A 55,091-nucleotide genomic window follows, 5' to 3' on the forward strand; every position below is an offset into this window, starting at 1 on the left:
GGCGTCGAATTCGGTGACGATCGCCCGGAGCTGCTCCTGCTGGTCGGCGGTCAGCGGGCCGGCGCCCGGAAGGACGTTGTTGCTGGTCAGGTGGATGAGCCACTCCACCTCGACGGCGACGCGGTCGCGGTTGAGGGCGGCCTCGGAAAGGTAGTCAACGAGGGGCGCGACGGCGGACTGGTAGCGGCCATCCAGCGGGCCGAGCGCGATCTGTTCCGGTGACGCGGCGAGGGCCAGGCGTCCGGAGGGCGTACGGGTATCAGCTGTGGCGGCAGTTTCAGGCATGCCCTGATTCTTTCATGAACTCCTGCACGCCGCTGAAGCACTGGGTTGCTTGTGACTTCTCCCCCACAGGATCCGCCTTAGGCGGCTGTCCACATAGCCGACGGCCGACATTCCGGAGCGCTGCCATGCTCCGTAGCGTCGGGGGCAGGACACGACGTACGCGGCTGGGATGGCAGCGCCGGCGGGGTAGCGGGCGTGGCCGGACCGGACGCGGGAAACCGGCGGGCGGAAATCCGGACGGGGAAGAAGGGGAAGCGAATGAGCGACAACGTCACCGCAGCGGAGGCCGCGGCCTGTTCGTCACGCAGCTTTGACGTGCAGCTGCTGGCGGGCCGCGTCGAGGCCTGCGCGGACCAGCTGGACGCCGTTCTGGCCAGCCTGTCGCAGCTGCAGCTGATGGATTGGCAGTCGCCTGCCGGCATCGCCTACCGGACGAGCATCGGGCTGCAGGCCGCCGCCCTGGCGAGGGCGAGGGATCGCCTGAACTCGGCGGCGGTGGCCGTCCGCCGGCATGCCCAGAACGTGTCGGTGTCGTCCATGCGGACAGCGGCAGGTGGCTACTGATGGCTGAGGTGACGCCGTCTGGGAGCGGCGGCCCGGTACGGCCCCTAGGGCCGGCGTCGGACGGCCACCTCTCAGTTCGGGGCGGAGTGGGTGGAATTGCGTTCCAGCTGGAGGAGCTGGCCGGCGGCGCGAAGGATCTGGACGGATTCGCCGCGGATCTGGCCTCTGTGGAACTGTCGGTCCAGCGAATCTGGTCGGAGCTGTGCCCGTATGAAAACGATCCGCGGTCAAGCGGCGTCGAAGCACTCACCGCCGTCTGGGAGGGACGCCGCGCGGTGGCGGCGGTGAGGGAGGAGCTCCAGGGCATGGGAAGCTTGGTGCGTGCCTGCCAGCGGGACTATGAAGACGCCGACCAGCGAGGTGTGGCTCATCTTCGCCTCGGCAGCGATTCGCTGAGGCTCTTGCCGCCGCAGCTTCTGGATCTGCTTCTCGGCGGATTCCCTAACCCGTATAGCCCGGATCTCAGCCGGCTGTTCAACAGGGACAGCATGGAGGCGCTCGCCGGCAACTATCCGGTCATCCTCAGCCTGATGGGGGCGAAACCGAAGCTGGTGCTCGAGGCAGTCACCATGGCGGCGGCAACCGGAATGCAGGGGTCCGGTGTCCCCCACGTGGTCCGCATGCTGGCCAACGGCGTGATGCCCCATCTCAAGCCGCGCCGGGTCACCGCAGCCGCGGAGCTAAGCTCCGACATCACCCTTGACACTTCACCGGCGGGACTGCTGGCAAGGGCACGGGCGGTGGATGCCGACGGCCGGGGCAAGATCGAAATCATCAGGACAGCCGGCGCGGGGCGCGAGGCATTCATTGTCATTGTTCCGGGCACCCAGCCGGGAGATGCCGGCGGCCCCAACCCATTAGATGAGGCAGGAATCGCCGAAGGACTGGGGTATTGCTCCCAGTACACGAGCTCCGCCATCCGGGCAGCGCTGCAGCAGGCCGGAGCGGAGGCCGGCGCCCAAGTGGTGGCCGTTGGCTACAGCCAGGGCGGAATCCACGCCATGAACCTGAGCCAGGACAAGGCCTTCCTCGCGGAATACGACCTCAAATACGTGCTCACGGCAGGGTCCCCGGTGGGCGACATAATGCCGGAACCGGGCATCCGCAGCCTGCATCTGGAACACCGGCAGGACTGGGTGCCGGGCAGCGAAGGGGCGCCCAACCCGGATACCCGGGACCGTGTGACCGTCACGCTCGAGGACCGCGTACTCACGCCTCCGGGCGAGGAATCCGGGCTGGGTCCGGGGCACCGGCTTACCCATTATGAAGCCGGTGCCCGCGCGGTAGCCGCGAGCAGCGACCCCTCGCTGATGGCGTCAACAGGCGTGCTCGCCGGCGTGGTGGGCGCCGGGGGAGCCGCCACGGCAACCCGGTTCCAGCTGGTCCGTACGGCCAAGGTGCCGGAGCCCCAGCGCTATCACGTGGATCCGCGCCCGGCCAAGCAGTCGGACATTCGGCCCGCGGGTGGCCGGTAGGATGCTGCCGCTGGCGCCGCTGCATTCGGCAGGATGCTGCCGAGGACGCCGCTACCGGTGGCGGGCGCCCGGGATCCTGTCTGCCACCAGGGAAACGATGGTGATGATGATGGCGGCCAGCACAGCCGTCCAGAAGAAGGAGTCAATCGTGAGATGTACCGGCGTGTAGCTGCTGATCCAGGACGTCAGGTACAGCATGGCCGCATTGATGACGATCGTGAACAGTCCCAGTGTGAGGATGGTGATCGGCAGGGACAGGAAGCTGACGATCGGCCGCACGAAGGCGTTGACTACCCCGAAAATCAGTCCGACAAACAAGTACGCCAAGATAATGCCAGCAGCGTCTGTCCACTGGACACCCGTCTGTGCCACCGCTTCTCCTGCTGCCGGGGTGAAGATGTCCAGTCCGGGCAAAATCCAGCTGGCAATCCACAGGGCCAGTCCATTAATGAGCACCCGCATGATGAAAGAACGCATGCGCCCATGCTGTCATACCGGCCTGTCATGGAGTCCCGCCACAGGCGGGCCGGGCTGATCACCTGCCGCGCCACAGGCCCGGGCCGCGATGCTGGTGTTTCGCCGATCACGACACATCATCAAGCAACGGAAAGAGGGCGATGGCACAAGGCTTCGCCATCACCCTCGTTCCGTTGCTTATGGTGCGGGAAGGCCGGTTTATTGCACGGGGTTGCCCAGTTCGCGGAGGGGTGTCTTGCTGGTTTCACGCGCCCACAGGGCACCGGCGATGGCGAGGACCGAGGATCCCGCGACAATCCAGGCCGCGGGGCCCCAGTTGGCCTTGTCCGCGCCGACGAGGGCGGTGCCCAGCAGGGGGGTGAAGCCTGCGCACAGGATGCCGACCTGCAGGCCGATGGCCATGCCGGAGTAGCGGACCTTGACGTTGAAGAGTTCGGAGAACCAGGCGGGGTAGATGGCGTTGGACATGGCGTAGGTGCCGGCGGTGATCAGGGTGCTCGTGAGGAAGATCATGGGGATGTTGCCGGTGGAGATGACCGAGAAGTATACGAAGATCATGGCTCCGGATCCCAGGACGCCGGTGATGAAGACGGGGCGGCGTCCGAGTTTGTCGGACAGGCGGGCCATGAGGGGTTGGGTTCCGATGGCGAGGATGTTGCCGAGGATGCTGACCCAGAGCATGGTGGAGGCCGGGACGCCGACGGTGACGGCGTAGGCGAGTCCGAAGGACTGCATGAAGGTGTTGGTGACGGTTTCAAAGGACATCAGGGCAACCTGGAAGAACTGTGCCGGGTGGGTTTTGAACATCTTGGCGAAGGGGAGTTTGACGAGTTCGCCGTGGTCGTGTTTTTCCTCGAAGACTTCCGGTTCGTCCAGGGAGCGGCGGACGAGGTAGGCGACGATGAGCACGATGATGGAGAGCCAGAACGGGATGCGCCAGCCCCAGGCCAGACGGTCGGCTTCGCTCATTGCAGCCACGGGGAGGAAGGCCAGGGAGGCCAGGACGATGCCGGCGGAGATGCCGCTCATGGCGAAGCTGGCGAAGAAGCCGCGGCGGCCTTCGGGGGCTTCCTCGGTGGACAGGGCTGATGCGCCGGCTGTCTCTGCGCCGGCGGAGAGTCCCTGCATGAGGCGCAGCAGCACGAGCAGGGCCGGTGCCCAGTAGCCGGCGGTGTTGAAGTCGGGCAGGACGCCGATGAGGAAGGTCGCGGCCCCCATGAAGACCAGGGTCAGCACGAGGGTGTTCTTGCGGCCGATCTTGTCACCCAGGTGCCCGAAGACGACGGCGCCGAACGGCCGCGCGACGTACGCGACGCCGAAGGTGGCGAAGGAAGCCAGCAAGGCAATGGTGGGGTCACCGGACGGGAAGAAGATCTTCGAGAAGATCAGCGACGCTGCCGTGGCGTAGATGAAGAAGTCGTAGTACTCCAGGGCCCCGCCAAGGAACGCGGCCAGGGCTGCCTTCTTGGCGCGCTTGAGCCGCCGTTGCGCCTCGGCGGGCGATGGGGCCTCTGGCCTTGCTGCGATGTTCGTCATGGACTTCCTTCCACGCTGAAGGCGTTGGGTCTTGGAGATTGTGCGCATGCCGCACAACTGTGCGAAATGCGATTTCTTAAGAGCATACTAGGCAGTGAGTCGGATCACAACGCTCGTGCCTGCTAAGGAGTTCTCAACGAAACCAGGCGGCCACTCGTCAACGAAAGGCATCACATGAAAGACCGCGATGAAGCGCCGCGTCTGTTCCTGATCGGTTCTGCTGCCTCCCTAGGCGATGTCCCCCGGGCCGTGGAGTGAGCAGGCCGTGGCCATGATTCCCATTTTGGGACTGGATCAATGGGCTGGATCCCTGATGCGGGAGACCTTGGTGCTTCTGGAGGAGGGGAACTGAATCTGGGGCGGGACCACGGCCGCCGCTTCAGGCCACTGCCCCGATATGATCGAAAAGGCTCTGAGACCCGGCACGCCGTACGGGCCAGCCAGCGCATTCGGAGAGGAACGCGAAGTCCATGGAGGAGCAGCCAGCCTACTTTGTGAAGTCGGTTGAGAAGGCGTTTGACGTCCTGCTCGCCTTCACCACCGAACACCCGCAGCTCACCGTCTCGCAGATTGCAGCGCGGACGGACATGACCCGGGCGTCCGCCCGGCGCTTCCTGATGACCCTCGCGGATCTCGGTTATCTTCGGGCTGAGGGCTCCACCTACGAATTGACGGCACGTTCGCTGGACGTCGGCAGGTCCTTCCTGGCCGGCCTGACGCTGCCAAGGGTGGCGGAACCACACCTGAAGGCTCTGGCCGAAAGCCTGAACGAGACAACAGCCTTGTGCATCCTGGAGGGCCCTGACGTGGTCTACGTAGCCTGCGTACCGTCCCCAAGGCTGCTCAGCGTCTCCATTACCGTGGGTACCAGGTTCCCGGCCTGGGCAACCTCCATGGGCCGCGTGCTCCTTGCCGGGCTGCCGGAGCCGGAACTCCAAAAATACCTCCAGGAGGTTCAGTTGCAGCGGTTCACCGGGCGCAAAATCAGCAGCCCCGAACAACTCCGGTCCGAGGTGGAATCAGCACTGTCCAGGGGCTGGTCCATGGTTTCAGAGGAGCTGGAGGACGGCCTGCGCGGTGTGGCAGTCCCCGTCTGGCGGGGCAACGAGATGGTCGCGGCGGCGAACGTCTCCCTGCAGACGCATCGGGCGTCAGCGGAAGCAATCGAAGAGACCGTTGTGCCACGGCTTCAGGAAACTGCGCGCGCGATAGCCCTCGACTTTGGCGGACCCCATGCTGCTGCCCCCTCTCCCAAGCTGAACGCCTAGCGAAGAAGCGGCGGCGGCGCGCACCACGCGAAGACGGTCCAATCTTCGTAACTGGCCGCACAGCGGCAGCCGCATGCCCGCACATTGCGGTAAGGGGGCAGAACCGCGGACGCAGAGGGCGAAGTAGGCTAGTTGGCATGACTTCATCTGAGACCATGGCGGGCGGCGTCAGGCCGAGACCGGTAGTTGACCGGTTGCCCCGCTACGCTGCAGGCAAGCCGCCGGTCGCCGTCGACGGCCTGGCCAGCTACAAGCTGTCGTCCAACGAAAACCCGCTGCCGCCGATTCCGGCGGTGGTCGAAGCCATTGCGGCGCAGACGGACTTTAACCGCTACCCGGACCCGCTCAGCACCAAGCTCCGGACCGCGCTGGCCGACTTCCTTGAGGTGCCGGCCGAGGACATAGTCACCGGGGCGGGCAGCCTCGGGGCCCTCAATCAGTTGCTGGCCGCGTTCGCCGGCCAGAACGACGACGGCAAGGCCGACGAAGTCATCTATGCCTGGCGGTCCTTCGAGGCTTATCCCATCTGCGTCGGCCTGTCGGGTGCCCACAGCGTCCGGATTCCCCTTACTCCGGACGGACGGCACGATCTCGACGCCATGGCCGCAGCAGTGACTGTGCGTACCAAGGTGATCCTGCTGTGCACTCCGAACAACCCCACCGGCCCCGTTGTGACGGCCGAGGAGACCGAGCGGTTCATCAACGGCGTCCCCTCGGATGTCGTGGTGGTCATCGACGAGGCCTACCAGGAGTTCGTCCGGGCGGAAGACGCGGTAGATGGCATCCGGATGTACCGGAAATACCCCAATGTCGTGGTCCTCAGGACCTTCTCGAAGGCCCACGGCCTGGCTGGCCTCCGGGTGGGATACAGCGTGTCCCAGCCTGGGCTCACGCAGTATCTGCGGGTCGCCGCCACGCCGTTTGCAGTCTCCCAGATTGCTGAACAGGCCGCCGTAGTGTCGCTCCAGAATTTCGACCAGGTTGTAGAAAGGGTACAAAGCCTGGTGGATGAGCGGGACCGCGTTACCGCCGGTCTCCGTGACCTGGGTTGGTTTATTCCGGAGGCGGAAGGGAATTTCGTGTGGCTGGATCTCGGGGAGAACAGCGCTGAATTCGCCCAGCTGGCAGGGGAGCGGGCGCTTTCGGTCCGTGCGTTTGGCACTGAGGGCGTGCGGGTCAGCATCGGCGAACCCGAGGCCAATAGCCGCTTCCTTGAGCTCTGTGCGATCTATACAAAACCGCCACGACGTTCCTAGCGCTTAACAAACGCCCGGCCCAACCTACGCCGGATAAAGTAAGGAACAGTAAGCCAGAAATATATGCCGTATCGGGAATGTATTCCTTATGCGGCATATATCCCAGCGAATTTGCAAGCATCCGGATGCGGCAAGCAAGGAGACGGTATGGGCGCAACACATCTGCCCTCCACCGAGTTCGACGGAACAGAGCTGGACGACCAGCTAGAGGCCGAGGCCGAGGCTGCCTTGGGCGAGCCCTCCGCCGAGATGGTCCAACTGCTTGGGCCGGACGGCACGCTCGGAACGGATTCCGTGTTCTCCGAGTACGCCGCCAGGCTGGATGCGGAAAAGCTCCGCGGTTTCTACGCCGACATGGCGGCGATCCGGCGCTTCGACCAGGAAGCCACCGCCCTGCAGCGTCAGGGCCAGCTGGCGCTGTGGGTCCCGCTGACGGGCCAGGAGGCCGCCCAGATCGGCTCCGGACGGGCCAGCCAGCCGCAAGACTACATCTTCCCTACCTACCGCGAGCACGGGGTTGCCCTCACAAGAAACGTGGACCTGGCAGAGCTTCTGCGGCAGTTCCGCGGCATCTCCAACGGTGGCTGGAACCCCAAGGACACCAACTTCCACCTGTACACGCTGGTCCTGGCGGCCCAGACGCCGCACGCCGTGGGCTATGCCATGGGGATCCAGCGCGACCAGCGGCTGGCTGAGGCCAACCGCCTGTCCGACTCCCAGCCAGCCGAGCCCAAGGCCGCCGTCATGGTCTACTTTGGCGACGGCGCCAGCTCCGAGGGCGATGTCCACGAATCCATGGTCTTCGCGTCCTCCTACAAAGCCCCCGTGGTCTTCTTCTGCCAGAACAACCACTGGGCCATCTCCGTGCCTACGGCCGTTCAGACCCGAATCCCGCTGTCCAACCGCGCCAAGGGCTACGGCTTCCCGGGGATCCGCGTGGACGGCAACGACGTCATCGCCGTGCACGCCGTCACTGAATGGGCGCTCGAGCACGCGCGCCAGGGGAACGGTCCGGTGCTGATCGAGGCCTTCACCTACCGCGTGGGCGCCCATACCACCGCGGACGATCCCACGAAGTACCGGGAGTCCTCCGAGGAAGCGCTGTGGAGGGCGAAGGACCCCTTGGAGCGGCTGGAGAAGTACCTCCGCTCCGAGGACATGGCCGATGACGCCTTCTTTGAGAAGGTGGCCGCTGACGGCGATGAACTTGCGGCGTACATCCGCAAGTCAACCTATGATTCGGACACCCCGGACATCCGGGCGGCCTTCGCCAATACGTATGTGGAGGCACATCCCCTCGTGGCCGAGGAACTGGCCTGGTTCGAGGAGTACGCTGCGGGATTTGCCGGCGAGGACACCGCGGAAGGGGCTGGCCACTGATGACCACCATGACCATTGCCAAGGCCATCAACGAGGGCCTGCGCGCCACGCTCACAAACAACCCCAAGACACTGCTGATGGGCGAGGACATCGGACCGCTCGGAGGCGTCTACCGCGTGACCGACGGCCTGATCGGTGAGTTCGGTGCCGACCGCGTGGTGGATACTCCGCTCGCTGAATCCGGAATCATCGGCACGGCGATCGGCCTGGCGCTCCGCGGCTACCTGCCGGTGTGTGAAATCCAGTTCGACGGCTTTGTGTTCCCCGGCTTCAACCAGATCACCACCCAGCTCGCAAAGATGCACTCGCGCAGCAACGGGAACCTGACTGTCCCTGTCGTCATCCGCATCCCCTATGGCGGCGGCATCGGATCGATCGAACACCACTCGGAATCTCCTGAGGCGCTGTTCGCGCACACCGCGGGCATCCGCATCATCACCCCGTCCAACCCGCACGACGCCTACTGGATGATCCAGCAGGCCGTCGACTGCCAGGACCCCGTGATCGTCTTCGAGCCCAAGCGCCGTTACTGGCTCAAGGGTGAGGTGGACACCGAGACGGCAGGCCTCGCCCAGGATCCCTTCAAGGCCCACGTTGTCAGGGAAGGCACCGACGCCACGGTGGTGGTCTACGGTCCGCTGGTTCCCGTGGCTCTCGCAGCGGCCAACGCCGCCGCAGAGGACGGGCGCAGCATCGAGGTCATCGACCTCCGCTCCATCTCGCCGATCGATTTCGACACCATTGAAGCCTCGGTGAAGAAGACCGGCCGGCTGATCGTGTCCCATGAAGCCCCCACCTTTGGCGGGATCGGCGGCGAAATCGCGGCCAGGATCGGTGAACGTGCCTTCCACTCGCTCGAGGCGCCAGTCATCCGCGTGGGCGGCTTCCACATGCCCTACCCGGTGGCCAAGGTCGAAGAGGACTACCTCCCGGACATCGACCGCATCCTTGAGGCGCTGGACCGTGCCTTCGGCTACTGACCCCTCCGCTTACTGACGTTTCCGCCTGCAGTCGCCTCCGGGCACCGGCCGGCCAGCCTGAGCTTTTGAAACCCGAGGAACCCATGACTCTTAACAAGTTCAACCTCCCCGACGTGGGCGAGGGCCTGACCGAGGCCGAGATTGTCTCCTGGAAGGTCAAGCCGGGGGACACGGTGGCCATCAACGATGTCCTCTGCGAAATCGAGACGGCCAAGTCCCTCGTGGAACTGCCGTCCCCGTTCGCCGGCACCGTCACGGAACTGCTTGTTCCCGAAGGCGTGACGATCGACGTCGGGACGGCCATCATCAGCGTTTCCGACGACGTTTCCGGTGACCCCACTCCGGCCGACGTCCCGCTGCCCCCCTTGCAGGAGGCCGAGCCCGAGCCGCTCATGTATGGGAAGCTGCACCAGCACCCCCACGAAGCGGCTTCCCACAGCGGTGCTGCCGCAGGCGGTCCGGCGGGCGGCCCGCTGGTGGGCTCCGGCCCGAAGGCCGACGCCGTTAAGCCGCGCCCGCGGAAGGCGTCCGCCAGGCCCGTGGTCCAGGCTGTTGAGACCGGAGGTCCCGCTCCGCTGGCCGAGCCTGGGATTTCGACAGGCTCAATCAGCGGTACGGCTCCGCTGGCCGAGCCCGGGATTTCGACAGGCTCAATCAGCGGTCAGGAGAAGCCCACCCTTGGTGGCGCCATCACCGGGCTGATGAGCAAGGTCCTGGCGAAGCCGCCGGTACGGAAGATCGCCCGGGACCTGGGCATTGACCTGGCCGATGTGGTGCCCACCGGCGCCCGCGGCGAGGTGACCCGGGAAGACCTGGTCAGCTACCAGGCCCAGCGGGACGCGGAGCTGGACAAGGCGGACACCTTCTGGGGCAAGTCGGGCCGGCCGCAGGACCAGCGGATCGAGCGGATCCCGGTCAAGGGCGTCCGCAAGGCCACCGCGAAGGCTATGGTGGATTCGGCGTTTTCGGCGCCGCACGTCAGCATCTTTGTGGATGTTGATGCCAGCCGCACCATGGAATTCGTCAAGCGTCTCAAGGCTTCGCGCGATTTCGAGGGGATCAAGGTTTCCCCGCTCCTGATCCTCGCCAAGGCAGTCATCTGGGCTGCAGCCCGCAACCCCAGCGTGAACGCCACCTGGGTGGACGACCCGGCCGGCAGCGATGCCGCGGAAATCCACGTCAAGCACTTCATGAACCTCGGCATTGCCGCGGCCACCCCGCGCGGCCTGATGGTGCCGAACATCAAGAACGCCCAGGACCTTTCCCTCAAGGAGCTGGCCCTGGCGCTGAACGACCTTGCCACCACCGCGCGCGCCGGCAAGACGCAGCCGGCCCAGATGCAGGGCGGCACGTTGACCATCACGAACATCGGGGCCCTGGGCATCGATACGGGCACGCCCATCATCAACCCGGGTGAAGTCGCCATTGTGGCCTTCGGGACGATCAAGCAGAAGCCCTGGGTCCTGGACGGTGAGGTCATCCCGCGTTGGATCACGACGCTCGGCGGGTCCTTCGACCACCGGGTGGTGGACGGTGACCTGTCTGCACGCTTCATGGCCGACGTCGCCGCCATCCTTGAAGAGCCCGCCCTGCTCCTTGACTAGGCTCCCTTAGATGAACGGGCCCGTTGACGGCAAGATGCGGAATCGCCCAGCGCACCCGGATCCTCCCCTCATCGGGATCTGCGCAAAAAATCGGGCCGCCAGGCTGCTTTCCGAGGTGTTCCAGCCACCCGTGGTGGTGACGGTGCTCCTGCTGGTGAGTCCTGCCCTCGAGCCCGGCTTCCCCGGAAACGCCTGGTTCGGCGCTGTCGCGGCGTTTTTTGTGTGCGTGCTGCCGCTGGGGGCCGTCCTGGTGCTGGTGAAGCTCGGAAAGGTCACCGACCACCATGTCAGCAGGCGGGAGCAGCGGGCTCCGGTGCTTGCCATGGCTTTCGGATCGCTCCTCTTGGGGCTGGGAGTGCTGACGGCGATCAATGCCCCGAAGAGCGTCGTCGTGATGGTTCTGGCCATCGTGGGCGGGGTGGTGGTCACCGCCGTCGTCAGCCTTTTCTGGAAGATCAGCGGGCACGCGGGTGCGATTGCGGCGTCGACCGCCATCGCCGTCCTCATGCTGGGTACAGCGTGGAGCCCGCTGCTGCTCCTGATTCCTGCAGTCGCCTGGTGGCGGGTGGTTGTGCGTGCCCACACCCTGGCCCAGGTCGTCGCGGGCGCACTCCTTTGCGGCGGCCTCATCACGTGGCTCTGGTGGATGCTGACGGAGCTAACGGTCCACGCTGGCTGACGGGGACCGCCGCCAGGCGGGGTCAGCTCCCTCGGCGGAAGGGCCGGTCCAGCAAACGCCGGTCAGTAGGCCGGGTAGGTGGACATCAGCTCGGCGAGGGCGGGATCGGCGGCGAGGCCTGCAAGGTTGACCGCGGCCGTGATCATGACTGCGGTCAGCCCAGCAATGCAGCCGGACACGGTGGCCAGGAACTTCCAGTCATCGCGCATCACGCTCCCCACCGTGTCGGGCAGCCGGAGGTCCGGCGAAATGAGGTTCGGGGCGCTGTCCACCGAGCCGTCGTCCAGCAGGGCGACGACCCGGCCCACACTCCGATCCAGCCGCATGGAGCAGATGTGGTTGCCGTGGCGAGCAAGGAGGATGTCGTGGCCGACGAGCTGGCGTCGCTGAAGCGTAAGCATTTTCGGTTCCCTGGCGTAGTGGGTGCTGGACTGTCCGCACCATCGGGGGCACCTTCAATTTTACCGTTGCAACGCCGGCAATCCCCCGAAAACCGGGTGAGACTGCCCACCAGCAGCCGTGACGCGGGTCAACTCGGGCCGAAGCCCGGCCGACCTAGTCGGCGCCGTACGTGTTGGCGATATAGACGTCGCAGGGTGCATTGTGGGCGACGCTGTTGGCCACGCTTCCCAGCACCCGCCCGAGGCCCTGCATGCGCCGGTTTCCCACCACGATCATCCGTGCCTCTAAACGCTCCGCCTCCCTGATGAGGGCGTCGGCCGGCTTGCCCCGCGCCGCCGAATACGTGACCGGGAGGCCGCCGACGGCGAGGCTCGCGGCAACGTCCTTGGCGACCTTTTCAGCTTCTCCGGCATCGGAGACGATCCACTTGTCGCTCCCGCTGCCGAACACCTCGGTCCGGTCAGTCTCGAAGGCCGACACCACGTGCAGCGTCGCGCCCAGCGCTACGGACAGATCCCGGGCTGCCTCCGCAGCCTTGCGGGCGGTTCCGCTGCCATCCACACCCACAACAATGATTCCGCTCATGGTCCCGCTCCTCTTCGTTCGCCACAGCCGGGTGCGCGCTGCCTCTGTGCATCCTGCGTCAGCCCGGCCGGGCCCGTTCTCAGGCTACAGCGCAACCCGGGCCCACAGCAGGTCAGGCTTCCGCCTGTCCTCCGGTGGCTGCATCAATAGCTTCCTGCAGCACGGGCGCGAGCCGCCGCACGCCTTCGTCAATGGCCTCCGGGGGTACGGCGCTGAACGCCAGGCGCAGCTTGTTGGACGGTTCGTCCGAGTGGCTGAAGGCCGCACCGGGAATAAAGACGACGCCGGCATCGATCGCCTTCCGCAGCAGAGGGTAGGTGTCCACGCCTTGCGGAAGGGTCACCCACACGAAGAAGCCGCCCTCGGGCCGTGTCCACGTCAGCCCGTCAGGCATGTGCTTCTCCAGCGCTTCCAACATCGCGTGGCAGCGCTCGGCGTACAACCCGCGGTAGGTCTGAATCTGCCCCTTCCAGTCGTAGTCCCGCAGATACGCCGAAACCAGCATCTGGTTCAGCGTGGGCGGGCACAGCGTCACGGCTTCGGCGGCCAGGTAGTAGCGGCGCTGCAGGTGGGCCGGGACGAGCGCCCAGCCCATGCGCAGCCCAGGGGCGAAGATTTTGGAGAACGACCCCATATAGATGACGTCGTCCGGGTTGGCGGCCCGGAGCGGTTCGAGCGGCTTCCCGTCGAAGCGCAGCAGGCCGTAGGGGTTGTCCTCAAGCACCAGGATGTTGGCCCGACGGCAGATGTCCACCACCTGCTGCCGCCGCTCCTGCGCCAAGGTGATCCCGGAGGGGTTGTTGAAGCTGGGGATGGTGTAGAGGAACTTGATGTTTTTTCCTGCGGTCTGCAGCGCGGCGATCCTGGCCTCGAGAAGGTCAGGCACCAGACCGTCGTCGTCCATGACCACCGCCTCAACCTGCACCTGGTACGCCTCGAACGTATTGAGGGCGCCCACATAGGTGGGATCCTCCACGAGGACGACGTCACCCGGGTTGCAGAAAACCTTGGCGGCCACGTCCTGGGCCGACTGCGAGCCCGCGGTGATCACCACGTTCTCGGGTGCGGCGTCCAGGATGCCCTCCGCGGCCATGACGTCGCAGATCCGGGTGCGCAGCTCTTCCGTGCCCTGGCCCCCGCCGTACTGGAGTGCGGTCAGCCCGTCCTCAGCGATGATCCGCGCGGCGGTCTGGGCCAGTCTGTCCAGCGGGAGGGACTGCAGGTACGGGCTTCCGCCCGCAAGCGAGACGAGCCCCGGGCGCATGGAGATGTCGAAGACGTCCCGGACAGCTGACTGTTTGATGTTTGCTGCGCGCTCCGAGAAGAGTCCCTCGTGGCGGTGGGCTGAGGTTGCAGCCCTCTCGATCGCGTCAATGGCTTCGGCGGGCAGGACGGCTGCGGCGGCGTCAAGTGTCTCGTGGGTCACAGTCCCTAGGATACATCCAACTGTTGCCAGTGGAACAACACTTGTTGCCTTCACGCTCGCTTCGGGCGTCTGTGCTTGCCTGCAGTCCTTTACCTGTGGTGCTTTACCTGAGACCGCCCAGGGCATGGAATAGAGCATGACCACCTCCCAGTCACTTCCAGCCCCAGTTCCCGCCCAGCCCGTGAAGGCAGCTGCCTTCCGCGAACTCCACGCGGAGGGACCGGCCCCCCTGGTGCTGGTGAATGTGTGGGATGCGGCGTCGGCAAAGGTGGTGGAGGAGGCCGGAGCCCACGCCCTTGCCACGTCAAGCTCGGCCATCTCATGGAGCCTGGGCTTTCCGGACGGCAACCAGCTGCCTCAGGCCCTCGCCATGGGGGCACTCAGCCGGATCGTAGCGGCAACGGACCTGCCGGTGACGGCAGACATCGAAACCGGGTACGCGGGCTCGGACGGCGCCTTCGACGATGCGATGCTGCGGCAGACCATCGTGGCCGTGCTGGCGTCGGGGGCCATTGGCGTGAATATCGAGGACTCCGACGGGGAACCGCTGACGGACGTGGCCGAGCAGGCCAGAAGGATTGGCGTCATCAGGGCCGTCGCTGAGGAAGCAGGGGTGCGGCTCTTCATTAACGCCCGGACGGACACATTCCTTTCGGGGCGCTTTCCGGACTCGGCCTACGACGAAACGCTGCGGCGGGCGCCGGCCTATCTGGCGGCCGGAGCGGACGGGATCTTCGTTCCCGGCGTGACGGACCTGCACATCCTGCACGAGCTCTCGCGCAGGATTCCAGCACCCTTGAACGCCCTGGCAGGCGTCGGCGCGCCCTCCGTCGGGGAACTTCATGACGCCGGTGTGCGGCGGATCAGCATCGGCGGCAACACGGCGAAGGCTGCTTACGCAACGGTATCCCGGGTGGCTGCAGACGTCCTGGGCGACGGCAACTGGTCGGAACTCGCCGGAGCCCGCAGTCATGCCGAAATGGACGCGCTTTTCACCCGGGCCAGGCCGCGCGAGTGACGAGCACCGCCCGCGGCGGCCAGCGCCCCCTCTAGCGCAGGCAGAGCCCGTCGCTATCGCAGGCCCGTCCCCAGCGCGGGCTCAGGACCTAGCGCAGGCTCAGAACGTCGGCCAGCCTGACGCCGTCGACGTAAATCTCCGCCCGGATGGCCCCCACCGCCGTGACGGCGGTGTGGGTGAGCTGCGCTTCAATCCGCGGGATGTCGCAGGCGCCGCCCGGTTGCACCGAGCCCGTGAGGTTGACGACCACCGTGGCGCCATCAAAGTATCCGGAAACGTATTGCAGCGCGGACGCGTCCAGCGCGCTGTACAGTCCCACGGGCGTCGGAGTCCGGCCTTCGGACAGCAGCTGGCTCATGGCAGCCTGGAGCGGCTCGCGGATCGAAGGATCGGCCGTGTGGACGGCAACCAGGCTGTCGTTGCAGCCGAACCGCACACCGGAACTGCCGCCGTCATCCAAAGCCACGTAGTACACCGCTGTTCCGACGGCGCTGCCGACCGGGCCGGCGGCGAACCCACCGCTGGATTCAGCGCCGGATCCGGGCCCCGCACCCGGCGCTGCTTCCGGCGCGGGGGAGGCTGGCGTTCCGGCGGCAGGAAGCTCCCGGACGGCGGGTGCGTTGGCAGGCCGTTCCGAATCTTGTCCGGCCGGCACTTCGGCTTCAGGCGGGGAAGCAGGTGCGTAACCGCGTGGCGGGACGGCCGCAATGCCTGAGCCGGCTCCGGACCCCGATCCCGGTTCTGCGCCGGAGATCCGGCCGGGTTCCGGAACCGGCAGTACGGTCGGCGGGGGTGCTGCCGCCTCGGACGGACTTGGGGCGGGAGCAGGCTGGGGGGCGGGGGCCGCGGCTGGTGCCTGCCCGGCGCCGGGGGAGCCCGGAAGGGGCATGCAGGACCCGAGCCACAACGGAAGCATCAGGCAGAAGGCGGCAAACGCCGTCGTACGTGCCCTGCCACCCTGGCTGGTCTTCATGACTGCACCGCACTTCCTGCTCCGGTACGTCCCGTAACTCAACGTTACGGCGGCGGAAGTCGGGGTGGAACGGGATGCCGGTGACAGTTCGGCTGCAGCTCAGTCACGGAACGGTTGCGCCGGGCTGCACCAGCCAGTGAGGATCCATGCCTGCCGGAAAGGCTACAGCCCCGGCAAAACGTCTCCGGCAAAATGCCTGGGCAGAAAACGCCCCCGGCAGGTCGGCTGCCGGGGGCGTTTGGGGGATGAGGCGTCGAGTCGAGACTAGGCTGCAACCCTGGTCAGCTCGGCAGCTGCGAGGGCGCTGAAGATGCCGTTGATCTGCTCGACAACCTCGGCGTCGTCCTTCGGGTGGGTCTCGGCGAAGCGGACCATGGAGCCGGGGACGGCGAGCTTGACGTCCTCAAGGACGCGGGCACCGGCGATGCCGACGGCTTTGCGGGCCTCGTCCTGTGCCCAGACGCCGCCGAACTGGCCGAAGGCGGTGCCGACGACGGCGGTGGGCTTTCCCGTCAGGGCGCCGGCGCCGTACGGGCGGGACAGCCAATCGATGGCATTCTTCAGGGAAGCGGGCATGGTGCCGTTGTGCTCCGGAGTGACCAGGAGGAGGGCGTCGGCCTCGTTCGCTGCGCTGCGCAGGGCTGCGGCGGCTTCAGGGACCTGGCCCTCGATGTCGATGTCCTCGTTGTAGAACGGGAGGTTGCCCAGGCTCTCGTAGATCACGATGTCGAGATCCTCAGGAGCGTTCAGCTGGATGGCCTCGGCGAGCTTGCGGTTGGTGGAGTCGGCGCGGAGGCTGCCGACCAGGACGAGTACGGTGCTCTTGGACATGTGAACTCCTTGTGTCAGGCCGCGGAACGGTCCGCCGGCTGCTGGTTGTGGAGGCGTTTGGTGCCTTCACTGATACTAAACGGACTACGGTCCGGATGTTATTCCCCGGACTAGAATGTTTCTTGTGAGCCTCATCCCAATCCGCCCAGGATCGGCGTCCGGTGGCGGGCCGCCGGAACGCAGGGACGCCGCCCGGAACCGGGAACTGCTGCTCGCCGCCGCCCGGGAGCTGATCGACGAATGCGGGGCGGACGGGCTCACCATGGACAAACTCGCTGAACGCGCCGGGGTGGGCAAGGGGACCGTCTTCCGCCGCTTTGGCAGCCGTGCGGGGCTCATGATGACCCTGCTCAGTGATGCCGAGGCCGAGTTCCAGGGCAGGTTCATGTTCGGTCCGCCGCCGCTGGGTCCCGGGGCGCCGCCCCTTGACCGGCTGATCGCCTTCGGTGCCGGACGCATCGGCTACGTCCTGGAGTACGGTGACCTCGCCCGGGCCGCAGACCATTCGCTCTACAACCGTTTCGAGGTTCCCGCTGTGGTGCTCTGGCACCGGCACATCGAGTACCTCCTGCGCGCCGCCGGCTTTGACGCGGACCCGTGGCTGATGGCCATGTCACTCAGCGCCACCCTCGACCCGGAGCGGCTGCTCCATGCCGTCCGGGTGCACGGCGTTTCCCCGGAGCGGCTCGAGGAAACGTGGCGCGAACTCGTGACGCGCGTGGTCGGATCCGCGGAGTAGCGTTGCACCATGAGCACCGATTCCTCCTCCTCGCCCCTTTCCGCGGCCTCCCGGCCGGAGCCGAACGACGCACATACCATCCGCACCGCCGTGGTGGGCTACGGGCTCTCCGGCAGCGTCTTCCACGCGCCGCTGATCGCGGCGGACTTCCGATACTCGCTGGACGTCATTGCCACGTCGGACGCCGGGCGCCAGGCGGCCGCCGTCGAGCGTTATCCGGGGGTGAGGACAGTGCCCGACGGCGACGCCGTCCTCGCCCTTGCGGCGGACCTTGACCTTGTGGTGCTGGGAACCCCGCCCGCCACGCATTACCCGCTGGCGAAGGCCGCCCTGGAGGCCGGGCTGGACGTGGTGGTGGACAAGCCGTTCGCGGTGACCAGCGCGCAGGGGCGGGAGCTGATCGGCCTGGCCGAGCGGCTGGGCCGGGTCCTGACCGTGTTCCAGAACCGGCGCTGGGACGGCGACTACCTGACCGTCAAGGGACTGGTGGAGAGCCGCGCGCTCGGCCAGGTGACGCGGTTCGAATCACGCTTCGAGCGGTGGTCTCCCGAAGTGTCGAAGGCGTGGAAGGCGGAGGCCACGGCGGCAGACGGCGGCGGCGTCCTGTTCGATCTCGGCACCCACCTGCTGGATCAGGCCCTCGAACTCTTCGGACCCGGCGAAGTGGTTCACGCGGAGCTCGAGGCCCGGCGGCCCGACGAAAAAGTGGATGATGACTGCTTCCTGGTGGTGCGCCACGAGTCCGGTGTGCTCAGCCACCTTTGGATGAACATGCTCTGCGCCCAGCAGGGTCCGCGCTACCGGCTTCTCGGGTCCGAGGGCGGCTTCACCAAGCACGGTGTGGACCCGCAGGAGCCGTACATCGTGGCCGGCGGAGGTCCGCTGGACGAGGAATACGGTGTGGAGGACCCCGAATGGGCCGGGACGCTGGGCCGCAACGGCCACCTCGACCGCGTGTCCACCGAACGCGGCGCCTATCCGGAGTTCTACCGGATCCTCGCCGACAAGATTTCCGACGGCGGCACCGCCTCGGCGCTGCCCGTCCCGGTTGACCCGGCGGGCCCGGTCGAAGTCCTGAAACTCATCGAAAAGGCGCGGGAGCTCGCTTAAACACCAATCGACTGCTCCGTAACTGCCCTTATGAGGGGTCAAAAGGGCGCTTACGGAGCAATCGATGGTGGGGTGTTGCGCGGTGGGGTGTTACGCGGAGACCAGCTGGTGCCAATCCGCTACCAGGGGCAGGTTGTGGGCCTCGGAGACGGAGTGGTGTGCCACGTGGCCGGCGGCGATGTTCAGCCCGGCGGCAAGGGCGGGGTCCTTCTCGAAGGCGGCCTTGACGCCGAGGTTGGCCAGCGAAATGCCGTAGCGGAGTGTGACGTTGGTCAGCGCATACGTGGAGGTGTTCGGGACGGCGCCGGGCATGTTGGCCACGCAGTAGAAGATCGTGTTGTGGACCTTGTATGTGGGTTCCTGGTGCGTGGTGGGGTGGGTGTCCTCAAAGCAGCCGCCCTGGTCCACGGCGATGTCCACGAGTACGGAGCCGGGCTTCATGCGGGCCACGAGTTCGTTGGTGACGAGCTTGGGAGCCTTGGCGCCGGGGATCAGCACGGAGCCGATGACCAGGTCCGCGTCCACGACTGACTTTTCGATCTCGTACTTGTTGGACGCGACCGTCTTGAGCCGGCCCTGGTACTGGGCGTCGAGTTCGCGCAGGCGGTTGATGTTGATGTCCAGGATGGTGACGTCCGCGCCCAGGCCCAGGGCCATGGCGGCGGCGTTGGTGCCGGCCACGCCGGCGCCCAGGACCACGACCTTGGCGGGACGGACGCCGGGAACGCCGCCCAGGAGAACGCCTTTGCCGCCGGCGGGCGCCATCAGGGAGGTCGCGCCGACCTGGACGGACAGCCGGCCGGCAACCTCGGACATCGGGGCCAGCAGGGGAAGGGTGCGGCCTTCCTGGACGGTCTCGTAGGCGATGGCCGTGACGCCGGAGTTGATGAGCTCGCGGGTCAGTTCCGGCTCCGCAGCGAGGTGGAGGTAGGTGAAGAGGATCAGGCCCTTGCGGAAGCGGTGGTATTCGGCCTTGATGGGTTCCTTGACCTTCATGACCATGTCGGCGCGGGCCCAGACCTCGTCGGCGTCGGCGACGATTTCGGCACCGGCAATGGCGTATTCCTCGTCCGTGATGCCCGAGCCCAGGCCTGCGCCGCGCTCCACGAGGACCGTGTGGCCGTGCGTGCGGAATTCGTGAACACCGGCGGCAGTGATGGCGACGCGGAATTCGTTGTTTTTGATCTCTTTGGGGACACCGATGATCATTTTTTGGGCTCCATGTTCGATGGCTTTTGTGGGCCGGAAGTTGCTGGGGAGTTGTGTTTCCAGAATAGATCCGGCTGTGAGGCAGGTGACAGGAAACGTTCCTGCCGGAGCAATGGAAACCCCGGAATTCCGGGGTTTTTTCGAGAATGATCTCGACGTTTGTCGAGTCTGGAAGCGTCAAGTGTCGCCTGCTGTCCGTTCGCCGGAAACGCCCTCGGGGACGTAGTCTTGCTGCATGCAGCACGACGTGGAACAGCTCGTGGAGCGGGTGGCACAGAAGCTGGGCCGCGGGCTGTCGCTTGAGGACCTGGACGGGCTTCTGCTCGCGTACAGCTCCAATCAGTCGCACGCCGACAGGGTCCGCGTGAACTTCCTCCTCAGCAAACGCGTGCCCGTGGACGTCAAGGCGTGGCAGCTCTCGCACGGGATCGCCACGGCGGTGCGTCCCGTCGTCGTTCCCGCGAACGAGGAGCTGGGCATGCTGGGACGGGTGTGCGTCCCGCTGATGGTCCGCGGTTTCCGCGTGGGGTACCTCTGGGTGCAGCAGGACGTTGAGGAGGAAAGTGCGACGGCGATTCTCACCCAGCTGCCCGACGTCCGGGATGAGCTTGAGCTGCTCTCTGGGCTGCTGCTGGATTCCAACACCGCCGAGTCTGAATTCCGGCGCAGCCGTGAACGTGAATTCCTGGCGGCCTGCGCCGGCGAGGCCAATGCCGTGGCTGCCGTGGCGGGCTGGAAGGAAGTGCAGGACCGCGGACCGTGGCAGCTGGTGACGGTCCTGGATGCCGACGGCTGGTCGGCCGGCCCGGATCCGATCGCCTCCACGCTCATCCACCGGGCCGCCGCACTGCAGGCAACCATCGGCGTGGACGCCGCCCTGTTCAGTGCCGGGGCCGAAACCCACTCCGTGGTGCTCTTCCGGGAATCCACCGGCCGGGCCAACCACGCCCAGGTGCTGGTGCATTACCAGCTCGAACTCGCCAAACGTTCGGGGCGCCCGGTCGAACGCATCATCCTCGGAATCAGCGAGGGCTTCACCCGGACCAAGGAGCTGGCGGAGGCGTACCGCCAGTCCAAGGTGGCTGCCCAGGCTGCGGCGGTGGATGCCCAGCTCGGTGAACTCGTGGATTGCCGGGCCACCGGCGTCTACCAGCTCCTCGCATCAGCCGGCGGCGGCGCCGGCGTCTGGGGCGACGCCGGATCCGTGAACTTCCGCGCGCTGGAGGACCACGACCGCGACGGGGAACTGCTGCCCGTGCTGGAGCTCCTCTATGACAACGACGGCTCCGTTCAGGACGTTGCCGCGAAACTGCACCTGCACCGCAGCAGCATCTACAACCGGCTGGGCCGGATCCGTCAGATCGTGGGGGTGGACCCGCTCAAAGGGATGGCCCGGCTGGAACTGCATGCCGCCCTCAAAGCGCGGCGCTGGGCGGCACGGCCGCGGATCTAGCCCGGAAGGTCAGGCCGCATTGCCTTCGCGGCGCGTGCGCCGTTGACCGGCATGGTGATCCGGCTGGCGCTGTTCGCCGATCTGCTCAGCAGCGGGTTGCTCAGCAGCGGGCTGGTCAACAACGTGGTCTGACGCTGCGGGGTTGGGAATCTGCGGCCGGCCCTGAAGCTGGCTCCGGCGCTTGGAAATCTTGCCTTCGGCCCACATTGAGACCGCAACGTAGGCCACACAACTGGACGTGAAGATGGCCGTGTTGTTCAGGTGCACGATCATTCCGAGTACGGCAGACACGCCCATGGCGGCAATGCCCGCCACAATGTGCAACCCCCGGAATCTCAACACGAGTACAGAGTAACCCCGGCCGCAGGCCCATTTCCCGTGATTCGGGGGATCGTTGCTTGATCCTTATCCCGCCGTCACTGAGGAGCGGCGGCGCGTCATTTTTGCCCGGTGCCCCTCTTGTGCCCGATGTCGCTGTTGTGTCCGGTGCCCCTCTTGTGCCCGATGTCGCTGTTGTGTCCGGTGCCCCTGTCCGCTTCGTCGTCCGGGAGATGGCCGTCCCGTTCTGCGGCGGCCTGTTTCTTCTTCTGCCCTTCGAGCCAGGTCATGATCGCGGCCAGCCGGATCCGGCGGTGCGTTCCGCGGTATTCCACCGGTATTTCGCCCCGGTCCGTCATGTTGCGCAGGTAGGTGTGCGAGATTCCGGCGAGTTCCGCAGCCTGGGAGGTGGTGAGCATCTCCTCCACGCTGCTTACCGTCACGGCTTCGCCGCGGCTGAACCTGGCCAGGAGGTCGACGACGGCGTCCCTCGCCTGGGGCGGCAGGCGGTGGACCGTGCCGTCCACGAACACGGTGATATCAGTGCCGCCTTCGAGCGCGTGCTGGAGTCTCTGCGCATCCTCGGCGGGAAGGGCGCCCGCCACCCTGGGAGCTATCAATGCCATGGCAGAAGCCTAACTGCTGCCATGGTGATGGCCCCGGGCCGCGGCCCTGGCGGGGTATGCTCAGCGGATGAAACTGGGCGACGGGACGGACGTGTCCGCGAACGGCCTGACGGGCCGCCTGTACTTGTCGGCCGCCGCTCCAGGGCAGGAGCGCGGATCCTCTAAGCCCCGGTCCTCTCAGCCCGGCTCCTCCCAGCAAGAGTTCGGCAACGCGGAACGGCCGTCCAAGACGGGCGGGCAGGTCTTCGTGCTGCTCCACGGCATCGGGGTTTCGCACCGTTACCTAGCCCGGCTGCACCTTGAACTGGCCAGCGGCAGGCAGGCGCGCGACGCCGTCGTCTATTCCTTCGATCTGCCGGGGTTCGGCGACACGCCGCGACCCGGCCGCCAGGTGTCGGTAGGTGAATATGCGGCTTTCGTCGCCGCGGTCCTCGCCGACGCCGGTGTCCAGTCCTGCGTGGTGGTGGGCCACTCCATGGGCGTCCAGTTCGCGGTGGAACTCGCCCTTCAGGAGCCGGACCTGGTCAGCCGCGTGGTGCTCATGGGACCGGTCGTGGATCCTGCCCGGAGGAGCGCGGCCTGGCATGCGCTGGCCCTGACGCGCGATGCACTGCTCAGCGAAAGCCCGTCCACCAACCTCGTGGTGTTCGGCGACTACTTCAAGGCCGGGCTCCGCTGGTACCTGACCGAGCTGCCGGTGATGCTGGCATACCCGTTGGAGACGCGGGTGTGCGGCGTTGACCAGCCTGTGCTCGTGCTCCGGGGCAGCAGGGATCCGATCGCGCGCCGTCCCTGGTGCGAGTTCCTCGCCTCCCAGGCGCAGCATGGAACGTTTGTGGATGTGCTGGGACGCGGGCACGTGGTCCAGGACAGCGCCCCGGAGGCCGTGGCCCAGGCCATTGTGCACTGGGCCAGCACGGCGGCCGACGATGTCACGGCCTAAGCGGGATCCGCCCGCGTAGCGGCCGACGCCGGCACCCGGAAGGATCCGGGCACCGGCTTCAACTTAGGGTGAATGGCCTGATGAGCTACAGGCCGAGCTCCTCCAGGACGGGAAGCTTTTCCCGGACCCACGCGCGCGCCTCGGTGGCGCTGGGAGCGGAGAGGGCCAGCTTCGCGAGCTCCTGCGCCTCGGCCAGCGTGACGGTCTTGAGGACCGCGGCTACCGCAGCCAGGGACCGGGCAGTCATGGACAGGGTGGTCACCCCGAGTCCGGTCAGCACGACGGCGAGGGCCGGGTCCGCTGCTGCCTCGCCGCAGACACCCACAGGCTTGTTGTGGCCCTCTACCGCCGCGCCTTCCACCGTCAGCCCCACGAGGCGCAGCACCGCGGGCTGCCAGGGCGTGTTCAGCCCGGCAAGCGGGCCGAGCTGGCGGTCGGCGGCCATGGCGTACTGCGTGAGGTCATTGGTGCCGAGGCTGGCGAAGGCCACTTCACGCAGGATGGTGTCGGCGGTGAGTGCTGCGGATGGCACCTCCACCATGACGCCCGGGGTCTTGATGCCTGCATCGGCGCACATCGCCGCGAAGCGGGCAGCCTCCTCGGCTGTGGAGATCATCGGGGCCATGACCCAGACGTCAGCCTCGGACTGCTTCTCGGCGAGGGCAATGGCCTCCAGCTGGCGGTCGAGGACGCCCGGAGTGGTGAAGTCCGTGCGGTAGCCACGGACGCCGAGGGCGGGATTGGGCTCCGTGGAGTCGGTCAGGAAGGGCAGCGGCTTGTCGGCGCCGGCGTCCAGTGTCCGGAGAACCACCTTCTTGCCCGGGAAGGCGTCGAACACGCCCTTGTAGGCGGCAGCCTGCTCCTCCACGGTGGGCTCGGTGTCGCGCTCCAGGAAGCAGAATTCGGTACGGAACAGTCCAACGCCCTGCGCGCCGAGCTTGGCTGCGGCCTCGGCGTCCTTGGCGCCCCCCACGTTGGCGAGGAGCGGGACCAGATGGCCGTCCGCCGTCGCGCCTGTGCCGCTGAACTCGGCGAGGAGGGAGGCCGTGGCCGCCCATGCCTCTGCTGCGGCATGCAGCGATTCGTCCGGGCTGGCCGTGACGGAGCCTGCGGCGCCGTCCACGTAGACCTCCGTGCCGTCCGGCAGTTCGTCCACGCCCACGGCGGCGACCACGGCCGGCAGGCCGAGCGAGCGGGCGATGATAGCCGTGTGCGACTGGGGGCCGCCGCCGGCCGTGACAAGCGCGAGGACCTTGTTGGGATCCAGGGTGGCAGTGTCCGCAGGCGCCAGGTCTTCGGCCACAAGGATGAACGGCGTCTCCGAGGTGGGAATGCCGGGGGCGGGAACCCCACGGAGCTCCGCCACGATACGGGCGCGGACATCCAGGATGTCGGTGGCGCGCTCTGCCATGTAGCCGCCGAGGTTGTGGAGCATCTCGGAGACCGAGGAGCCGGATTCCCAAATGGCACGCTGGCTGGACATGCCGCGGGCAATGAGCTTCGCGGCGCCCTTGATCAGCATCGTGTCCTTGGCCATGAGTGCTGTGGCTTCCAGGACGGCCTTGCCGTCGCCAGTGGCGTGGTCGGCACGCGCCTTCAGCTCATCGTGGACTGCATTCGCCGCTGCCTTCAGCGCCGCCGTCGCGTCCTCCGGCGAGGTGCCCGGAGGCAGTTGCTCGCCGGCCGGAGGTTCACTGATGGGTTTGGGCATCTGGCGGATGGTGCCGATGATGCGGCCGGGGCTGACGCCAACTCCTGGGAAGTTCTGCACTGAAGGTCCTCGTTCTCTGCCGGTAGCCAGGCCCGCCGGTCTCTACCCGGACTGGTCCGGGCGATCCGGAACAGCTACGTCCGGTGGTTTTTTGCGGTGCCTGAAAAAAGTGTATGTGATGCAGTTCATATAGCGTTGCTATAGGTGCTAGGGTAGCGGTTATGAGTTTCGATGGCCAGCTACCGCCTAAGACGAGGCTGCTGCGTGCGGCAGCCGAGTTGCTGGCCAAATCCGCGGGAGCACCTGTCTCCACCCGCCAGATCACCCAACTGGCCGGGGTGACTGCGCCTACCCTGTACCACCACTTTGGTGACAAGGAAGGCCTGTTTGACGCTGTTGTATCCGCGGGGTTCGAAGAATATGTGGCGGGCGAACGGGACTTCGCCCCGTCCGGACAGCCGCTGGAAGACATCCGGCGGATGTGGGACAACCACGTGCAGTTCGGGCTGAACCAGCCGGAACTGTATCTGGTCATGTTCGGTAACATCCGGCCCGAGAGCCGCCCGTCCATCGTCGCCGATGCCGAGGCACTCATGGAGGAGATGCTGAACAAGGCCGCCGCGGCCGGGCAGCTGAACGTCCAGCCGAGGGAAGCTGCCAGAAGCATTCTGGCAGCCAACGTGGGCGTCACGCTCATGCTGATCGCGGAGCCGGCCACGGACCGGAACCTCGAACTCTCCACAATGACAAGGGACGCCATGATCTTCGCGGTGTCCACCGACCAGGCAAAGGCCGCGTCACCGGATGATTCCGGCAAATCATCGGTGGTGGTGGCGGCCATAGCCCTGAATGCGGCGCTGCAGGCCTCGCACTCGGACCAGCTCTCCAGCTCCGAACTCAAGCTCTTCCTCGAATGGCTCCACCGGATCTCCGGCAGTTCCTCCGGCTAACTCCACGAATCATCGGACCACCCTGCGATGCAGCAGGAATCACGGTTAGGAAATCACATGGCAACAGAGACAGTTGCGAAACCCCGCACCAGCATGCGCGTAGGCGTCCAGAAGTTCGGGACGTTCCTGTCCGGCATGATCATGCCCAACATCGGCGCCTTCATCGCCTGGGGCCTCATTACCGCGCTCTTCATCGAGAAGGGCTGGATCCCGGTCCCGCAGCTTGGCGGCTTCGGCACCAACGCGGAGGGGGTTGCGAACACGGGGCTCGTGGGTCCCATGATCAAATACCTGCTGCCTCTCCTGATTGCCTATACCGGCGGCCGGATGGTCTATGACGTCCGGGGCGGCGTTGTTGGCGCCATCGGCACCATGGGCGTGATCGTCGGTGCCGGCATCCCGATGTTCATTGGCGCCATGATCATGGGCCCCCTCGGCGGCTGGACCATGAAGAAGCTCGACTCAATCTGGCACGGCAAGATCCGGCCCGGCTTTGAGATGCTGGTGAACAATTTCTCCGCCGGCATCTGGGGTGCGCTGCTCGCCATGCTCGGCTTCTACGGCATCTCCCCGTTGGTCACGGCCTTCAGCACGGCCGCGGGCAACGTGGTTCAGTTCCTGGTCAACAACGGACTGCTGCCCTTGACCAGCATCTTCATCGAACCGGCCAAGGTGCTGTTCCTCAACAACGCCATCAACCACGGCGTGCTGACGCCGCTGGGCATCCAGCAGTCGCTGGAGCAGGGCAAGTCCATCCTGTTCCTGCTCGAAGCCAACCCCGGCCCCGGCCTCGGTATCCTGCTCGCCTACATGTTCTTCGGCAAGGGCCTGGCCAAGGCCTCGGCTCCCGGTGCCGCCATTATTCAGTTCCTCGGCGGCATCCACGAGATCTACTTCCCCTACGTGCTGATGAAGCCGGTCCTCATCCTCGCCGCAATCGGCGGCGGCATGACCGGGATCGCGACGCTGGCCCTCACGAACTCCGGCCTCGTGGCGCCGGCGGCCCCGGGATCCATCATCGCGGTGGTCGCCCAGACCGCCCGGGACAGCTACGTCGGCGTGATCCTTTCGGTCCTGCTCGCCGCCACCGTGTCCTTCCTGATCGCGTCGGTAATCCTGAAGGCCAGCAAGACCCCTGTGGGTGAAACCGAGGAGGAAAGCCTCAGCGCCGCCACCTCAAGGATGGAAGAAATGAAGGGCAAGAGGAGCTCGGTCGCCTCCGCGCTGACCGGGGCGGGTGGTGGCGGCGTCGGCGTGATGGCCGGCCCCGTCAAGAACATCGTGTTCGCCTGCGATGCCGGCATGGGTTCCAGTGCCATGGGCGCATCGGTGCTGCGCAACAAGATCAAGGCGGCTGGCTTCCCGGACGTCACGGTAACCAACGCGTCCATCGCAAACCTCAGCGACGCGTACGATGTGGTCATCACGCACCAGGACCTTACCGAGCGCGCCAAGCCAGCCACGGCCAGTGCCTTCCACGTCTCGGTGGACAACTTCATGAACAGCCCGCGGTACGACGAAATCGTGGAACTGGTCAAGAGCAGCAACGCACCGGAAACGGCCGACGGCGGTGCGCCCGCCGCTGCCGCTCCCGCCGCTGCTGCCGCAGGCGCCCACGGGGCGCACGTTGCCGAGACGCCCGCGAAAGCTGCCGTGCCGCCGTCGGACATCCTGGTGGCGGACAGCGTGATCCTCAACGGCACGGCGACAACCCGCGATGCCGCGATCGACGAAGCGGGCCAGCTGCTGCTGGCGCGCGGGGCCGTGGACAACGACTACATCCTCGCCATGCACGAGCGCGAGGAATCCGTCTCCACTTACATGGGCAGCTACCTGGCGATCCCGCACGGCACCAACGCCGCCAAGGACCACATCATGAAGTCGGCTGTCTCCGTGGTCCGCTATCCGGACGGCATCGACTGGAACGGCAAGCAGGTCAAGTTCGTGGTGGGCGTGGCCGGCATCAATAACGAGCACCTCCACATCCTGTCCTCCATCGCGAAGGTCTTCACGAACAAGGCCCAGGTGGCGCAGCTTGAGGCCGCAACATCTGTGGACGAAGTGCTGGAACTCTTCGGAAAGGTCAACGCATAGTGAAGGCAGTACATTTCGGAGCCGGAAATATCGGCCGCGGATTCGTGGGGCTGCTGCTGCACGAGGCCGGGTACGAGGTGGTGTTTGCCGATGTTGCGGAGGACCTCATCGCCCAGCTTGCCGCAGCGGACAGCTACAAGGTCCACGAGGTGGGGGAGAACCCCACCGTGCGCACCGTGGATAACTTCCGCGCGATCAACTCCGGGACCCAGGAGCACGTGCTGATCTCGGAGATCACGACGGCGGACATCGTCACCACCGCCGTGGGGCCGCACATCCTGAAGTTCGTGGCCCCGGCGATCGCCAAGGGGATCGCCGCCCGGAGCGCTGGTTTGGCACCGCTGCAGGTGATGGCCTGCGAGAACGCGATCAATGCCACGGACATCCTGCGTGAGGCGATTGTCTCCTCCTGGGACGACGCCGCCGGGCAGCTGGCGGACGCGGCGGTGTTCGCCAACACCGCCGTGGACCGGATCGTGCCCAACCAGGAACCCGGCCAGGGCCTGGACGTCACGGTGGAGACGTTCTACGAGTGGGTCATTGACCGCACGCCCTTTGGGGGCGCCGCACCCGTCATTCCGGGAGCGACGTTCGTGGACCAGCTCGGCCCGTACATCGAGCGCAAGCTCTTCACGGTGAATACGGGCCACGCCTCCGCCGCGTACTTCGGCTTCGAGGCCGGGCTGGAGAAAATCTCCGATGCCATGGCCGACCAGGACGTGGCGGCGGATGTGCGGGCGGTGCTCGACGAGACCAAGCACCTGCTGGTGGCCAAGCACGGCTTCAGCCACGACGAGCAGGAAGCGTACGTGCAGAAGATCCTCAGCCGTTTCTCCAACCCGCATCTGCCGGACACCGTGCATCGTGTGGGCCGGGCGCCGCTGCGCAAACTCAGCCGGCACGAACGGTTCATCGGTCCGGCCGCTGAACTGGCTGAGCGCGGAATCGTGCCGGAGGCCTTGCTCGGGGCGATTGCCTCCGCGCTGCGCTTCAACGATCCCGCCGACGCCGAAGCGGTGGAGCTCGGGCAGATCCTGGCCGGTATCCCTGCCGAGGAGGCAACGGAACGCATCACCGGCCTCACCGCTGCCCATCCGCTGTTCCCGGCCATCTGCGGCCTCGTGGAGGAGCGTAAAGCGGAAGGCATCACGGCCGCGGTCTAGGAAGAGCAGTCCAGGAAGCGCAGTCTAGAAATCCTCGTCTAGAAAGCGGGTCGGAAACCACTGGCAACGCACGACGCCGGAACTCACCTCGAGTTCCGGCGTCGTGCTTTTAGTGTTCATAAGGCGTGGTGTTCAAGTGGCCGCCCAGTACAAACCCTCCCGCACTTCCTGCCGCTACTTTCCGGACCCTCCCGCACTTCCTGCCGCTACTTTCCGGACCCTCCCGCAGTCGGTGTTCACAAGGGCTTCACTTGGGGCAGTTACTGAGGGAGGGTTGGGGGTTTGGTTGCGTGATGTGAGGGAGGGTTGGTACTCCGCCGCTGGGATCGTGCGCTAGCGGCCAGAGAGGGTTCCGGCGGCTGCCTGCACTGCCTGGCGCATCGGGGTGGTGGGCCGGCCGATGAGCGCGCTGAGGTCGCCGCTGGTCACGAGCAGGTCCCCGCGGGCAATGCCGAGGTCGCTGTCGGCCAGGATGGCGGCATACTGCTCCGGGACCCCGGCGTCCACCAGCACCCGGGCGTAGTCTGCCGACGGCAGGTCCTGGTACTTCACCGGCTGTCCTGTGGCTTCGGTGATCTCCTCGGCGAGCTCACTGAGGGTGAACGGTTCGTCGCCCCCGAGTTCGTAGACCTTCCCGGCCTGGCCGTCCTGGAGCAGCACCACTGCGGCAGCGTGGGCGTAGTCTGCGCGGATGGCGGCACTGATTTTGCCGTTACCGGCGCTGCCGAGCACTGTGCTGTGCTGGAGGTGCACGGGCAGTTGCTCGGTGTAGTTCTCCAGGTACCAGCCGTTGCGGAGCAGGGTGAACGGCACGCCGGAAGCTTGGAGCGCCTCCTCCGTTGCCTGATGTTCTGCTGCAAGTTGCATGCCCGTGCTGTCAGCCTTGGCCACGCTGGTGTAGGCAATCAACGCAACGCGGGCCTCCTTTGCGGCATTGATGGCATTCTGATGCTGCTCAACGCGCTGGCCCACTTCATTTCCTGAAATCAGCAGCACCTTCTCGGCTCCCTTGAACGCTTGGCGCAGGGAGTCGGGGTCGTTGTAGTCGATGGCGCGTACCTGAACGCCGCGCCCCGCGAGATCGGCGATCTTGGTGAGATCCCGGCCGGTAGCCACGATCTGTTCGGCGGGAACGTCGTGGTCGAGAAGTGCTTCGACGACGAGGCGGCCCAGCTTGCCTGTGGCGCCGGTGATGACGAGAGTCATGATTGTCCTTTCAGAAGTGGAATGACTGTCACCCTCTGCAACCCGGGGAGCAGCCAGTAGCTTCCCAAAAGAGAGTACGCACTTTAAGGTAAGGTACTGGCATGAAAGTAAGTCCCCCAGCCAGTGCGCCTGTCTCACCCTTCCCTGACGGCATTTTCCCGGCCGGCTGCCCCAGCAGGATCGTCCTGGACCACGTCACGAGCAAATGGGGCGTCCTGATCCTGATGGCACTTGCCGAGGGCCCGCAGCGCTGGAGTGAACTGAGAAGGCGCGCCGAAGGCATCAGCGAGAAGATGCTTGCCCAGACACTGAAAACCCTTGAAGGTGATGGCTTCCTACGGCGCGATGCCCAGCCGGTCATTCCTCCCAGGGTCGACTACAGCCTCAGTGACCGCGGCCAGGAGCTCGCCGCGCTGATGTTGCCGTTGGTGGCCTGGATAGCGGGGCACGCAACGGAAATAATCGGCACTGGTTCGGGCAGAGATTCCTGACTCCCACCCGCGCGCCCGATCAGCGGCGGGCGAGGACGGCGCTGAGGAACTCCAAGTGGGCCGGGGTTGGCTTCGTGGTGTTCGGGCCGTATTCGGGGTGCTTGGTGAGGAACTTCTTGATGTAGGGGCAGACCGGGACGATGGTGATGCCGTCCGCTACCGTCTCGTCCAGTGCCTGGGTGGCGAGCCGTGCCGCAAGCCCCTGGCCGCCGTACTCGTCGTCGATGGCCGTGTGATAGAAGATGCGCTGGGCCTCCCCGGCGTTGTACTCCCTGTAGGCGGCCTGCCCAATGACCTTGCCGCCGTTGATCACTTCAAACCGGGACCGCTCCGGGTTGTTCCGGATGATGATGTTGCTCATGGAGTCTCCTGGGATAGTTTCGGGCACTTGCTCAGGACCGGATCATTCCCGGTCAGTACGGTGTGAGGCCCGTCACTCAGTCCCGGGGCCGGAGGCGGGTGGTGGGCAATGCCGGGGCCGGCAGGGGCGCTGGTTGCCCGGGAGGGAAGGTGCCGAAGCGCGGGCTGTCGCCGGTGTTCCATGCGGGACTGCCAGGCGGATTGTCCGCGCCGATCTCGGCCTGCCACTGCTCCCGGTAGGTGACGATTTCCTCGTGGCTCCGGCCGACGAAATTCCACCACATGAGGATTTGCTCGCCCAAGGGTTCCCCGCCGATGAGGAGCGTCCGCACCGGCTCGTCGCCCGCAGTGAGTGTCAGGGACAGACGGCCCACCGGCAGGAAGGCCAGATGGTCCTCGGCCAGCGAGTGCCCGTCCAAGTGCAGGATGCCCGAGTCCAGCAAAATGCCATGTTCAAAAGTCGGATCCGTGGTGAGTTCCAGCGTGGCGCCGGGCTCGAGCAGGATCTCGGCCCCGAGGAGCGGGGTGTGTGTCGTGACCGGGGAAGTGCTTCCGGAGAGGGAGCCCAGGAAGACGCGCAGGGTCCATCCCTCACCTGTGACAGGTTCGGGGCGGTAGTTCTCGAACGTCGGTTCGATGTGGCGGGCCGCCTCCGGCAGGGCCACCCACAGTTGGGCGCCGTGCAGGACATCGGTGTCCGGGGTGGAGAATTCCGAGTGGCTGATGCCTTTGCCGGCGGTCATCAGGTTGATTTCGCCGGGCCGGACCATGGCGTGGAAGCCGGCGGAGTCCCGGTGCTCGACCTCTCCGGTGAAGAGCCAGCTGACCGTCTGCAGGCCGGTGTGGGGGTGCCGGGGAACCTTCATTCCCCCGGAAGCGCGGACATGGTCGGGCCCGTAGTGGTCGAGGAAGCACCATGCGCCGATGAGGCTGCGCTGCCGCTGCGGCAGGGTGCGGCGCACGTCCATGGCACGCGGCCCGCCCAGCGGGACGGCGCGGGGCGCAAGCATCTCGATGTCGGAAGCGGCGCCTTGCGCGGCCTCGCAAAGCATTTCCCGGGGGACGGCTTCGGTGTTGCTCATGTGGACAAGCCTAGACCCGGCAGGACGGCAGAAGGCGCCAACGTTCCAATGGAACGTTGGCGCCTCCGCATGTCCAGGGGGTAAGGGCCGGTTAGACCTTAACGGACCCCTTCGGAACAAACAGGGTTTCGGCCTGTTCCAGTGACATGCCGTTCGTCTCCGGCACCTTGTACATGACGAAGAAGAAGGAGGCTGCCGCGAAGAGCGCGTACATGGCGTACGTCAGCGGCAGTGAACCGGCGGCCATCACGGGGAAGCTCAGGGTGATGACGAAGTTGGCGATCCATTGGGCGGCGGCCGCCAGGCCCAGGGCGCGGGCGCGGATCCGGGACGGGAAGATTTCGCCCAGCAGCACCCACACGAGCGGGCCCCAGGAGGCGCCGAAGCTGACCACGAAGACGTTGGCGGCAACGAGGGCAACAGGGCCCCAGGCGCCGGGAAGGGAGATCTCCGAGCCGCTGCCGGTGGATGAGGCGAAGGCCACGGCCATGGTGGCCAGCGAGGCCGCCATGCCGATCGACCCCACCAGCAGGATGGGCCGGCGGCCGATCCGGTCCACGAGGGCGATGGCCACAAGGGTCACCAGGATGTTGGTGACGGAGGTTGCCACCGATATGGCCAGCGAGTCCTTCTCCTGAAAGCCCACGGCCTTCCACAGCGTGGTGGAGTAGTAGAAGATCACGTTGATGCCCACGAACTGCTGCAGCACGGACAGGATGATGCCGATCCACACTACCGCCTGCAGCCCGAGGACCTTGCCGCGCAGCGAGCCCTTCTTGCCGGCCAGCTGGTCTTCCTCGATGGCCTCGCGGATTTCACGCAGGTGGCGGTCGGTGTCCTCGTTCGGTGCGATGGAGTCGAAGACCTTGCGCGCCAGGTCTTCCTTGCCCTGGAAGACCAGGAAGCGCGGGGACTCGGGAAGGGTGTAGGAGATGGCACCGTAGACCACGGCAGGAAGGGCGGCCGCCAGGAACATCCAGCGCCAGGCTTCAATGCCCAGCCAGAGGGGCTGGTTGGCGCCGCCTGCGGAGGTGGCGAAGAGCGCGTCGGAGAGCAGCGCGGCGAAGATGCCGGTGGTGATGGCGAGCTGCTGGAGCGAGGCCAGGCGTCCGCGGACGTGGCGCGGCGAGATCTCGGAGATATAGGCGGGCGCGATCACCGATGCCAGGCCGATGCCGAGGCCGCCCACGAGCCGCCAAAAGATGAGGTCCCAGACGCTGAACGCGAAGCCGGTGCCGATGGCGCTGACAAGGAACAGCAGCGATCCCAGCTTCATGGCGGGAATCCGGCCGTACCGGTCCGCCACCTTGCCCGCCATGTACGCGCCTGCCGCGCAGCCCAGCAGGGCGACAGCCACGGCGAACCCGGTGACGCCCTCGCTCAGGGCGAATTCGTCTTTCATCGCATCGACGGCGCCGTTGACTACGGACGAGTCGAAGCCGAACAGGAAGCCGCCCACGGCGCCGGCAAGCGCCAGCCAAATGACCCGCTGCGGGATCTTGGCGGTTGGTTGCTCGGTGGCGGTGGACATGGATCTCCCTCGGGTTTGGGGGTGGGTGGATGCGGTGCGGACGTCGTCGGCTGCGGATACCGGCCCAGACTGCCGGCGCACACGCGCCTAACAGTGTGCCATGTCACCGGCTGCTGTTCCACTTCAGGACACAAGACGACGACGGCGGGACATCCCGCCGTCGTCGTCTTGTGTTGGGTGTGGCCGCTAGTGGGCGGCGACTGTCTCTTTTGCTGCCGCCGTCGGGTCCGTGAGCTTCTTGTTGGGCAGGGCGAAGCTGATCAGGAACGCGATGCCGGTGAGCGCCGCGGCCGTGAGCATCACGGCGTCGATGGACTGGGCGAAGCCCTCCGTGATGGGCCGGGTCAGCACCGGGTTGGCCGAGTGGAGCCAGCTGGTGTCGTTCAGGGACTCGTTGGTGGCGCCGTTCCTGAAGAACTCGTACAGCTTCGCGTTCGCTGGATCGGCGGCCACGGCGGGGTCCTGGAGAACTTTGAGGAACGCGGTGTTCTGCATGGCGTCCTTCATGCCGCCAGCGATCCTGTCGGCCGCGAGGCTGAAGAGCATGGAGATGAACACCGCGGTTCCCACGGCGCCGCCCATGGAGCGAAAGAACGCCGCGGACGACGTGCCCACGCCCATGTCCTTCGGCGGGACGGAGACCTGCATGGCCAGGGTGAGCGGCTGCATGCAGAAGCCCAGACCGAGTCCGAAGAACACTGCGATCAGGCCCGGAACCCAGAGGCCGGTGTCCACGCCGAGGGAGAGCCCCATGGCGACGGCGGCCGCGGTCAGGACGGCGGTGCCCAGGACCGGGAAAATCCGGTAGGTGCCCGACGCGGAGATGGTCCGTCCGGCGGTGATGGAACCGGTGAGGATGCCCACGGTGAAGGTGATCATCATCAGGCCCGCCTCGGTGGGCGTGAGGCCCTTCACCAGCTGGAGGTACATGGGCAGCATGGCGATGGCGCCGAACATCCCGATGCCGATGATGAAGTTCAGCAGCGAGGACAGGCCGAAGGTGAGGTTCCGGAAGAGGCGAAGCGGGATGAGGGCGTAGTCGCCGGCGCGCTGCTCGGCCAGCAGGAACGCGATGATGCCGACGACTCCGAGGCCGATACAGAGAAGGGAGGCCGCCGAGGTCCAGCCCCAGGTCCGGCCCTGCTCAGCCACGAGCAGGAGCGGCACGATGGCCAGGGTGATGGCGGCGGCACCCCAGTAGTCGATCTTCTGCTTCACGTGCTTGGCGGGCAGGTGCAGGTAGAGGAAAACGACCGCCAGCGCTGCCAGACCGATCGGGAGGTTGATGAAGAACACCCAGCGCCATCCGTCGAAGCCGAGGATGTGTGAGGAGCCCGCGAAGGCCCCGCCCACCACGGGCCCGAGCACCGAGGAGATGCCGAAGACGGACATGAAGTAGCCCTGGAACTTGGACCGGTCCTTGAGCGAAACGATGTCGCCGATGATCGTGAGCGCCAGGGCCAGCAGGCCGCCGGCGCCCATGCCCTGGATGCCGCGGGCAATGGCCAGCTCGGTCATCGAGTGCACCGAGCCGGCGTACAGGGAGCCGGCCAGGAAGATCATAATCGCGGCCAGGTACAGCGGGCGGCGCCCGAAGATGTCGCTGAGCTTGCCGTACAGCGGGGTGCTCACCGTGGAGGTGATGAGGTAGGCCGTGGTGGCCCAGGCCTGAAGTGAGAGGCCGTCGAGGTCGTTGGCGATGGTGTAGATGGATGTGGACACGATGGTCTGGTCCAGCGACGACAGGAACATGCCGAGCATGAGCCCCACCATGACGGTGATGGTCTGGCGCTTGGTCAGGGCCTCTCCCGGTGCGGGGCCGGCGGTGGTTTTGGACATGGTGGCTCCAAGGGAAATGGGGGGATTGCGATTAATAGTTGCTTTCAGTAACTATCTTACGGGCCGCTTTGTTCCCCGCCTGCAGAAATTTCTGGCTCGGACCGGCATAGGGGGTTAGATCTTGGCGCTCAGGGACGTTCTCAGTGCCGACACCGCACGCATCACCGCCGACTTCTTACCAGCGCACCCTTCACCAGCGCACCTTTCACCGCTCGATGAGGATGCCATCCGGGTCGCACCAGATGGTCGCACCCGTGCGGATGGTCACCCCGTCGATCAGCAGGTCCACGTCGGTCTCCCCGGCGCCGGCCTTCGCGCTCTTGCGCGGATTGCTGCCCAGGGCCTTGACGCCGAGCGGCAGTTCCGCGATCGCCTCACGGTCGCGGATGGCCCCGTTAATTACGACGCCGGCCCAGCCGTTCGCCACGGCGCTCGCCGCGATCATGTCCCCCATGAGTGCTGTGCGGAGCGAGCCGCTGCCGTCCACCACGAGCACGGCGCCGTTGCCCGGGGACGCCAGGGTGGACTTCACGAGCGCGTTGTCCTCAAAGCACCGGATGGTCCGGACAGGACCGCTGAAATGGGAGTGGCCCCCGAGCGACTGAAACTGCAGGGCGATAGAGGCCAGTTCCTCACCCCGTTCGTCGTAGAGATCGGCGGTGTTGACGACCGCGGCAGTCTGGTTAGCCGGGGAATTGCCGGCAGGGGAAGCGGTCATTGGTTCTCCTAAGCGCGTCTGACTGGCTCGGTACGAGCGATCACGGGGTGGTTCAACGCCCAGTAACCGCGTTGAACTTGGCGTCGAATGATTCCGCGTCGCTCTTGGCTCCCACGATAGTCTGAATGCACACGATCAAAAGCGTTCCAGGGGGAGCCTGCCATGAGTCTGTCTGACATTCCCGGTGCAGTTCCCGATCCCGCGTTGGTGGGGGCGCGATCAGCCACGGCGTTCGCCGAACCCACCGTCCGGGTCAGGCCCCTGTGGACCACGGGCGTCGTGCTGGTCAATGTTGGCATCAACGCGGCGTTCTTCGGCCCCATCCAGGTCCTCCTTGGCCAGCAGGCCGAGCATTTCGACCCCGGCCAGAAGGAAGCCATTCTCGCCTTGGTAACCGGTGCCGGTGCGGCGGTATCGCTCGTGGCCAACCCTCTTTTCGGCGCGTTCAGTGACAGAACCACCTCCCGCTTCGGCCGCCGGGTGCCGTGGGTCCTCATTGGGGCACTCCTGGGCGCCGCCGCACTCATAGCTCTGGCCGGGGCACCGAATGTGGCCTTCATGACCCTGCTCTGGTGCCTCGTGCAGGCGGGCTGCAACGGCGCCTACGCCGCCATCACCGCAGCCATTCCCGACCGGGTCCCCGTACCCCAGCGGGCCACCGTGGGAGGCCTCGCCGCCATGGGCCAGACGGTCGGCATCCTCATCGGCGCGGTGATTGCCGCCGTCGTCAGTGGGAACTTCGCGCTGGGCTACCTTGTCTGCGCCGCTGCCCTGGTGGCCGGCGTGGTGATGTACCTGTTCAGGAGCGACGATGCTCCGCTCCCGGCCGAAGCCAGGCCGCAGCTGAACTGGGCTGACTTCCTGCTCGGCTTCATCCGGCCGCTGGGCCACTCCGACTTCGCCTGGGCATGGATCACGCGGCTGCTCGTCAACGTCGGCAACCACATGGTCACGCTGTACCTGCTGTTCTTCCTCGCCGACGCCGTGCACCTGAAGGAAACCGCCGGGCTTGAGCCGGCCTTCGGCGTGCTCGTGCTGACCGGGCTCTACGCCGTGTTCGTCATTATTACCAGCATCATCGGCGGCCGTCTCAGCGACCGCACGGGCAAGCGCAAGCCCCTGGTCATCGCGTCCTCCGCGATCATCGCGCTGGCGTCCCTGATCCTCGCCTTTGCTCCCACCTGGACCGGCGGCATCATCGGCGCCAGCGTCCTGGGCATCGGCTTCGGCGCCTACCTCGCGGTGGACTTCGCCCTCATCACCCAGGTGCTGCCCAGCGCCGGGGACCGGGCGAAGGACCTGGGTGTGATCAACATCGCCAACTCCTTGCCCCAGGTCATCGCCCCGGCACTGGCCTGGCCTTTCGTCACGCTCTGGGGCGGCTACGTCTCGCTCTATGTAGCCGCGGCGGTGATCGGCCTGCTGGGCGCTGTGTTCGTGGTCAAGATCAAGGGCGTTGACTGACTGTAGTGCTGCTGGCCTGCTCCGGAGACTAGAGGGGAGGCGAAAGACCAGTGGCGTATAGTTGACTCCGAATTGCGGGCAGGACCGGGATGGGGCCTCTCCTCGCTGCCGCAGGAATCTCAACCCCCGGACTGATGATGCTTGAATTTAATCCAGATCTTCCGCCCATGGCCGCCCCTCCGTCCCTGCCCCGGCAGCAGGCCCGCTACGCCCGCATCCTCGATGTGGCAGCCGCCTTCGCGCGCAAGGGCCTCCAGTCCGTCACCCTGTCCGAGGTCGCGGCCAAGGCCAACGTCCCACTCGGAACGCTCTACCGCTACTTCCCCTCCAGCACGCACCTAATGCTTGCCCTTTACCGGCACCAGCTGAGTGAACTCAAAGTGGGGAGCTGGCCGGGGGCCGGAACGGTGCGTATCCACGCCCTGTCCGGTGTGGTGATGGAAATCTTCCACATGCGCGTCATGCAACCCGCTGTGGAGCAGTGCCTCAGCAAGGGCGTATATATCGCTGACCGTGACACCACGGCGCTGCTGCGCGAGATCGACGCCCTGTCCGAGCGGGCCGTGACCGCTGCCAGCGGCGACACCGCCATCTCCCGGGTGCTGCTTCTGACGGTCAGTGGTCTAGTCCAGTCGCTCCGCTGTCGACGTTTATCGCTGTTCGAGGCGGAAGAAGACCTCAAGAAGGCATGCTCCCTGCTGGTTCCCAAGCCCCGCACTATGCGGCATACCGCGTAACTGGCCTAGACCACTGACGGTTTTTAAGGCCGATTTCGGTGAACTCGGGCACATGACGATCCGAGAAAACGTTTTCTCTTGTCAAGTTGCGCCGTCCGCGGCAACGGAGGTGCTCCCAGAATGTTTACCATTGCAGGACCGGAGTCGCTAGCAACCCGTACCCGCGGGCTTTATGACGGACCCGCCACCCTTTGGGCCGTCAGAGAAGCGCGCACCTGACCATCTTGAGCCTCCAATGCTTGAGCCATACTGTGCCGTACGCCCACGGCTAGCCCAGGAGACAACGACGTGTCCATTGAAACGATCGTCCCCACCGACAACACCGCCGCCGAAGCTCTGACGGAGCAGGAAATTTTTGCAGCGCACGAGGGCGGCAAGCTCTCGATTTCCAGCACAGTCCCCCTGGTCAACAAGCGCGATCTTTCCATCGCCTACACGCCGGGCGTCGCCGAGGTCAGCCGCGCCATCCACGCTGATCCGAAACTCGCCAAGACGCACACCTGGGCCGAGCGCCTGGTAGTCGTGGTCAGCGACGGAACCGCTGTGCTTGGCCTCGGCAACATCGGTCCCAGCGCCTCCCTTCCGGTCATGGAAGGCAAGTCCGCCCTCTTCAAGGCGTTCGGCGAGCTGGACTCCATTCCGCTGGTCCTGAACACTACGGACGTTGACGAAATCGTGGAAACGCTCGTCCGCCTGCGCCCCAGCTTTGGCGCGGTCAACCTCGAAGATGTCTCGGCCCCGCGCTGCTTCGAGCTGGAAGAAAAGCTTATCGAAGCCCTCGACTGCCCCGTCATGCACGATGACCAGCACGGCACCGCCGTCGTGGTCCTCGCGGCACTGACCGGCGCCGCGAAGGTCACCGGCCGCGAGCTCGAAGGTCTCCGCGTGGTGGTGTCCGGCGCCGGAGCCGCAGGCATCGCCGTCGCTGAAATCCTGCTCACGGCAGGCATCAAGGACGTCGTGCTGCTGGACTCCCGCGGCATCATCAACGCCGAGCGTGCGGACATCGCCGCCGACCCCGCCAGCAAGAAATTCCAGATGGCTCAGCGCAGCAACCCCCGCGGCATCGCCGGCGGCCCCGGTGAAGCCCTGCTCGGCGCGGACGTCTTCATCGGCGTCTCCTCCTCCAAGCTGGACGAAGAGCACCTGAAGCTGATGAACCACAGCTCCATCGTGTTCGCGCTGTCCAACCCGGACCCCGAAGTTCTGCCGGAAGTTGCCGTCAAGTACGCGGCCGTCGTGGCCACGGGCCGCAGCGACTTCCCCAACCAGATCAACAACGTCCTGGCTTTCCCGGGGATCTTCCGCGGCGCGCTCGACGCCGGTGCCCGCCGCATCACCCCGGCCATGAAGCTGGCGGCCGCCCGGGCCATCGCCGGGCTGGCGGAGGAGAACCTGTCCGCAGACTACATCGTGCCCAGCCCTCTGGACCCGCGCGTTGCACCGGCCGTCACTGCAGCCGTGGCCGCAGCGGCTGCCGACGCAGTCTGAGGAAGACCCGCCTCTGACCCGTCGCTGTTCAACTGCCATCGGTCAGCGGCGGCTGAGAACGGCTGACTGAAAGTCCGACGGCGGCGCCTCCCATGCTGGGGAGGCGCCGCCGTCGTTCTCGGTTAAGGCGTCCGTCTCGTACGGGACGCCCGCAAAGGCTGCCAGCCTGCCGGACCTGAGCCTGCCGGACGCTGGCCTGCCCGAGCCTAGACTGGGGGAATGAACGCCCAGACTGTTGTGACCGTCCTCTGCGGCCTGGCCATTCTTGTTGGCGTGGCCGGCACCGTCATTCCCGTGCTGCCTGGCAGCTTCTTGATCGGGCTGAGCCTCCTCGCCTGGGCCATCTGGGGCGGGGAAGGGACCATCGGCTGGGTGGTTTTCAGCATAGGCATGGTGTTCGTGCTGGCTGGCATGGCCGCCAGTGCCGTGCTGGCCGGACGCAAGCTCAGGGAGCACCGGATCCCCAACCGGAGCGTCGTGGCGGGCGTCGTGCTGGGTGTCGTGGGCATGTTCGTCATTCCCGTGGTGGGGCTGTTCGTGGGCTTCGCCGCCGGGCTGCTGCTTAGCGAGGTCCAGCGGACGCACAACTTCCGCACCGCGCTGACTACCAGTTGGGCCGCGCTCAAGGCCACCGGGCTTGGCATCCTCGTGGAATTCGGCCTCGCCTGCCTCGCCGCCAGCACATGGGTGATCGGCGTGTGGGTGGGCGCGGCTTCGGGCTAGATTCGCGGGGCTACTAGCATGGAGGAATGACCGCCGGGCAGATTCCAGGACCGATCTACCGCGACACCCGCGACCTGACTCCATTTGGCCCCGGCCTGGTCCGGACGCCCGTGCGTGAAATCGCCGACGGCGTCGGCGGGATTATCCACGGGGTGCTGGGCGGCAGGGATGCGGCCCTGATCAGCGTGGACGGCAGCGTCCCAAGGCTCAAGCGACTCACCGGCAAGGCAGCAAAGGCAGTATATGACGCAATCTTCACGAGCACCGACCCCAACCGGCTGGTTGCCGTCGGCCGCGAATACCCCGGCTGGGCCGGCCTCTGCTGGGTGATAGCCGGGCTGCTCGCCCACAAACAGGGCGGCTACCTGCGCGCCGTGGAGCTGCTCCAGCGCGGCCTCAGCACCAAGAACGACGACGAAGCGAACCAGTTCGCTGCCAGTTACCTCACGCGGGTGGTCACCCGGGTGGAGGTCGCCGAACGGGTGGAGGTGCCCGTGCTGTTCAGCGAGGAGTCGGTGTTTCTGGCGCTGTCGCAGTCTCTGCGGGAGACGGGCCAGACGGAAGCTGCGCTGGAGGCGCTGGCCATGCTGCCGCCGTCGTTGCCGACCGCCCTGGCACGGTGCGCGCTGGCCTACACCCTCGGACGGGACCAGGAGGTTGTGGTCTGGACGGAGGGGCTGCTCAACGCTGACGACCTCTCCGCTGCCCTGCTGCTGGTCCGGGGGCGCTCGCTCCGCCGCCTCGGGGCCCATGATCATGCGCAGCGGGCGCTGAAGGAGGTCCTGCGGCGGCGGAGAACCAGCATGGCCCTGCGCAATGATGCCCTGACCGACCGCGCCCTGCTGGCGCTGGATAACGGCCGCCGATCCCTGAACCCGCGCGACTGGCTGCGCCGGCGCGCCGAGTTGGAAACCTTCGAGGTCATCCGTAAGGACGTCGCGGAACGCAGGCTCTGGGAGCAGGAGTGGAAGAAGCTGGACGGGGACTGACGCCGCGCCTGCTGGCTGGCGGCCTCTTGTGGGCCGCTGGCCACCGGGGTAGAACGGACAAATGACTGACGCAATCAGGCAGTGGATGGAAAAGTACATCGCCGCGTGGGAAACGAATGAGCCGGAAGACATCCAGGCTCTCTTCACCGAGGACGCCGTCTACGCCACCCGGCCCTACGACCCCGACGCCTGGCGCGGCCGGGAGCAGATCGTGGATCGGTGGATCGCCTCCGCGGATGAGCCCGAAGACTGGAGGTTCGAGTGGTCCGTGCTTGGAACCGACGGTGACCTCGCTTTCGTGCAGGGACGCACTACCTATCTCGATGACCGGCCCAGCTACGAAAATCTCTGGGTGATCCGGCTTGGCCCGGACGGGCGGGCAACGGCGTTCACCGAGTGGTTTATGGAGCGCAAGACCTGAAAGCTGCTTGGCGTGCCCGCGTGCTTGGCGTCCAGGGCTAGGCGTGCCCCCGTGCTAGGCGTGTGCCGCCGCGAGGGGGAGAAGCTGCTCTGCGAGCAGGATGGCGCCGAGGCCTACCATGATGATGCCGCTGGCCAGGGTTACCCGGCGGGCTGCATCGGGCCTGGACTGCAGCAGCTTACGGGACAGTAGCGCCACGCAGGTATAGACGACGGCGGCCAGGAGCACGAACGTCAGGCCCAGCAGTCCCGACTGAACCGGCACGGGCAGCGGCGCCTCCGGGCTGACGAACTGGGGCACCAGGGCTACGTAGAACAGCAGGCCCTTGGGATTGATCCCGCTGGTCCCCATCCCCTGGAGGAAGGTCCGGAACTGGTTCTGCCCGGGATGTCCGACGCCGGCGGCTGGGGTGAAGCTCGCGCCCCGCCAGGACCTGATGGTCGCCGTTCCAAGCCAGAGCAGGTAGCCGGCCCCGGCCACGGTCAGCCACTCCAGCACGCCCGGCATTCCCGCCAGCATCGCCGCCAGCCCGGCGACCATGAGCACGGTGTGAAGGACATAACCGCTGCACAGGCCCGCCACCGCCGGCACGAAGCTCCGGCGGCCCAGCCCCGCGGTAATGGAGTACGCCCAGTCCACGCCAGGGGTGCACGCCAGCGCGATAGCAACGGCCACGAAGGCTAGGAAAAGCTGAACATTCATGGCGGACTCCTCGTCGATGGGCTATGCGAGAAGCCTAGGAGATTTGCCGCCATAAGTGTTCCCTGATTTCGCGCGGCACTCGCAGCTCGGGGTAAGATTTTTGCGTGATCGACAATATTGATAGAAATATTTTGCGCCACCTGAAAGAGGACGGGCGGATGACTGCCACGGCCCTCGCTGCAAAGGTCGGCCTGACCGTGGCGCCGTGCCACCGCCGGCTCCGTGACCTTGAGGCTTCAGGAGTGATCCGCGGGTATAAGGCGGATATTGACCCGGGCGCCGTCGGGCTTGGCTTTGAGGCGATCGTCTTCGTGACTCTGCGGCAGGTGGACCAGTCAACGATGGAAATTTTCGAGAACCGCGTGGCCGGGAACCCTAACATCGTTGAGGCCCAGCGGTTGTTTGGCTCCCCGGACTACCTGCTCAAGGTGATCGCCGCGGACCTGCCGTCGTACCAGCGCTTCTACGACAGCGAGCTGACGGTGCTGCCCGGCGTCGAACGGCTGACCTCAACGCTCGTCATGAAGAACCTGAAGTCCAATGCAGGGCCGCCGCTCTAGCGGACTTAAACTGATCCGGCCGCGGAAGGGATTCTTCCGCGGCCGGATCAGTTGTTCGTGCCCCAGGAACTAGCGGGGATTGAGGGCGACGTTCTGGAAGGCCCCGGTTCCCGTGCCGGTGTACAGCCACAGCTTGCCATCAGCTGTTACCGCTATGACATTGGGGTTCGCTGTTCCGCCGAAGCGGCCTACGCTCGCAAACGATTCCTGGTCGGTCCATCCGGTGGCAAGCTGCCTGCGGGACAGGAAGCCAGACGTTCCGTTGCCGGGGTAGAGCCACAGCTCGCCGGCTTCGGTCCGTGCCATGATGTCGGCCTTTCCGTCACCGTTGAAGTCGTTCGCAGCAATCACCTTGTCAAAGATGCCCCATCCCGATCCGATCTGCTTTCTGTTCTGGAAGCCGCCGGTTCCGTTGCCCGGGTAGAGCCAGAGCTTGCCGTCCGCCGTCATGCCGATGATGTCGTTGCGGCCGTCGCCGGAGAAGTCCCCCGGTGCCAGCATCTGCGTGAAAATGCCCCAGCCGTTGCCAATCGCCTTCCGCGTCTGGAAGTTGCCCTTTCCATCCGTCGGGTACAGCCAGAGCGATCCGTCCGCTGTACGCGCTACGATGTCCGGTCCGCCGGCGCCGTTGAAGTTGCCGGCGGAGAGCACCTGGTCAAAGGTCTGCCAGCCAGCACTCCCGACCTGCCGTGCTGCACGGAACCCGCCGGACCCGTTGCCCGGATAGAGGATCAGGGCGCCCTGAGCCGAGATCGCCAGGATGTCAGGCTTGCCGTCGCCGTCGAAGTCGCCGGCCTCCCAGACCTGGCTGAACGAGCCCCAGCCGTTTCCGATGGCGAGTTTTGAGGCGAAGCCCGTCCCGCTGCCGGGGTAGGACGTCAGTGAGCCGGAGGTGCTGGCCGCCAGGACGTCGGTGGTCCCGTCGGACGTGAAGTCCTGGCCGCCAATCAGGTCCGAGACATTGCTCCACCCAGTGGCAAGGGTCCGTGCTGCCCCGAAGCCGCCGGTTCCATTGCCGGGGTAGAGGTAAACGGTCCCGCCGCTGGTGCGCGCCAGGAGGCCGGACGTGCTGCCGCCGAGTTCGCCGGCAGGGGCAAGGGAGGCGAAGCCCTGCCACTCTGACCCAACCTGCTTGGCCGACAGGAAGCCGCCCGTGCCGTTGCCGGGATAGAGCCACAATGCCCCGTCGCTGCGGACGCCGAACAGATCCGTGTGCCCGTCGCCGTCGAAATCTCCCGCGGGAACAATGCGCTTGAAGATGTACCAGCCGGAGCCGATCTCTGCCCGTGTCAGGAAGCCGCCGGTACCGTTGCCGGGGTAAAGCCACAGCCCGCCGTCGGAGGTGCGGGCGATAAGGTCGGTCAGCCCGTCTCCGTTGAAGTCGCCATTGCCGAAGACGGAGTTGAAGGCGTTCCAGCTGGACCCGATTCTGACCGGGGCCGCGATCTTGTTGCCGGGCTGGCCGGCGTGCAGGAGCAGCGATCCCTCGGATTCCCGCGAGATCATGTCCGCGCGGCCATCGCCGTTGAAGTCACCCGCTGAGAACTGGATCTTTGTCCTCGTGCCTGGATCAGCGTTGATCGTCACGGTGGCGGACGTGGCGGACACGGAATTGACGGTGACGCGGGTGCCCGCGTGGGTCACAAAAGTCTGTCCGGCCTGCCAGGCATGGTTGGTTGCGTACGTACCGGTGAACGGCCGCGTCGAGGGCATGAGGATCAGCGAGGACGCAGGGGTGGCGCCGCCGCGCTGGACGATTTTGACGCCCCGGTTTCCTGCATAGTCACTGCTCAGGTAGTTGTCGTAGCCCACAGGCTGGCGCAACTCGAGGTAATAGACCTCCCTGCTCACCGGGTCCGTGAACTTCAGGGCGCGGTTTGGAGCGGTTCCGCCCCAAGGCAGGAGGGTGTAGGTCTTGATGCCCGTGGCCACACCGATGTTCTGCACTTCAGTGCCCTGTCCCAGCCCGCGCGCTTCCCAGGTGGGCGAGCTGATGACCGGCATGGTGAAGTTGGACATGCCCATGAGGTCCGTGCTGTCGCCGTATTCGCGGATGGAGCAGGTCGCATCCTGGAACTGCCCTGTGCTCGTTGTGCCCACATCCGAAACGCCGCTGCCGCACTGCAAAGAGTCAGCATGCATGGCGCCCAGTACGTGTCCGAACTCGTGCGCCATCACCGGGTTAGTGAAGCCGCTGATTTTTGGCATCAGGACCCGGCCGCTGTTGCCGCTGCTGCTGTAGGTGACGCCGAGGGCCCAGCCTCCCAGTCTCTCCGTCGGGATGAAGATCACCAGCGCTTTGTTGGTGCTGTAGGACCACTTCAATTCAGCCGTGATCGTGTTAATCACGTCCCAGTACGGCTCCGTGGACTTGGCCTTGGATACATGGCCAACCTTCGTCAATTCCGGATTCACCGTCATGGAGACGCGGCCGCCCGACATCGCCTTCCAATAGTTGCTGGTGGCGGCTACTGCACGTTTCCCTGCTTCAATGTCGACGATGCTGGTACCCGTGTCGGCAAGCTTGGCGGTGACCAATTTGACTTCGATGGGGGCGCTCGCCAGAGCCTCTGTTTCAAGGGCCAGCCCCTCCGGCGGACCATCCATCGGGACGCCAGGCGCCGATTCATACGAGTGGTGCTCGAAGTCTTCGATGGATTCCACCGTCGGTGCGGCGCCGTCCGCGGCGGGATCCGAGGCGGCGAATGAGGGGTGCGCCGGCAGGGAAACCAGTCCGACGGCGAGGACCAGCAGCCCGGTCGCTGTGGTGATTGAACGGGAGAAAGAGCGCATGGAGTTCCTTATTGAGACCGAACCCTGGCGGAGACCCTGGGATGGAGGTGCATTCGCTGCCGGTGATGACAGCTGCAAGCAAATGCTGAATCAGGCTACAGCCGGCACCGCAGGACAACCGGCAGAATAGCCGCAGTTTTCGCCAATGATTTGCGCAGGAACGGCGTGGCCTACCGGGGTGCCGTCAGCCACCGAGTAATCCGGTGGTCCGATAGGGGATGACTTCGCGCAGGAACATGCTCGTGGACGTCCGGACTATTCCCGGGCACAGCCGGATCTCCTCGGAAACCCGATATAGGTCGTCCGGGCTGGTGGCCACTACACGGATCAGCAGGTCGGTATCACCGGCGGGTGCATGGCACTCCAACACTTCCGGAATTTCCCGGAGGGCAGCGATTGCCTCGTTGAGGTGGCTCTGGTCCAGTTCAGCGCTGACTGCGGCCGCCACTCCCCGGCCAAGCGCGGCGGGAAGCACCCGGCTGCTGTTCGGACGGAGAGCCCCGGATGCCGTCATCCGCTCCAGTCGCGACTGCACCGTGCCCCGCGCCAGGCCAAGGCGCTGCGCGAGCACCATGATGGGCAGCCTCGGATCGTCGTCGAGCGCGGCGAGGATTCGCCGGTCCGTAGCATCAAGCTGCTGCAATCTGATCACTCCCTGTCCATCCGATGCAGCCCGGTTGATCAGATTGATCATCGCCCGGATCGCTCGTTGCGCCTACTGTATTGCTTCTGCTCGAATAGTGGCAACAAGGCAACGGCTACCGCCCGACCCGCCAGGCTACAGGCCCCCCGGCACACCACCCGGTCCCTGAACAAGGCTTCCCGCAAGGACGCCGCCCGCTGATTGACACTTGTTCACGCATCGTCTTTCCGCAGCATTGCCCAGGTTCCGAGCGGATGAGTTCCAAGCCCGCAGCCGGCACGGCAAGAGCCCCTGAGCCACCGAGTCCCGAATTCATCGGGTGCACTGTGGCTGAGGGGCTCTTGTGGTGTTCGGCATAGGCTGGAGGCATGAGCAGCGCCGGCCGTTTCGCCCCCAGCCCGTCCGGTGAATTGCATGTCGGCAACCTGCGGACGGCAATGCTCGCCTGGCTGTTCGCCCGCTCCACCGGCCGGCGGTTCCTGCTTCGGGTCGAGGACCTGGACCGTGCCCGCGCCGGAGCCGAGGCGAAGCAGCTCCGCGATCTGGCGGCAATAGGCGTGAGCTGGGACGGCGCCGTCGTGCGCCAGACCGACCGTGAGCCGCTGTACACGGCGGCGATCGCGTTGCTGGCGTCGTCGGGACTGACCTATGAATGCTTCTGTACGCGCCGGGAGATCCAGGAGGCGCCGTCCGCGCCCCACGCCCCGCAGGGCGCCTATCCGGGGACCTGCCGGAAGCTTTCGACGGCGGAACGTGAGTTCAAGCGGTCAGTGCGCCCGGCCGCCATCCGCCTCCGGTCCTCCGTGACTGAGTGGTCCGTGGAGGATGCCCTTCACGGCACCTTTACAGGCGTGGTGGACGATTTCGTGCTGCGCCGCAACGACGGCGTGACAGCGTACAACCTGGCAGTGGTGGTGGATGATGCCGAGCAGGGCATAGATCAGGTGGTCCGCGGTGACGACCTCCTGCCGTCCACGCCCAGGCAGGCATATCTCGCCTCGCTTCTCAATATTCCCGCACCGGAATATGCCCACGTGCCGCTCGTGCTTAACGCCGACGGCGCGCGGCTCGCAAAGCGGGACGGTGCTGTCACCCTGGCGGACCTCTCCGCCGCCGGGATTCCTCCGGATGCGGTCTGCCGGATCATCCTGGAGTCGCTGAACTTGCCGGCCGCCTCCTTGGCGGGCGCGCTGCCGGAGTTCGATCCCGCTGCCCTCCCGCGCGAACCATGGGTCTGGCAGGGAGAGTAGTTGGTGGCGGTGGGTACGCTGAGGGTATGCCAGAACAAGGATTGCCCGACGCACGATTCCCCGAAGCACGATTCACCGTAGAGACCGCCAAGGTCCTCGCCGAAGTGGCGCACAACCGCCAGAAGGACAAGCTCAAGCGCCCGTACCGCGAGCATGTGATTGCTGTGGGTGATGCCCTCGCCGACTTCGACGACGACATCCGCATCGCCGGCTACCTCCACGACATTGCGGAGGACACGCCCATGACGCGGCAGGCCCTGCTCGATATGGGCGTCTCCGAGCGCGCCGTAGGGATCATCGAGCGAGTGACGAAGCGGCTCCACGATGACCCGGACGACTACCAGGCTGGCATCCGCTTCATCGCCGAGGACCACGACGCCACCCTCGTGAAGATCGCCGACAACGCTCACAACTCGCTCCCGGAGCGCGTACAGGCGCTGGCCGAAAAGTGGCCGGACAAGCCGCCGGTCACCCGGTACGCCAAGGCCCGGCCGGTGCTGTACGCCGCCGTCCCCGAGGATGAAGTGCGGAAGATCCTTCAGCGGATCAACCCGTGGCTGATCGAAGAACTGGACGACATGCTTGATGAAGCGGACCAGACGGACTATGAGACGCTGTCCTATGAGACCGTTCCGGTGGTCGAGCCGATCGCCCCGCAGGCTGAGCCCACTGCGCCCGCCGAGCCCACTGCGCCGGCCGAGCCTGCCGAGACCAGGAAGGACTAAGGCCCTCCGGCTGGTGTCAGTGTCGTAGCAGGGGACTCCGTGCCCGCCACAGCAGACCGATGTACGCCAGGTCGAAGACACTGCAGAGCGCCCCGATGCCAAGGATCAGCGGCGAGTTCCCGTACCAGCCGAACACGATGGTGGGTGCGAGCGTGCCGATCCACTTCGCCACGGCAATCACCAAGGACTGTCCCCTGGGACCGCCGCGGCCCACGAACATGGCGATGAACAGTCCGGACATCAGCAGGTTCTGCAGGAATGCTGCGTATTTCGCGGCGTCGTCCCAGCCGAACTCCACGATGAAAAGCCACTGCACCGCGAAGGCCGTCACGCCGAGCAACACGGCCCACCCGATGAACAGCTTCCGTGTGACCCGCGGCGGAAGTTCAGATCTGCCGAACGTGAAGAACGTGTACATTACTACAGCGTCAGCCAGCGCCCACAGGATGTTGAAGAAGCCCTGCGCGGAAATCCCCGTAACAGCTGACCGCGAGCCATACAGGACCTCCCAGGCGAAGTTCAGCGCCAGGGCCGCAGCTGGCATGGCATAACTCCGGTCCCTGAACCCGATCCGGATGGCCTCCACATACGCCACGGACCAGGCCAGCCCGCTCACAATCGTCAGGAACAGGATCACGGCTTCCTCCTTCCTGTCGCCGTTTCGACGGTTCCCTGCCAATACGACGGAAGCGCACGTCTAGGGTGCAGGGAACCGTCGAAATGGCGGGGGCGCTACACCCGGCCGAGGGCGTCGATGTCCTCGAGGAACTGCTCGTGGACCTCCTGGCTCACCGTGGTGCGCGTCTCGGCGATGGCGTCGAGGTAGTCCTCCGTGGCGGGACCCTTCCGGACCGCAGCGCGAACGGAAACGGCGCCCCCCGAAGCCAGCCCGCCGTCGTCGTACACTGCTTTTTCCAGCGCACGCTGGGAGGCGCTGCGGGCCGCATACTCGATGTCCGCGGGGGAGAAGCCCTCTGTGCGGTCGACGAGGAGCTCAATGTCCACGTCGTCCACCACGGGGGCGGGGATGAAGCGCTGCCACATGGCTTCACGGGCCTGGCGGTCGGGCAGGCCGATGGGGATGACGTAGTCGAAGCGGCCGTGGCGGAGGAAAGCCGTGTCCAGCGCCCGGATGAAGTTGGTGGCGCAGACCAGCAGGCGGCCGGGCTGTTCGCGGAAGGCCGGGATGATTTTGAGCAGCTCGTTCGTGACGCCCTGCAGCGGCGACGGCGGCTCGCCCGAGCGCTGGGACGCGATCTCCTCCACCTCGTCGATGAAGACCACGGCGTGTTCCAGCTCGGAGATCTCCAGGAATGTTTCGCGCAGCGCTCCGGCGAGGCCCTTGGGGTCGGAGGCGAGCCGGGAGGGGAAGACCTCCACGAACGGCCACTCCAGCCGGGACGCGATCGCCTTTGCGAAGGTGGTCTTGCCGGTGCCCGGAGGACCGAACAGCACGACGGCGCGAGGCGGCACCACCCCGTATTCATCGGCGAGGTCGGCCTCGGCAAGGGGGAGCACCAGGCGCCGCTCCAGCAGTTCCTTCTCCCGCCGCATGCCGGCCACGTTCTCCCACAGATCCCGTGCCAGGACCCGCCCGCCGAGCAGGCTGAGCGGCTCCAGCTCCTGGCGCTGGACGGGAATGGTCCGCTCGAAGTAGCGCAGGTTCTTCTTCAGCGCGAAGCCCCGGCTCAGGAACGCCTCCACCCGGGTTTCCGCCTCCGGCATGAGGGCCGACAGCTTGTTCAGCCCGTGCGGCGCCATCCGCTTTTCGACGGCGGCCAGCAGCGAGGTACCGATCCCGCGGCCGCGGTACTCGGGGAGGGTGGCCAGGAAGACGATCCAGCCCTGGTCATGGGCGGCCCGTCCGACGGCGGCGCCCACCACCTGGTCGCCCTGCACGGCCACGACGGCGTGGTCCTTTTCGCACGATGCCAGCACTTCGGAGAGTGCGTAAACGGGTTCCACATTCGTGGCTTTGAGCGACTCCCACAGGTGCAGAATGCCGTCCAGGTCCGCTGAGTGAAAGTCCCTGATCCGCCAGTTGGTCATGAAGTTTCTCCTGTATGGTGCGTCGTTGAGCCAGGACCGAGGTGCTCTGCTGAGCATAAGTGATGGTGCAGCCGCAGGGGTTGCGGTCGCGTTGCATTACGTCAGGCCAATCTCCAGATCTAAGGCGTGGACGTGTCCTGGTCCTTGGACTTGGACCCCCGCTAGAGATGGTGTGTGCGGTGGCTGCCGTCCGAGTGCACCACGAGGACCGGGCAGTCAGCATGCGACACACAGGCTGAACTGACCGATCCCAGGTGCATGCCGAGAAAGCCGCCGTGGCCGCGCCGCCCGACAACCAACAGGGCGGCGCCGGCGCCGGTTTCCACGAGTTTGGACGCTGCGGGGCCGCGGACCAGGTCCTGGCTCAGGCCCTCGGGTGCCTCTGGTCCGAACGCCTTGGTGAGCGCTTCGGCGAGGTTCTTCGCTGCGGCCTCCTCGAAGGCCGCAAAGTCCGGGGGAATGTAGCCGGCATACATCTGCGGGAAGTCCCAGCATGCAACAACGTGGATCCGGGCGTCCAGGGCCGGTGCCAACCGGGCCGCAAGCCGCAGCGCCTGGATCGAAGATTCCGAGCCGTCGACGCCGACGACTACTTTGCCTTCCGTGTCCATCATTCTTCTCCTTTGACATCGGGATCCCTGACCTGGCCCTGCCGGGACATGGGGACACCCGCCGCTGCGGCCTCGCGGAACCGGGCGTCTATCTGCACCACGTCCCGCCCGGCGCGCTGCAACAGGCTGGCTGCGACCCCCGCACGGTATCCGGAAGCGCAGTGCACCCAGATCCTGCCGCCCGGAAGGTCATCGAGGCGCCCCAGCAGTTCGTGCAGCGGCACGTTCACCGCTCCCGCCACGTGGGAGGCGGCAAACTCGTCCGCGCGCCGTACGTCGAGCACGGTCTCCTCGGCCAGCTTGTCATGCACGACGGCGGCCCAGCCGGCCCGCGGGTACGACGCCACGGGGACCCCGGGAGCCAGCGCCGACGGGTCTGTCCCGACCGCAGCGTCCGGCCGGTCGATGCCGATCCTCGAGAGGTCCCGGATGGCATTCTGCAGGTCCTCCCTGCTGCCGACCAGCGTCAGCTTCTCGCCCCACGGAAGGACCCAGCCCAGGTAGGAGCTGAAGCTCGAGCCCGAGCCGTATTCGAAGCTGACGGTTCCCCGCAGGTGGTTGCTGGCGAAGGCCATGCGCCGCCGGAGATCCACGACCCATTCGCCCTTGGCCAGTCGGTCCGTCAGTTCCGCGGGCTCGAGTGATTCCGGCAGAGTCAAATCAGCGGGCTCCGGGCCGGTGAGGTTTATCGGGGCCATGTGTGCGTAGTAAGACGGAAAGGCCGCAAGGTTGGCCATGAGCTCAGCGACGAAGTGTTCGGGATCAGGATCGGTCAGCGCATGGTTGCTGGCGAGCTGCTCGCCGATGGTTGAGGCGCCGGCGCCGGTGGAGGGCCCGGCCGAGCAGAACGAACCGAAACCGTGCGTCGGGAAGAGCCCGGCCTCGGGTAATGCCTCCTCGGCGAGCCGGCGGACCGAGGTGTACTGGTCCCGGGTCAGGCCGTCCGTGGCTGCGGGGCCTAGGAGATCGGTCCGTCCCACCGAGCCGTAGAGCAGGCTCCCGCCCGAGAACACTGCCTGGTCCCCGTCGTCGGACGTGACGATATAGGACAGGTGGGTGTGCGTATGGCCGGGAGTGGCCACGGCCCGGAGGGAGAGCCTGCCGATCTGCACGGTCTCGCCGTCCGCGATCGGCTCCCGTTCAAAGGCCACGGAATCCGCCGCGTTGACCAGGTACTTGGCATCGTGGGCGCGGGCCAGGATCAGACCGCCGGTGAGGTAGTCGTTGTGGACGTGGGTTTCGGCAACGTGGGTAATGCGCACGCCGGCGGTGCGCGCGGCTTCCTCAACGCGGTCAGTGTCCCGCTGGGCATCGATTACAAGTGCCACGCTGCCGTCGTGGACCAGATAGCTTCGGTCCCCGAGCTGCGGGGTCTCAATGACAACAACGTCCATGAGCCGGTCCTTCGACGGTCGGGGCGGCGCCGGCCGATCGCCCGCCGTGCCCCGTGCCTCAATCGTAGGCCGTTCGCCGGAGTCAGCGCGTGAAATCCCGCAGCTTCTGTACCGCTTTGCCCGGCCACATGGAGGCACCGGGCCCGGAATCGCGGACCCGGTGCGTCGTGGACCGGTCGAAAGCGGTGCAGAAATGCCCGGCCTACGATGCCAGACCGACTATTTCAGACCGAGAGGGGAACCGGGTGAACCTCGTCTGCAGGGTGACCGGTGCGCTCGTGGATGCGCCTGACTGCATCGGCCGAAGGAGCCTCGGACAGGCAGTAGACAACCCCAGCGTCGGGATCAGCCCACGCACTCTTAAAATTGACGTTTTCCTCATTCTGAATGGCAAGGTCGGCCTCGTGGGCAGCCTTAAGATCTTCCCTGGTCAGTCCCTTCATATTGTGATGGACATCCATGTATTCCGGCATGGTAACCCTCCCTTATCTGGTTTGATGGGCGGACGATGAGTCCCGGATGCGGCTGAGAATAGACCTGCACTTATCGACCGTCAAGAGGAGTTAACAACGACGGCGGCACGTCGGGTTCCGTGGAAACAGAACCTGACGTACCGCCGTCTGCGCTTAATCGGCGCCTAACCGGATGGGCTAGATACGGTCAGCCGCGCCGGGCGCGGGGAGGTTGGCGACCACCGGGGACATGCCGGTGAAACCGTCGCGGGCTTCGGCGATCTCGTGGATCTGCTTACGGCACGCGTACCAGCCGCCCACCATCAGCCCACAGGCCACCAGCGTCACGAGCAGCGTCAGCGGGGAGTCGATGAAGACCATGACCAGCACGCCCACGAGGAACAGCAGCGAGAGGTAGCCGGTGTAGGGGGCGCCGAACATCCGGAAGGAGGGGCGCTTCAGCCAGCCCTTGTCCGCCCATCGCTTCAGCTGCATCTGGCACAGCACGATGGTGGCCCACGTGACGATGATGCCCACAGAGGCGACGTTCAGCACGATCTCAAAGGCCTGGGAGGGGACGAGGTAGTTCAGCGGGACGCCGAGCAGCGAGACGCCCGCGGTGATGGCAATGCCGCCGTAGGGGACGCCTGCCTTGTTCATGCGCTGGGCGAACTTCGGGGCGGAGCCGGCCACAGACATGGAGCGCAGGATGCGGCCGGTGGAGTAGAGGCCCGCGTTGAGCGAGGACAGCGCTGCGGTGAGGACCACGAGGTTCATGATGACGTCCACGCCCTGGATGCCGATGGAGCCGAAGAACGTCACGAAGGGGCTGACGCCCTTTTCGTAGGAGGTGAAGGGCAGGAGCAGCGCCAGCAGGATGACGGAGCCGACGTAGAAGACGGCGATGCGGAAGACCACGGAGTTGATGGCCTTGGGCATGATCTTCTCGGGGCTCTCGGTCTCGCCTGCGGCGGTGCCCACGAGCTCGATCGAGGCGTAGGCGAACAGGACGCCCTGCATCAGGATGATCATCGGCAGCAGGCCGTTCGGGAAGATGCCGCCGTTGTCGGTGATGAGGCTGAAGCCGACTTCCTGGCCGCCCACCGGGGTGCCGAAGATGACGAAGTAGGTGCCGACCACGAGGAATGCCACTAGCGCGGCGACCTTGATGAGCGCGAACCAGAACTCCATCTCGCCGAAGACCTTGACCGAAACGAGGTTCAGGCACAGCACAACAACCAGGGCGATCAGGGCCCAGGCCCACTGCGGCACATCGGCCATCCAAGGGACGTATTTGCCGAAGAAGTTCATGTAGAGGGCGGCCGCGGTGATGTCCACGATGGTGGTGGTGGCCCAGTTGATCCAGTAGAACCAGCCGGAGATGAAGGCTGCCTTCTCGCCATAGAATTCACGGGCGTAGGACACGAACGAGCCCGACGACGGCCGGTGCAGCACGAGTTCGCCGAGCGCCCGCAGGATGAGGAAGGCGAAGAAGCCGCAGACGGCGTACGCGATGACCAGGGACGGGCCTGCGGCGTTGAGCCGGCCGCCCGCGCCGAGGAATAGGCCGGTGCCGATGGCCCCGCCGATCGCGATCATCTGGATCTGCCGGGGCTTCAGGCTCTTGTGGTAGCCCTTATCTTCGGCGTGGAGAAGCGTTTCGGTGGCATGCGCTTGGGCCGGGACGGTGTGGTCCGTGATGGCCGCCTGGGTCGCGTTGCCCTGCTGGGGGTTGGACATGGGGGATCCTTTGGTTTCCGGTTGGGGACGGGAAGGCGGTTATTTGCTGAGGTTTGCCAGGCGTT

General features: G+C 66.1%; 52 protein-coding genes and 1 pseudogene (1 of these 53 running past the window's edge). 26 read left to right on the top strand and 27 right to left on the bottom strand.

Annotated elements, in window-relative coordinates:
* Window positions 1-285, bottom strand: partial view of an adenylosuccinate lyase gene (purB, locus tag J7E80_RS14675; RefSeq protein WP_215052776.1) — the 5' portion only. 1,158 nt of this gene lie to the left of the window's left edge; 285 of the gene's 1,443 nt are visible here — the first part of the coding sequence; its start codon is at window positions 283-285; the stop codon falls past the left edge of the window.
* 258 nt (window positions 286-543) lie between these two features.
* On the opposite strand from purB, the gene J7E80_RS14680 reads away from it, so the two are divergent.
* Entirely contained in the window at window positions 544-849 is a 306-nt protein-coding gene (locus J7E80_RS14680; protein WP_215052778.1) for a hypothetical protein, read from the top strand.
* Entirely contained in the window at window positions 849-2,324 is a 1,476-nt protein-coding gene (locus J7E80_RS14685; protein ID WP_215052780.1) for a hypothetical protein, read from the top strand. The genes J7E80_RS14680 and J7E80_RS14685 overlap by 1 nt, the downstream gene beginning before the upstream one ends.
* A gap of 51 nt (window positions 2,325-2,375) precedes the next feature.
* Here J7E80_RS14685 and J7E80_RS14690 read toward each other — a convergent pair whose 3' ends face one another.
* Together J7E80_RS14690 and J7E80_RS14695 are read right to left on the bottom strand one after the other, a co-directional pair.
* A complete protein-coding gene (locus tag J7E80_RS14690) occupies window positions 2,376-2,801 on the bottom strand; it encodes a phage holin family protein (protein WP_215052782.1) in 426 nt (141 codons plus the stop codon).
* A gap of 198 nt (window positions 2,802-2,999) precedes the next feature.
* Window positions 3,000-4,337, bottom strand: a complete 1,338-nt coding sequence (locus J7E80_RS14695) for an MFS transporter (protein ID WP_215052784.1) — start codon at window positions 4,335-4,337, stop codon at window positions 3,000-3,002.
* A gap of 470 nt (window positions 4,338-4,807) precedes the next feature.
* On the opposite strand from J7E80_RS14695, the gene J7E80_RS14700 reads away from it, so the two are divergent.
* The 6 genes from J7E80_RS14700 to J7E80_RS14725 all read left to right on the top strand — a co-directional run bounded on the left by J7E80_RS14700 (window position 4,808) and on the right by J7E80_RS14725 (window position 11,504).
* A complete protein-coding gene (locus J7E80_RS14700; protein WP_215052786.1) occupies window positions 4,808-5,605 on the top strand; it encodes an IclR family transcriptional regulator C-terminal domain-containing protein in 798 nt (265 codons plus the stop codon).
* 137 nt (window positions 5,606-5,742) lie between these two features.
* Window positions 5,743-6,861 (top strand): histidinol-phosphate transaminase, encoded by a 1,119-nt coding sequence (locus tag J7E80_RS14705; protein WP_215052788.1) that lies wholly within the window; start codon window positions 5,743-5,745, stop codon window positions 6,859-6,861.
* 147 nt (window positions 6,862-7,008) lie between these two features.
* Window positions 7,009-8,241: a pyruvate dehydrogenase (acetyl-transferring) E1 component subunit alpha gene (gene pdhA / locus J7E80_RS14710; protein ID WP_215052789.1), complete on the top strand. Its 1,233-nt coding sequence runs from the start codon at window positions 7,009-7,011 to the stop codon at window positions 8,239-8,241.
* Window positions 8,241-9,221 (top strand): alpha-ketoacid dehydrogenase subunit beta, encoded by a 981-nt coding sequence (locus tag J7E80_RS14715; RefSeq protein WP_215052791.1) that lies wholly within the window; start codon window positions 8,241-8,243, stop codon window positions 9,219-9,221. The genes pdhA and J7E80_RS14715 overlap by 1 nt, the downstream gene beginning before the upstream one ends.
* Before the next feature lie 83 nt (window positions 9,222-9,304).
* Window positions 9,305-10,825, top strand: coding sequence for a dihydrolipoamide acetyltransferase family protein (locus J7E80_RS14720; protein WP_215052793.1), 1,521 nt, complete (start codon window positions 9,305-9,307; stop codon window positions 10,823-10,825).
* Window positions 10,826-10,859: 34 nt separating this feature from the next.
* A complete protein-coding gene (locus tag J7E80_RS14725) occupies window positions 10,860-11,504 on the top strand; it encodes a phosphatidic acid phosphatase (protein ID WP_215052871.1) in 645 nt (214 codons plus the stop codon).
* A 62-nt stretch (window positions 11,505-11,566) separates the two neighbouring features.
* Here the strand turns inward: J7E80_RS14725 and J7E80_RS14730 are convergent, their stop codons facing one another.
* The 3 genes from J7E80_RS14730 to J7E80_RS14740 form a co-directional block, all read right to left on the bottom strand.
* Complete coding sequence (locus J7E80_RS14730; RefSeq protein ID WP_215052795.1) at window positions 11,567-11,905, bottom strand: hypothetical protein; 339 nt, start codon at window positions 11,903-11,905, stop codon at window positions 11,567-11,569.
* 154 nt (window positions 11,906-12,059) lie between these two features.
* Complete coding sequence (locus J7E80_RS14735; RefSeq protein WP_215052797.1) at window positions 12,060-12,491, bottom strand: universal stress protein; 432 nt, start codon at window positions 12,489-12,491, stop codon at window positions 12,060-12,062.
* A gap of 112 nt (window positions 12,492-12,603) precedes the next feature.
* On the bottom strand, window positions 12,604-13,917 hold the full coding sequence (locus J7E80_RS14740; RefSeq protein WP_215052799.1) for a PLP-dependent aminotransferase family protein: 1,314 nt from the start codon (window positions 13,915-13,917) through the stop codon (window positions 12,604-12,606).
* Between the two features lie 136 nt (window positions 13,918-14,053).
* Here J7E80_RS14740 and J7E80_RS14745 point away from each other — a divergent pair, with 136 nt between their 5' ends.
* Window positions 14,054-14,935: an isocitrate lyase/phosphoenolpyruvate mutase family protein gene (locus tag J7E80_RS14745; RefSeq protein WP_215052801.1), complete on the top strand. Its 882-nt coding sequence runs from the start codon at window positions 14,054-14,056 to the stop codon at window positions 14,933-14,935.
* A gap of 88 nt (window positions 14,936-15,023) precedes the next feature.
* Here J7E80_RS14745 and J7E80_RS23885 read toward each other — a convergent pair whose 3' ends face one another.
* Both J7E80_RS23885 and J7E80_RS14755 read right to left on the bottom strand, forming a co-directional pair.
* On the bottom strand, window positions 15,024-15,908 hold the full coding sequence (locus J7E80_RS23885) for a GerMN domain-containing protein (protein ID WP_251036905.1): 885 nt from the start codon (window positions 15,906-15,908) through the stop codon (window positions 15,024-15,026).
* A gap of 264 nt (window positions 15,909-16,172) precedes the next feature.
* The gene (locus J7E80_RS14755; RefSeq protein ID WP_215052803.1) at window positions 16,173-16,739 is read right to left on the bottom strand and encodes an NAD(P)H-dependent oxidoreductase; all 567 of its coding nucleotides are present in this window, start codon (window positions 16,737-16,739) and stop codon (window positions 16,173-16,175) included.
* A gap of 124 nt (window positions 16,740-16,863) precedes the next feature.
* Between J7E80_RS14755 and J7E80_RS14760 the strand changes: the two genes are divergently transcribed.
* Window positions 16,864-17,478: a TetR/AcrR family transcriptional regulator gene (locus J7E80_RS14760; RefSeq protein ID WP_215052805.1), complete on the top strand. Its 615-nt coding sequence runs from the start codon at window positions 16,864-16,866 to the stop codon at window positions 17,476-17,478.
* A gap of 9 nt (window positions 17,479-17,487) precedes the next feature.
* On the top strand, window positions 17,488-18,588 hold the full coding sequence (locus J7E80_RS14765) for a Gfo/Idh/MocA family oxidoreductase (protein WP_215052807.1): 1,101 nt from the start codon (window positions 17,488-17,490) through the stop codon (window positions 18,586-18,588).
* Window positions 18,589-18,678: 90 nt separating this feature from the next.
* Here J7E80_RS14765 and ald read toward each other — a convergent pair whose 3' ends face one another.
* Window positions 18,679-19,797: an alanine dehydrogenase gene (gene ald / locus J7E80_RS14770; protein WP_215052809.1), complete on the bottom strand. Its 1,119-nt coding sequence runs from the start codon at window positions 19,795-19,797 to the stop codon at window positions 18,679-18,681.
* 235 nt (window positions 19,798-20,032) lie between these two features.
* On the opposite strand from ald, the gene J7E80_RS14775 reads away from it, so the two are divergent.
* Window positions 20,033-21,250 carry a CdaR family transcriptional regulator gene (locus J7E80_RS14775; protein WP_215052811.1) on the top strand — a complete coding sequence of 406 codons (1,218 nt, stop codon included), beginning with the start codon at window positions 20,033-20,035 and terminating at the stop codon, window positions 21,248-21,250.
* 9 nt (window positions 21,251-21,259) lie between these two features.
* On the opposite strand, the gene J7E80_RS14780 is transcribed toward J7E80_RS14775, so the two are convergent.
* Together J7E80_RS14780 and J7E80_RS14785 are read right to left on the bottom strand one after the other, a co-directional pair.
* The gene (locus tag J7E80_RS14780; RefSeq protein WP_215052813.1) at window positions 21,260-21,592 is read right to left on the bottom strand and encodes a hypothetical protein; all 333 of its coding nucleotides are present in this window, start codon (window positions 21,590-21,592) and stop codon (window positions 21,260-21,262) included.
* 212 nt (window positions 21,593-21,804) lie between these two features.
* A pseudogene (locus J7E80_RS14785) lies at window positions 21,805-22,194 on the bottom strand (helix-turn-helix domain-containing protein); the annotation flags it as partial.
* 67 nt (window positions 22,195-22,261) lie between these two features.
* Here J7E80_RS14785 and J7E80_RS14790 point away from each other — a divergent pair.
* Window positions 22,262-23,137: an alpha/beta fold hydrolase gene (locus J7E80_RS14790; RefSeq protein WP_215052814.1), complete on the top strand. Its 876-nt coding sequence runs from the start codon at window positions 22,262-22,264 to the stop codon at window positions 23,135-23,137.
* A gap of 85 nt (window positions 23,138-23,222) precedes the next feature.
* On the opposite strand, the gene ptsP is transcribed toward J7E80_RS14790, so the two are convergent.
* The gene (gene ptsP, locus J7E80_RS14795; RefSeq protein WP_215052816.1) at window positions 23,223-24,908 is read right to left on the bottom strand and encodes a phosphoenolpyruvate--protein phosphotransferase; all 1,686 of its coding nucleotides are present in this window, start codon (window positions 24,906-24,908) and stop codon (window positions 23,223-23,225) included.
* Between the two features lie 161 nt (window positions 24,909-25,069).
* Between ptsP and J7E80_RS14800 the strand changes: the two genes are divergently transcribed.
* Genes J7E80_RS14800 through J7E80_RS14810 form a run of 3 tightly spaced genes read left to right on the top strand, consistent with a single transcriptional unit; the run spans window position 25,070 to window position 29,055 of the window.
* Window positions 25,070-25,798: a TetR/AcrR family transcriptional regulator gene (locus J7E80_RS14800; RefSeq protein WP_215052818.1), complete on the top strand. Its 729-nt coding sequence runs from the start codon at window positions 25,070-25,072 to the stop codon at window positions 25,796-25,798.
* A gap of 57 nt (window positions 25,799-25,855) precedes the next feature.
* Entirely contained in the window at window positions 25,856-27,892 is a 2,037-nt protein-coding gene (locus J7E80_RS14805; RefSeq protein WP_215052821.1) for a PTS mannitol transporter subunit IICBA, read from the top strand.
* A complete protein-coding gene (locus tag J7E80_RS14810) occupies window positions 27,892-29,055 on the top strand; it encodes a mannitol-1-phosphate 5-dehydrogenase (protein WP_215052823.1) in 1,164 nt (387 codons plus the stop codon). The genes J7E80_RS14805 and J7E80_RS14810 overlap by 1 nt, the downstream gene beginning before the upstream one ends.
* 333 nt (window positions 29,056-29,388) lie before the next feature.
* Here the strand turns inward: J7E80_RS14810 and J7E80_RS14815 are convergent, their stop codons facing one another.
* A complete protein-coding gene (locus tag J7E80_RS14815) occupies window positions 29,389-30,261 on the bottom strand; it encodes an SDR family oxidoreductase (protein WP_215052824.1) in 873 nt (290 codons plus the stop codon).
* Window positions 30,262-30,362: 101 nt separating this feature from the next.
* On the opposite strand from J7E80_RS14815, the gene J7E80_RS14820 reads away from it, so the two are divergent.
* Window positions 30,363-30,752, top strand: coding sequence for a helix-turn-helix domain-containing protein (locus J7E80_RS14820; protein ID WP_215052826.1), 390 nt, complete (start codon window positions 30,363-30,365; stop codon window positions 30,750-30,752).
* 19 nt (window positions 30,753-30,771) lie between these two features.
* On the opposite strand, the gene J7E80_RS14825 is transcribed toward J7E80_RS14820, so the two are convergent.
* The 5 genes from J7E80_RS14825 to rraA all read right to left on the bottom strand — a co-directional run bounded on the left by J7E80_RS14825 (window position 30,772) and on the right by rraA (window position 36,282).
* A complete protein-coding gene (locus tag J7E80_RS14825) occupies window positions 30,772-31,113 on the bottom strand; it encodes a GNAT family N-acetyltransferase (protein WP_215052828.1) in 342 nt (113 codons plus the stop codon).
* Window positions 31,114-31,189: 76 nt separating this feature from the next.
* Window positions 31,190-32,194 carry a pirin family protein gene (locus J7E80_RS14830; protein WP_215052830.1) on the bottom strand — a complete coding sequence of 335 codons (1,005 nt, stop codon included), beginning with the start codon at window positions 32,192-32,194 and terminating at the stop codon, window positions 31,190-31,192.
* 91 nt (window positions 32,195-32,285) lie between these two features.
* Window positions 32,286-33,725 (bottom strand): sugar porter family MFS transporter, encoded by a 1,440-nt coding sequence (locus tag J7E80_RS14835; protein WP_215052832.1) that lies wholly within the window; start codon window positions 33,723-33,725, stop codon window positions 32,286-32,288.
* Between the two features lie 186 nt (window positions 33,726-33,911).
* Window positions 33,912-35,564, bottom strand: a complete 1,653-nt coding sequence (locus J7E80_RS14840; protein ID WP_215052834.1) for an MDR family MFS transporter — start codon at window positions 35,562-35,564, stop codon at window positions 33,912-33,914.
* Window positions 35,565-35,769: 205 nt separating this feature from the next.
* Window positions 35,770-36,282, bottom strand: coding sequence for a ribonuclease E activity regulator RraA (gene rraA / locus J7E80_RS14845; RefSeq protein ID WP_215052836.1), 513 nt, complete (start codon window positions 36,280-36,282; stop codon window positions 35,770-35,772).
* 162 nt (window positions 36,283-36,444) lie between these two features.
* Between rraA and J7E80_RS14850 the strand changes: the two genes are divergently transcribed.
* From J7E80_RS14850 to J7E80_RS14875, 6 genes are all read left to right on the top strand, one after another.
* On the top strand, window positions 36,445-37,746 hold the full coding sequence (locus tag J7E80_RS14850; RefSeq protein WP_215052838.1) for an MFS transporter: 1,302 nt from the start codon (window positions 36,445-36,447) through the stop codon (window positions 37,744-37,746).
* Window positions 37,747-37,883: 137 nt separating this feature from the next.
* A complete protein-coding gene (locus J7E80_RS14855; RefSeq protein WP_215052875.1) occupies window positions 37,884-38,483 on the top strand; it encodes a TetR/AcrR family transcriptional regulator in 600 nt (199 codons plus the stop codon).
* Between the two features lie 288 nt (window positions 38,484-38,771).
* Window positions 38,772-39,974, top strand: coding sequence for an NADP-dependent malic enzyme (locus J7E80_RS14860; protein ID WP_215052840.1), 1,203 nt, complete (start codon window positions 38,772-38,774; stop codon window positions 39,972-39,974).
* Window positions 39,975-40,193: 219 nt separating this feature from the next.
* On the top strand, window positions 40,194-40,697 hold the full coding sequence (locus J7E80_RS14865; protein ID WP_215052842.1) for a DUF456 domain-containing protein: 504 nt from the start codon (window positions 40,194-40,196) through the stop codon (window positions 40,695-40,697).
* Window positions 40,698-40,723: 26 nt separating this feature from the next.
* Entirely contained in the window at window positions 40,724-41,686 is a 963-nt protein-coding gene (locus tag J7E80_RS14870; RefSeq protein WP_215052843.1) for a lipopolysaccharide assembly protein LapB, read from the top strand.
* A gap of 61 nt (window positions 41,687-41,747) precedes the next feature.
* Window positions 41,748-42,107 (top strand): nuclear transport factor 2 family protein, encoded by a 360-nt coding sequence (locus tag J7E80_RS14875; protein WP_215052845.1) that lies wholly within the window; start codon window positions 41,748-41,750, stop codon window positions 42,105-42,107.
* 54 nt (window positions 42,108-42,161) lie between these two features.
* On the opposite strand, the gene J7E80_RS14880 is transcribed toward J7E80_RS14875, so the two are convergent.
* Window positions 42,162-42,809, bottom strand: coding sequence for a LysE family translocator (locus tag J7E80_RS14880; RefSeq protein WP_215052847.1), 648 nt, complete (start codon window positions 42,807-42,809; stop codon window positions 42,162-42,164).
* A gap of 104 nt (window positions 42,810-42,913) precedes the next feature.
* Between J7E80_RS14880 and J7E80_RS14885 the strand changes: the two genes are divergently transcribed.
* The gene (locus J7E80_RS14885) at window positions 42,914-43,369 is read left to right on the top strand and encodes an Lrp/AsnC family transcriptional regulator (protein ID WP_215052849.1); all 456 of its coding nucleotides are present in this window, start codon (window positions 42,914-42,916) and stop codon (window positions 43,367-43,369) included.
* A gap of 69 nt (window positions 43,370-43,438) precedes the next feature.
* Here J7E80_RS14885 and J7E80_RS14890 read toward each other — a convergent pair whose 3' ends face one another.
* Both J7E80_RS14890 and J7E80_RS14895 read right to left on the bottom strand, forming a co-directional pair.
* Window positions 43,439-46,162: an FG-GAP-like repeat-containing protein gene (locus J7E80_RS14890; protein ID WP_215052851.1), complete on the bottom strand. Its 2,724-nt coding sequence runs from the start codon at window positions 46,160-46,162 to the stop codon at window positions 43,439-43,441.
* 184 nt (window positions 46,163-46,346) lie between these two features.
* Window positions 46,347-46,805, bottom strand: coding sequence for an Lrp/AsnC family transcriptional regulator (locus J7E80_RS14895; protein ID WP_251036922.1), 459 nt, complete (start codon window positions 46,803-46,805; stop codon window positions 46,347-46,349).
* 368 nt (window positions 46,806-47,173) lie between these two features.
* Here J7E80_RS14895 and gluQRS point away from each other — a divergent pair, with 368 nt between their 5' ends.
* Complete coding sequence (gene gluQRS / locus J7E80_RS14900) at window positions 47,174-48,055, top strand: tRNA glutamyl-Q(34) synthetase GluQRS (RefSeq protein WP_215052855.1); 882 nt, start codon at window positions 47,174-47,176, stop codon at window positions 48,053-48,055.
* Window positions 48,056-48,081: 26 nt separating this feature from the next.
* Window positions 48,082-48,780, top strand: a complete 699-nt coding sequence (locus tag J7E80_RS14905; RefSeq protein WP_251036907.1) for a phosphohydrolase — start codon at window positions 48,082-48,084, stop codon at window positions 48,778-48,780.
* Between the two features lie 16 nt (window positions 48,781-48,796).
* Here the strand turns inward: J7E80_RS14905 and J7E80_RS14910 are convergent, their stop codons facing one another.
* From J7E80_RS14910 to J7E80_RS14935, 6 genes are all read right to left on the bottom strand, one after another.
* Complete coding sequence (locus J7E80_RS14910; protein ID WP_215052857.1) at window positions 48,797-49,417, bottom strand: hypothetical protein; 621 nt, start codon at window positions 49,415-49,417, stop codon at window positions 48,797-48,799.
* Window positions 49,418-49,512: 95 nt separating this feature from the next.
* Window positions 49,513-50,829 (bottom strand): ATP-binding protein, encoded by a 1,317-nt coding sequence (locus tag J7E80_RS14915; protein WP_215052859.1) that lies wholly within the window; start codon window positions 50,827-50,829, stop codon window positions 49,513-49,515.
* 161 nt (window positions 50,830-50,990) lie between these two features.
* Entirely contained in the window at window positions 50,991-51,443 is a 453-nt protein-coding gene (locus J7E80_RS14920; RefSeq protein WP_311380846.1) for a universal stress protein, read from the bottom strand.
* Window positions 51,440-52,834: a rhodanese-like domain-containing protein gene (locus J7E80_RS14925; RefSeq protein WP_215052861.1), complete on the bottom strand. Its 1,395-nt coding sequence runs from the start codon at window positions 52,832-52,834 to the stop codon at window positions 51,440-51,442. Before J7E80_RS14925 ends, J7E80_RS14920 begins: the two co-directional genes overlap by 4 nt.
* Window positions 52,835-53,058: 224 nt before the next feature.
* Window positions 53,059-53,307 carry an SCO4226 family nickel-binding protein gene (locus J7E80_RS14930; RefSeq protein WP_215052862.1) on the bottom strand — a complete coding sequence of 83 codons (249 nt, stop codon included), beginning with the start codon at window positions 53,305-53,307 and terminating at the stop codon, window positions 53,059-53,061.
* Between the two features lie 177 nt (window positions 53,308-53,484).
* Window positions 53,485-55,026, bottom strand: coding sequence for an amino acid permease (locus J7E80_RS14935; RefSeq protein WP_215052864.1), 1,542 nt, complete (start codon window positions 55,024-55,026; stop codon window positions 53,485-53,487).
* Window positions 55,027-55,091 lie beyond the last annotated feature (65 nt).

Origin of the sequence: Arthrobacter sp. ISL-28, assembly GCF_018613875.1 — a bacterium.
Classification (GTDB): Bacteria; Actinomycetota; Actinomycetes; order Actinomycetales; family Micrococcaceae; genus Arthrobacter.

Excerpts from the sequence above, each read along its gene's own strand:
- J7E80_RS14680 (WP_215052778.1), top strand. The coding sequence starts at position 544 with ATGAGCGACAACGTCACCGCAGCGGAGGCCGCGGCCTGTTCGTCACGC.
- J7E80_RS14685 (WP_215052780.1), top strand. The coding sequence starts at position 849 with ATGGCTGAGGTGACGCCGTCTGGGAGCGGCGGCCCGGTACGGCCCCTA.
- J7E80_RS14690 (WP_215052782.1), bottom strand. The coding sequence starts at position 2,801 with ATGCGTTCTTTCATCATGCGGGTGCTCATTAATGGACTGGCCCTGTGG.
- J7E80_RS14695 (WP_215052784.1), bottom strand. The coding sequence starts at position 4,337 with ATGACGAACATCGCAGCAAGGCCAGAGGCCCCATCGCCCGCCGAGGCG.
- J7E80_RS14700 (WP_215052786.1), top strand. The coding sequence starts at position 4,808 with ATGGAGGAGCAGCCAGCCTACTTTGTGAAGTCGGTTGAGAAGGCGTTT.
- J7E80_RS14705 (WP_215052788.1), top strand. The coding sequence starts at position 5,743 with ATGACTTCATCTGAGACCATGGCGGGCGGCGTCAGGCCGAGACCGGTA.
- pdhA (WP_215052789.1), top strand. The coding sequence starts at position 7,009 with ATGGGCGCAACACATCTGCCCTCCACCGAGTTCGACGGAACAGAGCTG.
- J7E80_RS14715 (WP_215052791.1), top strand. The coding sequence starts at position 8,241 with ATGACCACCATGACCATTGCCAAGGCCATCAACGAGGGCCTGCGCGCC.
- J7E80_RS14720 (WP_215052793.1), top strand. The coding sequence starts at position 9,305 with ATGACTCTTAACAAGTTCAACCTCCCCGACGTGGGCGAGGGCCTGACC.
- J7E80_RS14725 (WP_215052871.1), top strand. The coding sequence starts at position 10,860 with ATGCGGAATCGCCCAGCGCACCCGGATCCTCCCCTCATCGGGATCTGC.
- J7E80_RS14730 (WP_215052795.1), bottom strand. The coding sequence starts at position 11,905 with ATGCTTACGCTTCAGCGACGCCAGCTCGTCGGCCACGACATCCTCCTT.
- J7E80_RS14735 (WP_215052797.1), bottom strand. The coding sequence starts at position 12,491 with ATGAGCGGAATCATTGTTGTGGGTGTGGATGGCAGCGGAACCGCCCGC.
- J7E80_RS14745 (WP_215052801.1), top strand. The coding sequence starts at position 14,054 with ATGACCACCTCCCAGTCACTTCCAGCCCCAGTTCCCGCCCAGCCCGTG.
- J7E80_RS23885 (WP_251036905.1), bottom strand. The coding sequence starts at position 15,908 with ATGAAGACCAGCCAGGGTGGCAGGGCACGTACGACGGCGTTTGCCGCC.
- J7E80_RS14755 (WP_215052803.1), bottom strand. The coding sequence starts at position 16,739 with ATGTCCAAGAGCACCGTACTCGTCCTGGTCGGCAGCCTCCGCGCCGAC.
- J7E80_RS14765 (WP_215052807.1), top strand. The coding sequence starts at position 17,488 with ATGAGCACCGATTCCTCCTCCTCGCCCCTTTCCGCGGCCTCCCGGCCG.
- ald (WP_215052809.1), bottom strand. The coding sequence starts at position 19,797 with ATGATCATCGGTGTCCCCAAAGAGATCAAAAACAACGAATTCCGCGTC.
- J7E80_RS14775 (WP_215052811.1), top strand. The coding sequence starts at position 20,033 with ATGCAGCACGACGTGGAACAGCTCGTGGAGCGGGTGGCACAGAAGCTG.
- J7E80_RS14790 (WP_215052814.1), top strand. The coding sequence starts at position 22,262 with ATGAAACTGGGCGACGGGACGGACGTGTCCGCGAACGGCCTGACGGGC.
- J7E80_RS14800 (WP_215052818.1), top strand. The coding sequence starts at position 25,070 with ATGAGTTTCGATGGCCAGCTACCGCCTAAGACGAGGCTGCTGCGTGCG.
- J7E80_RS14805 (WP_215052821.1), top strand. The coding sequence starts at position 25,856 with ATGGCAACAGAGACAGTTGCGAAACCCCGCACCAGCATGCGCGTAGGC.
- J7E80_RS14815 (WP_215052824.1), bottom strand. The coding sequence starts at position 30,261 with ATGACTCTCGTCATCACCGGCGCCACAGGCAAGCTGGGCCGCCTCGTC.
- J7E80_RS14820 (WP_215052826.1), top strand. The coding sequence starts at position 30,363 with ATGAAAGTAAGTCCCCCAGCCAGTGCGCCTGTCTCACCCTTCCCTGAC.
- J7E80_RS14825 (WP_215052828.1), bottom strand. The coding sequence starts at position 31,113 with ATGAGCAACATCATCATCCGGAACAACCCGGAGCGGTCCCGGTTTGAA.
- J7E80_RS14830 (WP_215052830.1), bottom strand. The coding sequence starts at position 32,194 with ATGAGCAACACCGAAGCCGTCCCCCGGGAAATGCTTTGCGAGGCCGCG.
- J7E80_RS14835 (WP_215052832.1), bottom strand. The coding sequence starts at position 33,725 with ATGTCCACCGCCACCGAGCAACCAACCGCCAAGATCCCGCAGCGGGTC.
- J7E80_RS14840 (WP_215052834.1), bottom strand. The coding sequence starts at position 35,564 with ATGTCCAAAACCACCGCCGGCCCCGCACCGGGAGAGGCCCTGACCAAG.
- rraA (WP_215052836.1), bottom strand. The coding sequence starts at position 36,282 with ATGACCGCTTCCCCTGCCGGCAATTCCCCGGCTAACCAGACTGCCGCG.
- J7E80_RS14850 (WP_215052838.1), top strand. The coding sequence starts at position 36,445 with ATGAGTCTGTCTGACATTCCCGGTGCAGTTCCCGATCCCGCGTTGGTG.
- J7E80_RS14855 (WP_215052875.1), top strand. The coding sequence starts at position 37,884 with ATGCTTGAATTTAATCCAGATCTTCCGCCCATGGCCGCCCCTCCGTCC.
- J7E80_RS14865 (WP_215052842.1), top strand. The coding sequence starts at position 40,194 with ATGAACGCCCAGACTGTTGTGACCGTCCTCTGCGGCCTGGCCATTCTT.
- J7E80_RS14870 (WP_215052843.1), top strand. The coding sequence starts at position 40,724 with ATGACCGCCGGGCAGATTCCAGGACCGATCTACCGCGACACCCGCGAC.
- J7E80_RS14875 (WP_215052845.1), top strand. The coding sequence starts at position 41,748 with ATGACTGACGCAATCAGGCAGTGGATGGAAAAGTACATCGCCGCGTGG.
- J7E80_RS14880 (WP_215052847.1), bottom strand. The coding sequence starts at position 42,809 with ATGAATGTTCAGCTTTTCCTAGCCTTCGTGGCCGTTGCTATCGCGCTG.
- J7E80_RS14890 (WP_215052851.1), bottom strand. The coding sequence starts at position 46,162 with ATGCGCTCTTTCTCCCGTTCAATCACCACAGCGACCGGGCTGCTGGTC.
- gluQRS (WP_215052855.1), top strand. The coding sequence starts at position 47,174 with ATGAGCAGCGCCGGCCGTTTCGCCCCCAGCCCGTCCGGTGAATTGCAT.
- J7E80_RS14905 (WP_251036907.1), top strand. The coding sequence starts at position 48,082 with ATGCCAGAACAAGGATTGCCCGACGCACGATTCCCCGAAGCACGATTC.
- J7E80_RS14915 (WP_215052859.1), bottom strand. The coding sequence starts at position 50,829 with ATGACCAACTGGCGGATCAGGGACTTTCACTCAGCGGACCTGGACGGC.
- J7E80_RS14920 (WP_311380846.1), bottom strand. The coding sequence starts at position 51,443 with ATGATGGACACGGAAGGCAAAGTAGTCGTCGGCGTCGACGGCTCGGAA.
- J7E80_RS14925 (WP_215052861.1), bottom strand. The coding sequence starts at position 52,834 with ATGGACGTTGTTGTCATTGAGACCCCGCAGCTCGGGGACCGAAGCTAT.
- J7E80_RS14930 (WP_215052862.1), bottom strand. The coding sequence starts at position 53,307 with ATGCCGGAATACATGGATGTCCATCACAATATGAAGGGACTGACCAGG.
- J7E80_RS14935 (WP_215052864.1), bottom strand. The coding sequence starts at position 55,026 with ATGTCCAACCCCCAGCAGGGCAACGCGACCCAGGCGGCCATCACGGAC.